Raw genomic sequence first — 57,671 nt, forward strand, 5'->3', positions numbered from 1 at the left:
GAGGCTGCTTCAAAAATTGAAAAGAACAAATTATACTCTCTAAAAGATGCTGCGGCATTATTGAAAGTTGTTGCTTCTGCAAAATTTGATGAGTCTGTTGATATCGCAGTTCGTTTGGGTGTTGATCCAAGAAAAGCGAATCAAATGGTAAGAGGTGTGGTAACTTTACCTCACGGAACAGGAAAGGATGTTAAAGTATTAGCATTGGTTACTCCAGATAAAGAGGCTGAAGCAAGAGAAGCTGGAGCAGATCATGTTGGTCTTGATGATTACTTACAAAAAATTAAAGATGGTTGGACAGATGTTGATGTTATCATCACTATGCCGGCTGTTATGGGTAAATTAGGTCCATTAGGTCGTATTTTAGGACCTAGAGGTTTAATGCCAAACCCTAAAACAGGTACTGTAACTATGGATGTTGCAAAAGCTGTTCAAGAGGTTAAAGCTGGTAAAATTGACTTTAAAGTTGATAAAACTGGTATCGTTCATGCAGGAATTGGTAAAGTTTCTTTTGGAGCTGAGCAAATTGTTGACAACGCACACGAAATTATTCAAACATTAATAAAACTTAAACCAACTGCTGCTAAAGGTACATACATTAAAGGTATTCACCTTACAAGCACAATGAGTCCTGCTATTGCATTAGACCCAAAAGCAGTATAATTGGTAGTTAAAAATTTTTAGTATGACTAGAGAAGAAAAATCAATCGCGATTGAAAATTTAACTGCGCAGTTAGCTGGTACAAATATCATTTATGTATCTGATATTTCTGGTTTAAACGCAGAAACAACTTCAAGCTTACGTAGAGCTTGCTTTAAAGCAGGTATCAAATTAGAAGTTGTAAAGAACACTTTGCTTGCAAAAGCAATGGAAGCTTCTTCTACTGATTATGGTGACTTACCTTCAGTTTTGACTGGTAATAGTGCTATATTCATTTCTGATGTAGCTAATGCTCCTGGAAAAATCATTAAAGATTTCCGTAAGAAATCTGATAAACCAGTTTTAAAAGGTGCTTTCATTAACAATGAAATTTATATTGGAGATAACCAATTAGATGCATTAGCAACTATTAAATCTAAAGAAGAGTTACTTGGAGAACTTATTGGATTATTACAATCTCCAGCTCAAAGAATTATTTCTGCTTTACAAAACAAATTCGCTGGAAGCGAAGAAGAAACGGAAGCATAATAATCAAAGCAGGGAGCTTGCTTCCTTGTTGCTTAATTAGCGCACAATAAATAAATTATATTTTTACAAATCATTTTAAACGATAGAAAAAATGGCAGATTTGAAACAATTCGCAGAACAATTAGTTAACTTAACAGTTAAAGAAGTTAACGAATTAGCAACAATATTAAAAGACGAGTATGGTATCGAGCCTGCTGCTGCAGCTGTAGTAGTTGCTGCTGGTGGTGGAGAAGGTGCTGCTGAAGAAGCACAAACTGAGTTTACAGTTGTATTAAAAGAAGCTGGTGCTTCTAAATTAGCTGTTGTAAAATTAGTTAAAGAACTTACAGGTTTAGGTTTGAAAGAAGCTAAAGATGTAGTTGACGGAGCTCCAAGCAACGTTAAAGAAGGTGTTTCTAAAGAAGAGGCTGAAGGTCTTAAAAAATCATTAGAAGAAGCTGGAGCTGTAGTTGAACTTAAATAAGTTCACTCGGTTTTAAGAACTAGGTTTAGGTCTTGAGTCAAAACTCAATGGCCTAAACCATTTTTCGTATAATAAAATAGTACAAGTTTTATTATCCCAATAGTTTAAAATACGAAAAAGTTTTTGATCAATACGAAGAAAAAAAATTGAACCGATTTTCCTGGTTTATTTTTAAAGATGTATTGATTATAATAAGAAAGTATAGATTAAACAGTGTGTGTTTACACAAAAAATTACTTTTTTTTAATCAAAATTTTGTCCATTGATGATAACAAATCAGACTGAAAGATTGAATTTTGCCTCTACAAAAAATATCCCTGACTATCCGGATTTCCTAGATGTTCAGGTTAAATCTTTTAAAGATTTTTTTCAATTAGAAACTAAATCTGACGAAAGAGGCAACGAAGGGTTATACAACACCTTCATGGAAAATTTTCCAATCACAGATACAAGAAACAACTTTGTATTGGAGTTCCTAGATTATTTTGTTGATCCTCCGCGTTATACAATTCAAGAATGTATAGAGAGAGGTCTTACTTATAGTGTGCCTTTAAAAGCCAGGTTAAAACTATACTGTACAGATCCAGAACACGAAGATTTTGAAACTATTGTACAAGATGTTTATCTTGGAACAATACCTTATATGACTCCAAGCGGTACTTTTGTTATCAATGGTGCTGAGCGTGTAGTAGTATCTCAACTACACCGTTCTCCTGGTGTTTTCTTTGGTCAATCATTCCATGCAAATGGTACAAAACTTTATTCTGCCAGAGTAATTCCTTTTAAAGGATCTTGGATAGAATTCTCTACAGATATTAATAGCGTAATGTACGCTTATATCGATAGAAAGAAAAAATTACCAGTTACAACTTTATTCCGTGCAATTGGGTTCGAAAGAGACAAGGATATCCTTGAAATTTTTGACCTAGCTGAAGAAATTAAAGTTTCTAAAACAGGTATTAAAAAATATATTGGAAGAAGACTTGCTGCACGTGTATTGAACACTTGGCACGAGGATTTCGTTGATGAAGATACCGGAGAGGTAGTTTCTATCGAACGTAACGAAATCATCCTTGATCGTGATACTATTATCGATAAAGATAATGTTGAAGAAATCATCGATTCTAACGTTAAGTCTATTTTGTTACACAAAGAGGATAATAACCAAGCTGATTATGCTATTATTCACAATACGTTACAAAAAGATCCAACAAACTCTGAAAAAGAAGCTGTAGAGCACATTTACCGTCAGTTGCGTAACGCTGAACCGCCTGATGAGGAAACTGCTCGTGGTATTATCGATAAATTGTTCTTCTCTGATCAACGTTATAACTTAGGTGAAGTTGGTCGTTATAGAATGAACAAAAAACTTGGTTTAGATATCCCAATGGAAAAGCAAGTACTTACCAAAGAAGATATCATTACCATTGTAAAATATTTGATCGAATTGATTAACTCTAAAGCAGAGATTGATGATATTGATCACTTATCAAACCGTCGTGTTAGAACAGTTGGAGAACAATTGTCTCAACAATTCGGTGTTGGTTTAGCACGTATGGCAAGAACTATTCGTGAGAGAATGAACGTTAGAGATAACGAGGTGTTTACGCCAATTGATTTGATTAATGCTAAAACATTATCATCAGTTATCAACTCTTTCTTTGGTACGAACCAGTTGTCTCAATTTATGGATCAAACGAATCCACTTGCTGAGATTACGCACAAAAGAAGATTATCTGCACTTGGACCTGGTGGACTTTCGAGAGAGAGAGCTGGTTTCGAGGTTCGTGACGTTCACTATACACACTATGGTCGTTTATGTCCGATTGAAACTCCAGAGGGACCAAACATTGGTTTGATTTCATCTCTTGGTGTTTATGCAAAAGTAAACGGGATGGGTTTCATCGAAACTCCTTACCGTAAAGTAACTAATGGTGTAGTTGATTTAGAAAGTACTCCAATTTACTTAAGTGCTGAAGAAGAAGAAGGAAAAATGATTGCTCAGGCAAACATTGAGATGGATGCTTCTGGTAAAATTACAGCTAGCAATGTTATTGCTCGTGAGGAAGGTGACTTCCCAGTTGTTGAGCCATCAGCAGTACATTATACAGACGTTGCTCCTAACCAGATTGCTTCGATTTCGGCTTCATTGATTCCTTTCCTGGAACATGATGATGCGAACCGTGCGTTGATGGGATCAAACATGATGCGTCAGGCGGTTCCTTTGATCCGTCCGGAAGCGCCGATTGTTGGTACAGGTTTAGAGCGTCAGGTAGCTTCAGATTCTAGAGTATTGATTAATGCTGAAGGAGATGGAACTGTAGAATATGTTGATGCCAATATCATTACTATTAAATACGACCGTACTGAAGACGAAAGAATGGTTAGTTTTGATGCTGATGAAAAAACATACAACTTAATTAAATTTAGAAAAACCAATCAAGGTACAAGTATCAACTTGAAACCAATCGTAAGAAAAGGTGACAGAGTTGTTCTTGGACAGGTATTATCAGAAGGATATGCTACTCAAAATGGTGAATTAGCTTTAGGTAGAAACTTAAAAGTTGCGTTCATGCCATGGAAAGGGTATAACTTTGAGGATGCGATTGTAATTTCTGAAAAAGTAGTTCGTGATGATATTTTTACTTCTATCCACGTTGATGATTATTCATTAGAGGTTAGAGATACTAAGTTAGGAAATGAAGAGTTAACAAACGATATTCCTAACGTTTCTGAAGAAGCTACTAAAGATTTAGATGAAAACGGTATGATCAGAATTGGAGCAGAGGTTAAACCTGGCGACATTCTAATCGGAAAAATTACACCAAAAGGAGAATCAGATCCTACTCCAGAAGAGAAATTGCTTCGTGCAATCTTTGGGGATAAAGCAGGTGATGTAAAAGATGCTTCGTTAAAAGCTTCTCCATCTTTACACGGTGTAGTTCTTGATAAAAAATTATTTGCAAGAGCCGTAAAAGATAAACGTAAACGTACTCAGGATAAGGATGCTTTAGGCGCTTTAGAAATGGAGTTCGAAACTAAATTTGTTGAATTAAAAGACAGATTGGTTGAGAAATTATTCCTGATCGTTAACGGAAAAACATCTCAAGGTGTAATGAATGATTTGGGTGAAGAAGTTTTACCCAAAGGTAAAAAATATACTCAAAAAATGCTTTACGCAGTAGAAGATTTTGCTCACTTAAGCAAAGGTCAATGGGTTGCTGATGACGCTACTAATAAAATGGTTAATGATTTAATTCATAATTATAAAATTAAGCTGAACGACTTACAAGGATCTTTAAGAAGAGAAAAATTCACTATTACAGTTGGAGATGAATTACCATCTGGAATCTTGAAATTGGCGAAAATTTATATCGCTAAAAAACGTAAACTGAAAGTAGGGGATAAAATGGCAGGACGTCACGGTAACAAAGGTATTGTTGCAAGAATCGTTCGTCATGAAGATATGCCTTTCCTTGAAGACGGAACACCTGTTGATATTGTGTTGAATCCACTTGGGGTACCTTCACGTATGAACATTGGTCAGATTTATGAGACTGTTCTAGGATGGGCTGGTATGAACTTGGGTAGAAAATTTGCTACTCCAATTTTTGACGGTGCTTCTTTAGATCAAATTAATGAATTGACTGATGAAGCTGGAGTACCACGTTTTGGACATACACACCTTTATGATGGTGGTACTGGAGAGCGTTTCCATCAAGCTGCGACTGTGGGTGTAATTTACATGCTTAAATTAGGACACATGGTTGATGATAAGATGCACGCACGTTCTATCGGACCATACTCGTTGATCACTCAACAACCACTTGGAGGTAAAGCTCAATTTGGAGGTCAGCGTTTTGGAGAGATGGAGGTTTGGGCACTTGAAGCTTATGGAGCATCAAGTACACTACGTGAAATCTTAACAGTTAAATCGGATGACGTTATTGGTAGAGCTAAAACTTACGAGGCTATCGTTAAGGGAGAGTCTATGCCAGAACCAGGATTGCCAGAATCATTCAATGTATTAATGCATGAATTGAAAGGTCTTGGACTTGATATTCGTTTAGAAGAATAATAAGTATTAGGCAGTTGTCAGTCCCGATTTTTATCGGGACTGATTACTCATTTATAGAAGTTTTTAGGATTTATACCCGTAACCCGTTCCGATTTTTTATATAACCCCTAAGCGTTTTATAATTAGCACTTCAAAATAATAAGGTTTGAAGTTTAGAGAAGTAACCCGAGGTAGTTATAGTCAAAAGTCAAATGTCTTAAAGTTTATAAAGTCTCAACTGACTTTCGATTTTCGACTTTCAAACTTTCGACTTAAACAAGAATCAATTTTTTAATTGCAAATAAATCAATAGTAAAAACTATGATGAATAATAGAAATAATAATAAGGATAAAAATCCAGTTAAAAGATTTAATAAAATCTCAATTGGATTGGCTTCACCAGAATCTATCTTGAAAGAATCAAGAGGAGAGGTATTGAAACCAGAAACTATCAACTACAGAACTCACAAACCAGAGCGTGACGGACTTTTCTGCGAAAGAATTTTCGGACCTGTTAAGGATTTTGAATGTGCATGTGGTAAATATAAAAGAATTCGTTACAAAGGTATTATCTGTGACCGTTGTGGTGTTGAAGTTACTGAGAAAAAAGTACGTCGTGACAGAGTAGGACACATCAATCTTGTTGTGCCAATTGCTCACATCTGGTATTTCCGTTCTCTTCCAAACAAAATTGGTTATATCCTTGGTCTTCCATCTAAGAAATTAGATATGATCATTTACTACGAAAGATACGTAGTAATCCAGGCTGGTATTGCTAAAAATGCAGATGGAGAATCATTACAAAGATTAGATTTCTTGACTGAAGAAGAATATTTAAATATTTTAGATACTCTTCCGCAAGAAAATCAATATTTAGATGATATGGATCCTAATAAATTTGTTGCCAAAATGGGAGCAGAATGTATTATGGATTTATTGGCTCGTATTGATTTAGATGCTTTATCTTATGAATTAAGACACAGCGCTAACAACGAAACATCTAAACAACGTAAAACTGAAGCTTTAAAAAGATTACAAGTTGTTGAGTCTTTCCGTGAGTCTAACTTAAACCGCGAAAACCGTCCTGAGTGGATGATTATGAAAGTGGTTCCTGTTATTCCACCAGAATTACGTCCGCTTGTGCCACTTGATGGAGGTCGTTTTGCAACTTCAGATTTAAATGATTTATACCGTCGTGTAATCATCCGTAACAACCGTTTGAAGAGATTAATGGAGATTAAAGCTCCTGAAGTTATCTTGAGAAACGAAAAACGTATGTTACAAGAATCTGTAGATTCATTATTTGATAACACTCGTAAAGCTTCTGCTGTTAAAACAGAATCTAACAGACCATTAAAATCATTATCTGATTCCTTAAAAGGTAAGCAAGGACGTTTCCGTCAAAACTTACTTGGAAAACGTGTGGATTATTCTGCTCGTTCGGTAATTGTTGTTGGTCCTGAATTAAAATTATTCGAATGTGGATTGCCAAAAGACATGGCATCTGAATTATACAAACCTTTCGTTATCCGTAAATTGATAGAAAGAGGTATTGTTAAAACAGTAAAATCTGCTAAGAAAATCATAGACAAAAAAGAGCCTGTAGTTTGGGATATCCTTGAAAATGTAATTAAAGGACACCCAGTATTACTTAACCGTGCTCCTACGTTACACAGACTTGGTATTCAAGCTTTCCAACCAAAATTAATTGAAGGAAAAGCGATCCAATTGCACCCATTAGTATGTACGGCTTTCAACGCCGATTTTGATGGGGATCAGATGGCAGTTCACTTGCCATTAGGGCCGGAGGCTATTTTGGAGGCTCAATTATTAATGTTGGCTTCTCACAATATCCTGAATCCTGCAAATGGTGCTCCAATTACTGTACCTTCTCAGGATATGGTCTTGGGTCTATACTATATGACCAAAGAACGTATCTCGACACCAGAACATGTAATTTTAGGTCAAGACTTGACTTTCTATTCTGCTGAAGAAGTAAATATTGCATTAAACGAAGGAAGATTAGAATTGAATGCTCGTGTGAAAATTAGAGCAAAAGATTTTAATGACGCTGGAGAATTAGTGTACAAAATCATTCAAACAACTGCAGGACGTGTATTATTTAATGAAGTAGTACCTGAAGCAGCTGGATATATCAATGACGTATTGACTAAGAAAAACCTTAGAGATATTATCGGTCACATTTTAAGTGTAACTGATGTACCTACAACGGCAGCTTTCTTGGATAATATGAAAGATATGGGGTATAAATTTGCATTTAGAGGAGGTTTATCATTCTCTTTAGGTGATATTAGAATTCCAGAACAAAAAACTAAGTTAATTGCAGATGCCAGAGAGCAAGTTGAAGGTATCTCAACTAACTATAACATGGGTCTTATTACAAATAACGAGCGTTACAACCAAGTTATTGACGTATGGACTTCAGCAAATGCGCAGTTAACAGAATTAGCAATGAAAAATATTAGAGAAGACCAACAAGGTTTCAACTCTGTATATATGATGCTTGATTCTGGGGCGAGGGGTTCTAAGGAGCAGATTCGTCAGTTAACTGGTATGCGTGGTTTGATGGCTAAGCCTAAAAAATCTACTGCTGGTGGTGGTGAGATTATTGAAAACCCGATTCTTTCTAACTTTAAGGAAGGTCTTTCGATTCTTGAGTATTTCATTTCTACTCACGGTGCTCGTAAAGGACTTGCGGATACGGCTCTTAAAACGGCCGATGCTGGTTACTTAACAAGAAGGCTTCATGACGTTTCTCAAGATGTTATTGTTAACATCGAAGATTGTGGAACTTTAAGAGGCGTTGAAGTTTCTGCTTTGAAGAAAAATGAGGAAATCGTTGAATCATTAGGAGAAAGAATTTTAGGACGTGTTGCATTGCAAGATGTTATAAACCCACTTACTAATGAAGTAATGGTTCAATCTGGACACCAAATTACTGAAGCAATTATGAGAACTATCGAAGCTTCTCCAATTGAAAAAGTAGAGGTTAGATCTCCATTAACTTGTGAAGCTTTAAAAGGTATTTGTGCTAAGTGTTACGGTAGAAACTTAGCTACCGGAAAAATGACACAAAGAGGTGAAGCTGTCGGAGTTATTGCAGCTCAGTCTATTGGAGAGCCAGGTACACAGTTAACACTTCGTACGTTCCACGTTGGAGGGGTTGCAGGAGGTATCTCTGAAGAATCTAGTATTGTTACAAGATTCAACGGTAGACTTGAGATTGAAGATTTAAAAACTGTTAAAGGTGAGGATAGTGAAGGTAATGCGACTGATATCGTAGTATCACGTTCAACTGAATTAAAATTAGTTGATGAGAAAACTGGAATCGTTTTAAACACACACAATATTCCTTACGGATCTAGTATTTTCGTTAAGGATGGTGAAGTAGTTACTAAAGGAACTGTGATCTGTAAGTGGGATCCATATAATGGTGTAATTGTTTCTGAATTTACTGGTAAGATTGCTTACGAGGATTTAGAACAAGGACAATCATTCATGGTTGAGATCGATGAGCAGACTGGTTTCCAGGAAAAAGTAATTTCTGAGGCTAGAAATAAAAAATTAATTCCAACTTTATTAGTTTATGGTAAAGAAGGTGAATTGATTCGTTCTTACAACTTACCAGTAGGTGCACACTTAATGGTTGAGAACGGTGAGAAAATTAAAGCAGGTAAAGTATTAGTAAAAATCCCGCGTCGTTCTTCTAAAGCAGGCGATATCACGGGAGGTTTACCAAGAATTACTGAGTTGCTTGAGGCTCGTAACCCTTCAAACCCAGCGGTTGTATCTGAAATTGACGGTGTTGTTTCTTTTGGAAAAATCAAAAGAGGTAACCGTGAGATCGTTATCGAATCTAAATTTGGTGAAATTAAAAAGTATTTAGTTAAACTTTCTAGCCAAATCTTAGTACAAGAAAATGACTTCGTAAGAGCGGGAGTTCCATTGTCTGATGGTGCAATTACGCCAGATGATATCTTGAGAATTCAAGGACCAGCTGCTGTTCAACAGTATTTAGTAAATGAAATTCAAGAGGTTTACCGTTTACAAGGGGTAAAAATTAATGACAAGCACTTTGAGGTAGTTATTCGTCAAATGATGCGTAAAGTAAGAGTTCAGGATCCAGGAGATACATTATTCCTAGAAGATCAATTGATTCACACTAAAGATTTCATCGTTCAAAACGATAAATTATACGGTATGAAAGTGGTTGAAGACGCTGGAGATTCTGCTGTATTGAAACCAGGTCAAATTATTTCTCCTCGTGATTTACGTGATGAAAATTCATTGTTGAAACGAAATGATAAAAATCTTGTTGTAGCAAGAGACGTAATTACTGCAACTGCAACGCCAGTTCTACAAGGTATTACAAGAGCTTCGCTACAAACTAAATCATTCATCTCTGCTGCTTCTTTCCAAGAAACAACAAAAGTACTTAACGAAGCTGCTGTAGCTGGTAAAGTAGATGATTTAGAAGGATTAAAAGAAAATGTAATTGTTGGACACAGAATTCCTGCAGGAACTGGTATGAGAGAATACGATAACACTATCGTAGGATCTAAAGACGATTACAATGAAATGATGGCTAATAAAGAAGAATATATTTATTAATTAGGAAACTATGAGTAATCCGAAACAACAACAAGAGCAAATTAACATTGAGTTAGACGAAACTATTGCAGAAGGAATTTATTCTAATCTTGCAATTATCAATCACTCATCATCAGAGTTTGTTTTAGATTTTGTAAGCATTATGCCGGGTATTCCTAAAGCCAAGGTAAAGTCAAGAATTGTCTTGACACCACAACATGCTAAAAGATTATTAAGAGCAATAGGTGAAAATATCCATAGATTTGAGGCCGCTCATGGCGAAATCAAAGAAACGGAACAAGCACCAATACCGCTTAATTTTGGTCCGGCAGGACAAGCATAAATTTTAAAGCCCCATTTTAATGGGGCTTTTTTTTTTGCGGTAGAGTTACAATAAATGCAGTTAATCTGATTTAATATACTTTAATCGACTAAATTTTCCTTCGTGGTTATATTGTTCTAATTTGGCTCTGCCTATGAAAGATTAATTTTTGAAATATAATGACTTAGTAAGGTTGATTTAATTCAAATTAAAAAAAAGCGCTAATCAAATTAGCGCTTTTTTTATGCCTAAAAATGAATAAATCAATTTATAATTTCAAAATATTTTGATTGTTTCCCAACCTTTTTATACAAAATGTACTCTATATAAGTAAGAACCATTAACAAAGGTTTTAACTTAAATAAATTATAGTATGAAAAAGAAATTCACCTTAGAAATAAAAAATCCTTGCTCTGAAAATTTTGATAAAATGATTCCTAACACTGGTGGTTCATTTTGTAATTCATGCATGAAAAATGTGATCGATTTAAGTAAAAAAACAAATTCTGAAGTTGCTAAATTCATTGCCGGAAATAAAGATAGAAACATTTGTGCACGATTAAAAACAACACAGTTGGAAGAGCAATTTGTATACAGTGAGACTTCTAAGATCAACACTTTAAAATATGCAGCAGTTGCTGCAACTGTTTTACTTACATCAAACCTTACTGCACAAGAAAAAGAGCCTGTTAAAATTGAAAAAGCCTGTGCGGAGCCTATGCATAGATTAGGCAAAGTGATTTCTAATCAAGTTTTAAATGAAGTAGTCTTAGTAACAGTAAAAGGAAAAGTATTAGAAGCAAAAACACATAAACCTTTTGATAAAGAAACATATCCAGATTTAATGTTAGCTGTTAATGGTTCACAAACTCCCGTGAAAGTAAATCCAAAAACGGGAGAGTTTTCTATACCAGCTCAAGTTTCAAAAAATAGTAAAACGTTAATAGTTACGATTACAGGAAGCGATTATTATCTTTCAAAAGAAATACCTTTTACTATAAAAGCAGTTAAAAATAATGTTTTGTCACAAAATATAATTATTGATGCAGAAGAGCTGACTAAAATTTTTATTGCCGGCGGTTTAGGAATTAATTATACGGATCAATAAAACAAAATGTTGGGGATGTAATGAAAAAAGGCTGTCTAAGACAGCCTTTTTATATTTTCTAAAGAAGTGATTAATCAAATTCAGAAGTAAAGTATAATTTCACACTTGGATATTTACTTTGTGTCATTTGAATTGTAAAATCAGAATCGGCTAAAAATACCAGCTGGCCATATTTATCATGCGCAAGGAATTTTTGTTTGATTCTTTTAAACTCCTTGAATTCTTCATTTTTAGCATCATCAGGTTTTACCCAGCAAGCTTTGTGAACAGGGAAGTTTTCGTAAGTACATTTCGCACCGTATTCATGCTCTAAACGATATTGAATAACCTCATATTGTAGGGCTCCAACAGTTCCGATAACTTTACGATTATTCAACTCCAGAGTAAACAATTGCGCTACACCTTCATCCATCAACTGATCTACTCCTTTTTCTAATTGCTTAGCTTTCATAGGATCGGCATTATTGATGTATCTAAAATGTTCCGGAGAGAAACTCGGAATTCCTTTAAAACTCATTACTTCGCCCTCAGTCAAAGTATCTCCAATTTTAAAGTTTCCCGTATCATGCAAACCAACAATATCCCCTGGATATGAAATATCTACGATTTCTTTTTTTTCTGCGAAAAAGGCATTCGGACTTGAGAATTTTAAATTTTTCTTTTGACGAACGTGATAATAAGGTTTGTTTCTTTCGAAAGTTCCCGAAACAATTTTTATAAAAGCTAAACGGTCGCGGTGTTTCGGATCCATGTTAGCGTGAATTTTAAATACAAAACCAGACATTTTTTCTTCTGCCGGATCAACCAAACGAGTTTCAGAATCTTTTGGTCTTGGAGATGGAGCAATCGCTACGAAACAATCTAACAATTCGCGAACTCCAAAATTATTCAAAGCTGAACCAAAAAATACAGGCTGAATTTTTCCATCTAAATAATCCTGGCGCTCAAACGTTGGATAGACTTCATCAATCAATTCTAATTCTTCACGAAGTTTTTCAGCTGCTTTTTGACCAACGATTTTATCTAATTCAGGATTATTTTGAACATCAGAAAAAGCAATAGTTTCTTCGATATTTTTACGGCTGTCTCCACTAAAAAGATTGATATTTTCTTCCCAAAGATTATAAATTCCCTGAAAATCATACCCCATTCCGATTGGGAAACTTAAAGGAGTAACTTTTAATCCCAATTTTTGCTCCACTTCATCCATCAAATCAAAAGCATCTTTACCTTCACGGTCTAATTTGTTGATGAAAACAATCATCGGAATGTTACGCATTCTACAAACGGCCACCAATTTCTCGGTTTGTTCCTCAACCCCTTTTGCAACGTCAATAACCACAATAACACTATCAACAGCTGTAAGAGTTCTAAAAGTATCTTCGGCAAAATCCTTGTGCCCCGGAGTATCAAGGATATTGATTTTTTTATCTTTATAATTAAAAGCAAGTACAGAAGTCGAAACCGAAATACCTCTCTGGCGTTCGATTTCCATAAAGTCACTCGTTGCACCTTTTTTAATTTTATTATTTTTTACAGCTCCAGCTTCCTGAATAGCTCCTCCAAATAATAATAATTTTTCCGTTAATGTTGTTTTACCGGCATCGGGATGCGATATAATTCCAAATGTTCTTCTGCGTTGTATTTCTTTTAAAAAGCTCATATTTTGTATAAATAGGTTGCAAAAGTACTATTAATTACGGCTTAATAAAAATATTCAGTTCTTAAATTGAAAGCGATAACTTTTCAAGACAGTACTTTTTATAAAAAAATAAGGCTGTTTTTAAAAACAGCCTTAAATCGATATTGAAAAATGAATTATTGATTAATTGACCAAACAGAATATCCTTTTGGCGGACATTGAATTTTTACCCATTTATCTGCCTGAGTTGTTGGGTACCAGGTTGAATTTCCTGTAAAATCTTTAATCTGAGTATTTGCCCAATTGGTTTGAATCCATCTTTCCTGCCAAACATCAGAATTATTGATGTAAACCACTAATCCCGGATTTCCGTTGTAACCGTTTCTTCTTGCTACATATTCGTCATTATCAGAATATAAAATAGAAGTTGTACCCGTTGCTTTGTTGTTATGAATCCAGATAAGATTGTTTAATTTGGCTTTATCCAGCCATTCTTCATAATCTCTGTAGAAAATTGTTGGATATCCTTCGTGAGTTAAAATATAAGAATACGCCAGCATTTTACTCCAAATTTCATCTGTATCATGATTGGTTACAAAAGTCACCGCTTTATACGGATTTCTTTTCCACATCATATCATCATTTAAAAGTGCCAGATTATTTCCATCAAAAGCGTCGTTCATTTTGTAATAACAAGCAAAATCAAATACAGAACTATTGGCACTGTTAGCCCAGTTATTTAATATATCTACATTCGAATCCCATAATTCGCCAACAGAAAAGCCGCCTACATTCGCATTCCATGAATTTACAACCCATGCACCAAATCCTTTTACGTAGTCAAATCTCCAACCGTCAAACTTCATGGTGTTTTTGTAATATTTACCAACTCCATCAGCTCTTAGCCAAAGCCAATCCTGAACATGTGGGTTTGCATGACATAAATCAGGGAAACCACCAAACGCTCCTTCATCATTATTTCCATAGCTGTTTTTATAGAAGTCATTATAGTTACGTGTAAATTTTCCAGAAGCAACACCGCTGAAATTTGTCCACGTGTTAGTGCCTGTATATGGATTTGCTTCAGATTGACCACCGCTATTATGATTAATTACAATATCAGCATATACTTTTACATTTTCAGTATGTGCTTTTGTAATCAAACTCACTAATTCAGCTTTAGATCCAAATCTGGTTTCAGTACTTCCATTTTGGTTATAATCTCCAAAATCAAAATAATCAGTTGGATCATATCCCATAGAGAAAGCTCCGTTTTGCGCTTTTGAAGCAGGAGGTAACCAAATAGAGCCAATTCCGGCATTTGACCATGCTGTTACTTTTCCATTTACGGTATTCCACCAATTTCCGCCCGCAGGAACATCCCAATAAAAAGCCTGCATCATGACGCCTCCGCCAGGATTATCAACATATTTTCCGGTAGGAGATGATAAAGAAGTTCCAGTGCTAAAAGGCTTTCCATCGTGGTGAGTCACGTTGATAATCTTAAATTGCTGACTTTCTGCTTTAGTGTCAACATCATTCATTTCATTTGTACAAGAATACAAAAAGGTTGTAATTGCAGTAAGAAAAAATAATCTTACAATAGGTTTTTTCATAATAGATTGTGGTTAAGGTTAAATTAATAAAGTTTGAAATTGTTAATTTTAACACTTTAAAAACAAGATATTCTTATTTTTTGCGGTTATAAATTATTAATAACGCATCTAAAGTAGGGGTTTTTTGATTCGATTTGTTTTTGTAGGAAAATAGTTTTACAACGAAAACGTTGTAGTGTTTACAACTTTTTTTAGAGGCTTGAAAATCAATCAATATTGTTTTGTCTGTTTTGAGGTTAACAGCTTTTTGAAAAAGAAAAAGATTGGAGAATTAAACTTCTTGTCGTGAATTTAAATACGATCCACATAATTTTTTGTTAATAGTATGGCTGATAGTTGTATTATGTAATTGAATTGTTATTTTTGTTCGTTTTATAAAAGAAAACAGAAGTTCATTATTTAGTTTTCAGAATAGCTTTTGAAAATAAATAATAGTCAATTAAAATTTAGAATACAGATCTTTACATCCAAAAATTAAATTTAAAATAATGTCATTAAAAAAATTGCAACTAAAAACGATTGATTATAAGATAGTCTTAACAATGTGTTTTTTATTTTTTTTCAACTCAGTAATTTCAGCACAGGAAATTATTAAGGATGTTGTAGCTGAAAAACCGGCAGAAACGGTACACGGAAAACAAAAAATTGACGGTATCATTGCTACGGTTGGAGATTATATTGTTTTAGATTCTGATATTGATAAAGGTTATTTAGAGATTGCAAGTCAGGGTGGTAATATTAAAGATATTACAAGATGCCAAATGCTTGGTAAACTTTTAGAAGATAAATTATACGCACATCAGGCCATTCAGGATAGTATTATTGTAAGTGATGCTGAAGTTAGAGGAATGATGGAAGAGCGTTTGAATTATATGATTCAGCAGGTTGGAGATATCAATAAAGTTGTAGAATATTATAAAAAGAGTTCTGTAGAAGAATTTAAAACTTATTTTGCCGATATCTTAAAAGAGCAAAAATTAGCCTCAGAAATGAGAGATAAAATTGTAAAAGATGTAGAAATTACTCCTGAGGAAGTTCGTAATTTCTTTAAAAAAATTCCAAAAGACGAATTGCCTACTTTTGGAGCCGAAATGGAAGTAGCACAAATTGTTGCTGAACCAAAAGTTTCTAATGAAGATAAGCAAAAAGTAAAAGATAGATTAAACGCTATTAGACAAGATGTTTTAGAAGGTTCAAGTTTTGCTACAAAAGCAGTTTTGTACTCTCAGGATCCGGGATCTGCACCAAATGGAGGTTACTATAAAATGACACGTAAAACGCCTTTCGTAAAAGAATTTAAAGACGTAGCATTTAGTTTGCAGGAAGGTGAAATTTCTCAGCCATTTGAAACTACTTTTGGATTTCACATTATAATGGTTGACAAAATAAAAGGACAGGAAGTTGAATTAAGACATATTTTAATTGCTCCGGTAGTTTCTGAAAGTGCTTTGAAAGAAGCTAAAGAAAGAGCTGCTAATATTAGAGCTAAAATAGTAAGCAAGCAAATTACTTTTGCAGAGGCAGCAAGAACAGAATCTGACGAAAAGGAGACAAGAGCAAACGGAGGAACTTTAATAAATCCAAACACTCAGGATACTCGTTTTGAATTAACTAAAATGGATCCAACTTTATACGGTCAGGTTTCAAATTTAAAAGATGATGAAGTTTCTCAGCCGCTTTTAAATACGGATGATAAAGGAAAAAAAACGTATAAACTGATAACTGTTACTAATAGAATTGACGAGCATACGGCTGACTACGCTAAAGATTATACAAAAATTAAAGAATTAGCATTAAAAGAAAAACAAATCAACGCGATTGCAAAATGGTTTGATACTAAAATTAAAGATACCTATATCAAAATTATTGGAGAGTACAGAGATTGTACGTTTGCTAACAATTGGTTGAAAAAATAATTTTTATTAAATAAAGAAAAAGAGTTAGTTTTATGAATTCATTCAACTAACTCTTTTTAATTTAAAATATATTCATAAATGTCTGACGTAACAGCAATTCATAACTTAGTTCAGAAACGCAACGAATTAAAAAACGAAATAGCAAAAATCATTGTAGGGCAGGATGCCGTTGTTGACCAAATTTTACTTTGTATATTTTCTGGAGGACACGCTCTTTTAATAGGGGTTCCTGGTTTGGCAAAAACTTTAATGATTAATACTTTATCTCAAGCTTTAGGTTTAGATTTTAAAAGAATTCAGTTTACGCCTGATTTAATGCCTTCGGATATTTTAGGAAGTGAAATTTTAGATGAAAACAGACATTTTAAATTCATAAAAGGGCCAATTTTTTCTAATATCATTTTGGCTGACGAGATCAACAGAACACCGCCAAAAACGCAGGCAGCTTTATTGGAAGCAATGCAGGAACGTTCGGTTACAATTGCAGGACAAAACTATAAATTAGATTTGCCTTATTTTGTACTGGCAACACAAAACCCAATTGAGCAGGAAGGAACTTATCCTTTGCCGGAAGCACAATTAGACCGTTTTATGTTTGCTGTTAAATTAGAATATCCAACTTTTGAAGAAGAAGTAAAAGTGGTAAAACAAACTACATCTGATAATAAAGTAGAAGTTAATCCATTATTTACAGCGCAGGAGATTATTGATTTTCAACATTTAATTAGAAGAATTCCTGTTGCAGATAATGTTATAGAATATGCGGTAACTTTAGTAAGTAAAACACGTCCGGATAATGCTTTGTCAAATGATTTTGTAAAAAATTATCTTGATTGGGGAGCAGGGCCAAGAGCTTCACAAAATTTAATTCTGGCAGCAAAAGCTCATGCGGCTTTCAATGGTAAATTTTCGCCGGATATTGAAGATGTAAAAGCGGTGGCAACCGGAATTTTACGCCACAGGATTATTAAAAACTACAAAGCAGACGCTGAAGGAATAACGGAAGAAGTTATTATTAAAAAGCTTATGTAAGATATATCTAAAAAGCCTGATTTTTAATCAGGCTTTTTTTAGTTCAATTCTTTAGTACTAGTCTCGTTTATTAACCGTACCGTTTTGTTGTGAAAAAGTTTTAGCAGTAAAACTTCTGTAAGCGACGTGTATTTTTTATTGTCATATTCGTACCACCAATATGAGAAATATCTAATATTATTCTTTTCTAATTTAGTGAGCCATATTTTTTCATTAATTCTTATGATTTCTTTAGACTCAATGATTTTATATCCATTTCCTGTCCAGCAAATTAAAGGCTTGTGAATTGGTGTTTTTATATAAATTAAAGTTTTTGAAGTTACAATCTTAAAGACTTCATTATTTATCCAAACTCCTTTTTTAATATTATAATTTGGATTGAGATTTTCTAACAGTGAATAATTTTGCTCCCTTTTAATTTCTAAACTAGTAATAAACAATATTCCGGTCGCAATTATTAAAGGTGAAAATTTTGGCAAAAATGAATTACGAGTTATGTCTTCTTTTTTGGGATTAAAGAATCGCATTAGATATAAAATAGGAACAATTTGATAAAATACAAAACACATAATTCCAATAGCGTGATGCAGTATATTTTCTTCGGTACAATTGAATAAAACCAAAGTGATAATTCTGAAATAATTTGAAATAATATTCAGAATTACTACTATGCAGCAGAAAAATGAAATTTGCAGAATGTTGAAATGTTTTTGGTTTTTACGTTCTTCTAAAGTCAATAAAAAAGCTCCAAAGAGTAATCCCGTTTTAAACATCGACAATCCCATGCAAGCTGTATCGATAGAAACTTTTGCATTGTTGATATAAAAATTAACTCCTTCAATTTTAGTTATCGGAATGAAATTTTTTAATGTTAAATAGACTGCGTAGCAAAGCGCTTGTTTTATTTCGACTGTTAAATAATTGAATAACTGATCAAAAATTGACGAAAACAAAAAGAGACAGATAAAAGCGATAAAAGAAAATTTTTGGGTAAAGCTGTAATAAACAAAACATGCAAACAACAAAAGAGCATGAAAATGCAATGACTTTGTATGCAGTCTGTAACTTATAAATTCTAATAGAAAAATTAATCCAAGCAGCGGATAACTTATTCTTAAAGCAGTTTTTCTTCCTGCATAAAGAAATAAAAAAATAGAAAATATAACTCCAAAAAAATTATTGTCTAGTCCTGCCAAAACAATACTATAGTTTAAGGCTAATAGCATGATTATGGCAAGAATAGCAATTAATTTTGTGTGTGACTGCAGTAAAACTTTCATTAAGCTTTTTGTTTTTTGTTCTTTTGATAGTAAAATAAAAGTGTAGTCAGGCCAATAATAATCATTAACCATTCATGAGGTTCCGGAACCGCACCGTCATTTTTAATCGAAGCGTTCCCAAGGGTATCCACATTCTTCTCAATTCCGTTATTTTCATAATCTGCATCAGTTTCCAAAACAATTAAAGACGAAATTGGCGTTACAACATTCGCATCTTTAGCAAGTGTTACATATTTATTTGCGGCTAAAGTATCATTCTGAATTTTAACTTGTTCTTCTAAAACTTTTCCAAAAGCATACATTCTGTAAATATGATTTGGCCCATTACTTTTAGAAACACTGTCTTTAGCTGTTTCCTGAATTGAAATGTTTGCGGGTTCAATATTAATTGAGTTTTCATCGGTTTTATACAATACAAACTGATTCTGGTTTATCATTTGTAAACTCTTTTGAAGAGAAGTTTGATAATAATCAAGATATTTTTGCTCTTTGACGGTTTGCCAAAACGGATTAATTTCTCCGGAAATATTAATGACTTTTAAATTTTGCTGTTTGGTTCCGGTTTTTATTTTGTTTAAATACTGAGACTCATTTAATTCTTCAAAATTGGCCGAAAATGCACCAGATTTAGTAATAATTAAACTGTTTTTGGTAACCTTATAAAGCGGGAGTAATGAATAATGCAGGTTTTTGAATTCCCATTGAATTTCTTTGAAGTTCTCTTTAGTTATTGCCCTTTTTTCTTTGTCATTGTACACATAAATTGATTTTTGTGGTAAGTTGACAAATGATTCTATTTCGTTTAAAGTCCAGCTGCTGTTTAAATCCAAAATAATTTCTGAAGCCGTAAATGGAATACTCACTTTTTGGATTTCTTTTACTTTATAGGTCTTATCTTTCCATGTAAAAAAGCTTGAATTGATTTTATTTAAAGGTATAATGGCTTCCCAGTCATCTAATCCTTTTGATTCGTTAACATAAAAATTATTTTTAAACTCAAAGTCTTTACTGGTTCTGACTTTTGTATCGCCCGCAATCTGAATTCGGGAAAGAGTAGAAGCGTTTGAAATATTAGGGCCTTTTATCGAAAGACTTTGATATTTCATTTCATTATTACCCGCTTGTAAAGGAGTAGTAAAACCGCATTTAAAAGTTCGGGGTTTTTCGTGATTTACAGGAAAAACACGAACAACAATTTTGTTCCCTTCTTTCCATTGCATCAAAGAGGGATCACGGCTTTCTACTCCAACAATTTGTTTATAGGCTGCCTGCGCTTTTTCTTTGGTCGTTAAAACACCTTTGCGTTCAATGCCGTTTACCCATAAAGAAAGTGAAGTTGCAACAGAACCTTCAGGAAGCTGAAAAGAGTAAATAGCTTCCTTGTCTTGCCAGGATTCTTTCTCGCAGGCAATATTCATAGTAATTTCGGTGTAGGCTAATCTTGATTCAGGATAAATTTTCACATCTTCCTTAATATCTTTGGTAAACAAATCTTCACCACTCCATAATTGTTCTTCTGTCTCTAATCTTTTATCAAAATTTGATTTAAGAATATTAATTCGGTCATCAGTACTCAAATTAAGTTCGTTGCAAAAAGCATAAGCAATGTTTATAAACGGATTATGAACTTTTCTCTCATTATACTTAGAACTTCCAAATGAATCCAAGCCTCTAAGACTAAAAAAATCATCACTGCTTTTGTAAACAAGATCTTTTTTAAGTAAAATTTCATTGAAAAAATTAGGCTCTAAATGCTGTGAAATTTTAATATAAGCTGGTAAATCATCATTGTAATCAAATGATTTTGCAATTTCGTTTTGGCTGATTCTTTCACTTTCAATATTCAGTCGATAGGCAAAAGCAAACAAAGCCATTACTACACTTAAAATACCGGCAGCAAAGAAAGTAAAGTATTGCCTGTCTTCCTGAAAGAATTTTGATAATCGTATTAAATGTCCTATTGAAATTATAGCCGGAACTAAGCCGTAAAATCCTAATCCTAAAACTATAATTCCAACCATTGAAATTAAAGTAATTGGTAAGAGATACAAAGCGTAATATAGTATTAACGAATAAGATAATCCATTAATAAAAAAGAGAGCCAGAGCAGTATTGCTTTTGTTTTGTGTTGAATAGATAAAGAAATTTGAAATGCAAAAAGTCAAAGTAATGAGATAGACCCAAACTGGCAGATCTTCAAAAACAGAGAAGAAAACGTTAAGGCAAAAGCATCCAATAAGCCAGTTTAAAAACAAAAAAGGAAGTAAATGAACGTATTTTTCTTTTTTTCTTAAAAGAAAAAAAGAGAGCGTAATGCAATAAGTAAATTCAAATATGAGACTTATTACACATAAAGGCTCTGCGGTGCGCGAATCGAAGGCCGAGCAGATTAATATAATGCAGAGTAAAAACAGGCAAAGTGATGAAACAACTAAGCTCATTAGGACTCCTTCATTTAGGGTGTATTCTTTAAATAACTGCAATTTGTTTTTCATAGTATTTTATTTTTAAAAGAACTTTGAATTGCAAAGTTAATAGAAAAATTGAATTACAAATGATTTGTGGAATTTTTTTTATGCAAGATTTATACAAAATCGGGCTATCAGAAAAAGGGCAGAATTTGGCGTTCAAAATCGCAACTATAACGTTATAATTATTTATTTAGAACTATTCTTTGCGAAAATAGAGGTAAAATCTCACTTACTTTTTAATACTTAATTTCGACTTTGTTAAAGAAAAGATTTTAAAATATCAATAATTCATTTTTTTAATACAAAATTGATATTTTGACAATAACAAGCAGTGAAAATCGTTTTTTAACAATAATAATTTTTGAAAAGGCGACTTCTATTATATTATTTTTAATTATCGGCTTTAATGCTTAAATTTGCCTCAAAAAAATAAATCTGCCTTAATTATGAATATTTATAAGGATTATATCCAAGAGATTGAAGAACGTAAAAATCAGGGACTTCACCCAAAACCAATCGATAGTGCTGAATTATTAAGCGAAATTATTGCACAAATTAAAGATTTAGATAACGAGTATAGAGAAGATTCTCTTAAATTTTTCATTTACAATACTTTACCAGGGACAACAAGTGCTGCTGGTGAAAAAGCCAAGTTTTTAAAAGAGATTATTCTAGGGCAAGCTGTAGTAAAAGAAATTACACCAGCTTTTGCTTTTGAATTATTATCACATATGAAAGGCGGACCTTCTATAGAAGTTTTGCTGGATTTAGCTTTAGGTAATGACACTGCTACTGCAAAAGAAGCAGCAAAAGTTCTTAAAACACAAGTTTTCCTTTATGAGGCAGATACAGACCGTTTAATAGAGGCATTCAAAAATAATAATGCAGTTGCAAAAGAAATCCTTGAAAGTTATGCTCAGGCTGAGTTTTTTACAAAACTTCCAGAAGTAGCTGACGAAATTAAGATAGTTACTTTCATTGCAGGTGAAGGAGATATCTCAACCGATTTACTTTCTCCGGGTAATCAGGCTCACTCACGTTCAGATCGTGAACTTCATGGACAATGTATGATTACGCCTCAGGCACAGCAAGAAATTAAAGCCTTACAAGCACAACATCCTGATAAAAGTGTTATGTTGATCGCTGAAAAAGGAACTATGGGAGTAGGATCATCTAGAATGTCAGGTGTAAATAACGTGGCACTTTGGACAGGAAAACAAGCAAGTCCTTATATTCCATTCGTTAACATTGCTCCAATCGTTGGGGGAACAAATGGTATTTCTCCAATTTTCCTAACAACTGTTGATGTTACCGGTGGTATTGGTTTAGACCTTAAAAACTGGGTTAAAAAGGTTGATGCAAATGGTAACGTTGTACGTAATGAAAATGACGAGCCAATTTTAGAGCAAACCTATTCTGTTGAAACTGGTACAGTTCTAACAATTAATATTAAAGAGAAAAAACTTTATAACGGCGACCAGGAATTAATTGATATTTCTAAGGCATTTACTCCTCAGAAAATGGAATTTATTAAAGCTGGTGGTTCGTATGCTATTGTATTTGGTAAAAAGCTTCAAACATTAGCTGCAAAAATTCTAGATGTTGAAGCTCCTCTTGTTTTTGCTCCATCAAAAGAAATTTCTATTGAAGGACAAGGTCTTACGGCTGTAGAGAAAATCTTCAACAGAAATGCTGTTGGTGTGCCTGCAGGTAAAGTATTGCACGCTGGTTCTGACGTTCGTGTAGAAGTTAATATTGTAGGTTCGCAAGATACGACTGGTCTTATGACTGCTCAGGAATTAGAATCTATGGCTGCAACAGTGATTTCGCCAATCGTTGACGGTGCTTACCAATCAGGTTGTCACACTGCTTCGGTTTGGGATAAAAAAGCGCAGGCAAACATTCCTAAATTAATGAAATTTATGAACGATTTCGGACTAATCACAGCTCGTGACCCGAAAGGTGTTTATCATTCAATGACCGATGTAATTCACAAAGTTCTAAACGATATTACTATTGATGAGTGGGCTATCATTATTGGTGGTGACTCTCATACAAGAATGTCAAAAGGTGTTGCTTTTGGTGCTGACTCAGGAACAGTTGCACTTGCACTTGCTACTGGTGAAGCTTCGATGCCAATTCCTGAATCGGTAAAAGTGACTTTCAAAGGAGATATGAAGAGCTATATGGACTTCCGTGATGTGGTTCATGCTACACAAGCGCAGATGCTTCACCAATTTGGTGGAGAAAATGTATTCCAAGGAAGAATTATTGAGGTTCATTTAGGGACACTTACTGCAGATCAGGCCTTTACATTTACGGATTGGACTGCAGAAATGAAAGCAAAAGCTTCTATCTGTATTTCTGAAGATGATACTTTAATTGAATCATTGGAAATTGCAAAAGGCAGAATCCAAATCATGATCGACAAAGGTATGGATAACGATAAACACGTTCTTCAGGGATTGATCAATAAAGCAGATAAGAGAATTACAGAAATTAAATCAGCAGAAAAACCAGCTTTGACTCCGGATTCAAACGCTAAATATTATGCTGAAGTAGTTGTTGATTTGGATCAGATTGCTGAGCCAATGATTGCTGACCCAGATGTAAATAACGTTGACGTTTCTAAAAGATATACTCACGATACAATTAGACCTCTTTCTTTCTATGGAGGAGTAAAAAAAGTAGATCTTGGATTTATAGGATCTTGTATGGTTCACAAAGGAGACATGAAAATCCTTGCTCAAATGTTGAAAAATGTTGAAGCGCAAAACGGTAAGGTTGAATTCAATGCTCCTCTTGTTGTTGCTCCTCCTACATATAATATCGTAGATGAGCTTAAAGCTGAGGGTGACTGGGAAGTTTTACAGAAATACTCAGGTTTCGAATTCGACGATAATGCTCCAAAAGGTGCAGCACGTACTGAATATGAAAACATGTTATACTTAGAGCGTCCAGGTTGTAACCTTTGTATGGGTAACCAGGAAAAAGCAGCAAAAGGAGATACAGTAATGGCAACTTCAACTCGTCTTTTCCAAGGAAGAGTTGTAGAAGATACTGATGGTAAAAAAGGAGAATCGTTACTTTCTTCTACGCCAGTTGTAGTTTTATCTACAATACTTGGTAGAACTCCAACATTAGCTGAATATACAACTGCTGTAGAGGGTATCAACTTGACTAAGTTTGCGCCTTCTAATAAGCAATTAGTTATGTAATCTAACGATTATTAATATTTCAAAAGCCCGGGTGATAAACTCGGGCTTTTTCTTTTCTGGCTCTTCTATTTTTTGTAACTTGTCATGTTCAAAATAAAAAAAAACAAAAACAATTATAACTTATGGCTTTTGATATTGAAATGATTAAAAAAGTGTATGAGAACATGCCGGGTCGTGTTGACAAAGCACGCGAGATTGTTGGTCGTCCACTTACTTTAACGGAGAAAATTTTATACAATCACCTTTGGGATGGAGATCCAGCTAAGGCGTTTGGAAGAGGAGTTGATTATGTTGATTTTGCGCCAGACCGTGTAGCATGTCAGGATGCAACTGCTCAAATGGCATTATTACAATTTATGCACGCTGGAAAATCTAAAGTAGCAGTACCTACAACAGTTCACTGTGATCACTTGATTCAGGCAAAAATAGATGCTGCAACCGATTTGGCCAGAGCAAAAACACAAAGTAACGAAGTTTTTGATTTCTTATCATCAGTTTCTAATAAATACGGAATTGGTTTCTGGAAACCAGGAGCCGGAATTATTCACCAGGTAGTACTTGAAAATTATGCTTTCCCTGGCGGAATGATGATTGGAACCGATTCTCACACTGTAAATGCAGGTGGTTTAGGAATGGTAGCTATTGGTGTTGGTGGAGCCGATGCCGTAGACGTTATGTCTGGTATGGCTTGGGAACTTAAATTTCCTAAATTAATTGGAGTTAAACTGACTGGTAAATTATCAGGATGGACTGCTCCAAAAGATGTTATCCTAAAAGTTGCCGGTATTCTTACTGTTAAAGGTGGTACTGGTGCAATCGTTGAATATTTTGGTGAAGGTGCAATTTCTATGTCTTGTACAGGTAAAGGTACTATTTGTAATATGGGTGCCGAGATAGGAGCTACAACTTCAACTTTTGGTTATGATGCTTCAATGGGGCGTTACCTACGCTCTACAAACAGAGCAGATGTTGCAGATGCTGCTGATAAAATTGCTCCATATTTAACTGGAGATCCTGAAGTATATGCAAATCCAGAACAATACTTTGATCAGGTAATCGAAATCAACTTATCTGAATTAGAGCCACATTTAAATGGTCCTTTTACACCAGATTTAGCTACTCCAATTTCTAAGATGAAAGAGGAAGCGATCAAAAATAACTGGCCATTACAAATTCAGGTGGGGTTAATTGGTTCTTGTACAAACTCTTCTTACGAAGATATTTCTCGTGCAGCTTCTCTGGCAAGGCAGGTTGCAGATAAAAACTTAAAAACAAAAGCGGAATTTACTATTACTCCGGGTTCTGAAGTAGTTCGTTCAACTATTGAAAGAGATGGATTTATTGATACTTTTCATAAAATTGGAGCAACAGTTTTTGCCAACGCCTGCGGACCATGTATTGGTATGTGGGATAGAGAAGGAGCTGAAAAAGAGGAAAGAAACACAATAGTTCACTCTTTCAACCGTAACTTCTCAAAACGTGCAGATGGTAATCCAAATACATTAGCTTTTGTAGGTTCTCCAGAATTGGTAACGGCAATGGCGATCGCTGGTGATTTAGGTTTCAATCCATTAACAGATACATTAATTAACGAAGATGGTGAAGAAGTAATGCTTGATGCTCCAACAGGAGACGAGCTTCCTGCTAAAGGTTTCTACGCCGAAGATCCGGGATTCCAAGCTCCGGCTGCAGATGGTTCAGGAGTTCAGGTTGTAGTTAGCCCTACATCAGAGCGTTTGCAATTATTAGCTCCGTTTGATGCCTGGGATGGTAAAAACATTTTAGGTGCTAAATTGTTAATTAAAGCATTTGGAAAATGTACAACGGATCACATTTCTATGGCTGGTCCATGGTTACGTTTCCGTGGACACTTAGATAATATTTCTAACAATATGTTGATTGGAGCAGTAAATGCTTATAACCAAAAAACAAATTCAGTTAAAAATCAATTAACAGGACAATACGACGCTGTTCCTGCTGTCGCCCGTGCATACAAAGCTGCTGGAGTTCCATCAATCGTTGTGGGAGATCACAACTATGGTGAAGGTTCATCTCGTGAACATGCTGCTATGGAGCCACGTTTCTTAGGAGTAAAAGCAGTATTAGTAAAATCGTTTGCTCGTATTCACGAAACAAACCTTAAAAAACAAGGTCTTTTAGGATTAACTTTTGCAAACGAAGCGGATTACGATAAAATTCAGGAAAATGATACAATCAATTTTACTGATTTAACCGAGTTCGCTCCAGGGAAGCCATTAACATTAGAGTTTGTTCATGCTGATGGTACAAAAGATATTGTTCTTGCAAACCATACCTACAACGCAGGTCAAATTGGATGGTTCGTTGCAGGTTCTGCATTAAACTTAATTGCAGCTGGAAAAGCTTAATCTTTAAGATTTATTATATCTCAAAAACGCTCTGTGAAAACAGAGCGTTTTTTATTCGTGTTAGTAAAAAAATAAGCGTTAGTTAGTTTTAACCAAATCTGATTCCTGAGATAAAGTTTTAAAGCGATTTGGTTTTGTGTTTTCAAACTCCCCAATTGAAATACTATAGGTTTTATCAGATGGCGTTTTAGAATAATCATTATAAGTATATCCCCCAATGATATACAATTTATCGTTGTAAAAATGCATGGCACTCAATTTTAAAGGAAGATCAACTAGATATTCTTTTAAAACCTTTGATTTTATATGATAAACATACATTTTCTGATCTTCAAAAAAATAGATTATATTATTATGGTAAGTAATAGCGGGTCTTTCCATATTCGAAAAAAGATGACCTTCTGTCTCCCATTTTTCAGTAACTAAATCTAAAGTTTCTATCTCAGATAAAGGTTTTCCATTATTTCCTCCAATTAAAAAAATCTTGTCATCAATCAAAATTCCATTTACTTCCTTCGCTGTCGACATATTTGCAAGTTCGTACCAATAACCCGTTTTAATATTGTATAAATGCACTTTATGGGTAAAATCTTTTTTGCCGCTTTCGGTCATTTTTACAGAACCGCCCATTACAATAATATTATCTTTATAGGTAAATGAAGCAAAATCAGCAGCCTGATGCGGATTTGTGTTATCAACTTTAATAGTTTGTTTAGTGAGGTCTAAAACCTCGATTTGATCTTGTAAATACTCAAATTTTCCATTCACAGAAATTCTTTTTCCGCCTAATACATAAATTGAATTGTCAAACAAATGGATATTGTGATGCGCTCTTTTAGTGAATTTTGTTGGTGAAACTTCCCATGCGTCATTTTTTATGTCATAAGTAAGGAAATCTCCCTTGTAAAATAGAAAAGTGGCATTCCGGCTCAATTCATCCTGAAGATCTTTTAAAGTAGGTTCTACTTTTTCTGCAGAGAGTTTCTTCCATGAATCAGCTTCGCGGGATCCATTTCCGCCAATAGCATAAATTTTTCCATCTTTTAAAAATGATCCGAAGGAGAAAATAGCATATTTTAAAGGAGCTAATTCATTAAAATTTAATTTTGATTTTAGCTTTAATTCATGATTAGCTTTAATTGTTAATTCAGATAAATCTTCTGTCTTTTGTTTTAAAATAACTTTAAAATTTGCCTTTCTAAGTTCATTTACAGTAATTTTTGTTGTCTTATAACTAATGTGAGAAAATTGCAGGGTGTCATTTTCACGGAAATTAATTTCAGATTTTAAACTAAATTGTCCCTTATCATCAGTTAAAGCCGTTATACTTTTAGATAAATAGGAAATGTTCACATCTTGAACAGGTTGATTACTGGCAGAAACAACAATTCCTTTTAATTCTTGCGCAATTGAAAATATCGGAAATAAAAGAAAAATAAAAAACAGCTTTTTCATTAGTTTTAAGGTTAGGTTGTTTTAGTTTTTTATAAATGTTATGAAAATTCTTAAAAAACTGCGGTTCAAAAAGTTGGCTCAATTTTTATGCCGAGCTTGTTAAATCGAAGTAAATTAGTTGTTAAAAAAGGTTTGTTTTTTAGTTTAAAAAGTTAAATTCGCTTTTTAGGTAATATATTTGCGCTTTTTGAGTTTAAAATATTGTCTAAACTTAAAAAAGGAGTAATAAACTTTAATAGGTAAATATGGTTTTTAGATTAATTATAGTATTGTTTTTTTTTAGTGTTGGAGCTTTTTCTCAGGAAAAATTTATCAAACATAAAATCTCAAAAGGAGAAAACCTTACTGTAATTGCTAAAAAATATGGAGTAAAAGCTAAAGATATTAAAGAGGCAAATCCAGATGCACCTAAAGTTTTAAAACTCAATTCAATTTTATTAGTTCCGAATAAAAACGCAAAACCTTCGCAAAATACTACTCAGACAATAGCTAATACTACTTCTGGTTCACATGAAGTTTTGCAAAAAGAAACACTTTGGGGAATCGCTAAAAAATACAATGTTTCTGTTGATGATTTGAAAAAAGCAAATCCAACGTTAGAAACAGATGGATTAAAAATAGGGCAACAGCTTAATATTCCTTCTAATACCCCGGTGCTTTCAGAAAATATAGTTAAAACGAATGAAGCAAGGCCAGAAATTATTCCGGCAGCAGACGGAGAAATTATCGTTGAAGTACAGCCCAAGGAAACAAAATTTTCAATAGCCAAGAAATATGGAATAACTGTTGAAGAACTAGAACGTCAAAATCCTTTTATTAAAGGGAATTTAGGAGTAGGCTACATGTTGAAAATTCGTCCTTCTGGGGAAAAAACAGATCAGAATACGAAAGACACTCCTGTTGTATCTCAAACTCAGACAGCTGAAAAACCAGAAAGTACTACAGGAACAGATGTTGATATTGTTGTTGAGGTACAGCCAAAAGAGACAAAATACGCGATAGCCAAGAAATACGGAATAACGGTAAAAGAATTAGAACGTCAAAATCCTTTTATAAAAGGAAAACTGCCTGTTGGATATGTTTTAAAAATAAGGACAGCCAAAGAAAAAGCAGATGCTGCAGGTTCTGTAAGTTCTCCTGAACCTCAATTAGAAAATCCGAGTACTGCACCTACAACTCAAGTTGCAGACAATGGAGTAATTAAAAAGGATTCCACTTTTGTTTATAATGGTAATCACTCTGATTTAATTGACCAATTAATTCTAAATGCAACAGAAAATATCGGAACCCGTTATCGTTCTGGCGGAACTACAAAAGCAGGTTTTGATTGTTCTGGTTTAATGTTCTGCACCTTCGGAAATTTTGATATAAAACTGCCAAGAAGCTCCATCGAGCAATCCCGTATAGGGACAAAAGTTGCTTCTACTGAAGCACAAAAAGGAGATTTGATTTTCTTTAGAACTAATGGAAGACGCCATATTAATCATGTAGGAATGGTAGTTGAAAATACTGATGGTGAAATCAAATTTGTTCATTCTTCGACTCATGGAGGTGTTATGATTTCTTCAACCAAAGAAGCTTATTACCAAAGAGCTTTTTCACAAATAAATCGCATTCTAGAATAAAAAATTACTGGTAAGTTGTTTTTTTAATTCTTCGATTGGAAAGGGTTTATTTAAAAAATCCTTTACATATATATTGTTTTTGATGCGCTCAATTTCTTCCTGATCTAAAGTAGAAGACATTACGAAAATCTGAATTTCGTTTTTAATTTCTTCATTTAGAGTTTCGAATATATCCAGAAATTCAAAGCCATTCATTATCGGCATCTGGATATCTAATAAAATAATTAAAGAGTGGGAGATTTTTTTATTTTTAATAATCCACTGTAAGCCCTCAAGTCCGTTATTGGCCACAGAAACCTGATCTATATTCAGAACTTTTTTCAGCAGTTTTCTTGTAACAAGCTGATCAATTAAATTGTCTTCAATTAATAGAAATAAAGGTTTAAGCCCCATAAGAAGTTGGTATTGTTACAATAAATTTACTTCCAATATTGCTTTCAGAAAACACTGAAATATTTCCTTTAATGTTTTCTACTGCTTCTTTAACGATGTAAAGACCTAATCCTGAACCTTTATTTTTGTTCGTTCCAAAGTACATTTCAAAAATATAATCCTTGCAGTCGTCATTAATTCCAATTCCATTATCAGAGACTTCGATTTTATTAAAACCTTCATGAATATAAGTTTTAATCGAAATAAACATTTCCTGTTTGGTGTTATCGGCATACTTAATAGCGTTAGAAAGTAAATTGCTGATAATGATTTTTAAACGCAGACCGTCACTTTCAATCTGATCAACTAATAATTCCTGTGTGAAAGTTATTTTACTGGCATTTTCAATATGCATCAATTGCGAAATGGCTTCATTAAAGATTTCCTGCAGACTTACAGGTTCCATAATAATTTGTTTCCGTTTGTTTTTAGAATAGTCAATGATATCGCTGATAAATTGATCTTGTTTGGCAAGACTCTGATACATCAAACGGAGATAATCTTTTATTTGATCAACATCATCTTCTAATTGTGTAATTTCAATCAAGCCTTTTAAAGAAGTTATAGGTGATCTTAAATCATGCGAAGCGCTGTATACAAAACGGTCTAACTCGTTATTCGCCAAAATTAAATCTTCATTTTTGACTTCAATTTCCTTTTTGGAAACAATTAAACGTTTTACCATTATCGAATAATAAGAACAAACACTTAAAATGATTATTAAAGTGAAAATAATATTAGTAATGATAAGTAAGTTTTTGATTTTACGAGTTCCTTCTCCCAGCGTATTCGAAAAATTTCGTTCGTTAATGGTAAGTTTGGCGCTTATACTGCTTATTTGGTGAAGAAAACTTATTTGATCTGCGGCTGTTAAAGTATTATGCTGGATTTTAGCATTAACCTGAGTTCCAATAATAAAAAGTTTCTCGATTAAAGCATCTCCTTCTTCCCATTCATGAATTGCCTTTGCTAAAAAAGGGACATTTTTAAAATTCACAAATAGCCAGACAAGGTCATCTAAATCATCTTTATGATTTCGGCCAATCGTAAAACCCTGCCTTGCTACTTTATTGTCGCCGGCCTTTAAAAGTGTTTTTCTGGCAATTCCGTCGCCTTGAGGTACTTTTAGTTCTTCTGTGTATAATTTAAACTGATTTGGGTCTTTGTTGTACAGATAGGTAATAAGATGGAGCGAAGCATCTTTTTGACCTTTCGAGTAATGAGATTCACCATTTACATAGGCTCTGTTTGCAGATAGTATTTTGATTGTAAAAAAGTTGATGCAAATTAGCAATGCACACGAAATAAAAACGATCAGAATTAAAATAAAAACATTAGGCAGGCGAAAGCTCTTTAAAGATCGAATCTTTTGTGTGATTTTCATATTAGTAGGTTAATATTAATATCCGGTCTATATCAAGCTTGTATGATTTTCTCTTTTTAGAATAGTATTGAGGCTGACTATTTTAAAGATTAAAAATAAACAATTGTTAATAAAAATACTTAAATTTTAAGACTTATTGAGCCTTTAACCAAATTTAGTAAAAAATATGTATCTTTTTACAAGCGGTTGCTTTTTTCTTGTTTATTTTTATATTTAAAATTTAAACAATTGATAATTAAAATTTTATGTTTGTTTTAAATAATTGTAAATTTAAAAACAGCATTTGATTATTACTTTATTTGATGAAAAATGTGATAGTAAAGAATGATTTTTTGTTTAATGTAAAAAAGTTGTAAAATAGTATGTTACTTAAATTTTGAATATTAAAATTCAAATTCATGCCAAAAATGACCACAGCCATTTTTGCATTCTGTATTTCTTCTTTGGGTATCTGTAATGTAATGACTTGAAAAAGTAAAAAATTACAGTGAAACCTTCTAATTGAAAAACCTAAAACGTATTGAAAACTCCGAAAATTTATAACAGAAAATCTAAAATTTCAGAAAAAAGTATATCTTTAACCAACCCAAAAACAAAAAAAATGCAAGAAGAAAACCAAGAACACTTTAAAAGAGAACTAGGATTATTAGACGGAACCATGCTTGTAGTGGGTTCTATGATTGGATCTGGAATATTTATTGTAAGTGCCGATATCGCCAGGCAAGTTGGATCTGCCGGATGGCTTACTTTAATTTGGCTGATTTCAGGATTAATTACCATTATCGCAGCCGTAAGTTATGGCGAATTAAGCGCCATGTTTCCAAAAGCCGGAGGACAATATGTATACTTAAAAGAAGCTTACAATAAATTAATTGCCTTTTTATACGGCTGGAGTTTTTTCGCGGTAATTCAAACCGGAACAATTGCAGCGGTTGGAGTAGCTTTCTCAAAATTTGCTGCTTATTTATACGAACCTTTGAGTGATGAAAATATACTTTATGAAATTGGCGCATTCAAACTCAATGCAGCGCAGTTAGTATCAATTTTCACCATAATTTTATTGACTTATATTAATAGCCGTGGTGTCAAAAACGGAAAAATTCTTCAAACCGTTCTTACTATTATCAAGATTTTATCATTACTGGGATTAATTGTTTTTGGATTAACGCTTGCAGCAAAAGCTTCGGTTTGGGATGCCAACTGGGCTGATGCATGGAATACACGTTCGTTTGATAAAGAAACGGGTTCTTGGCTGCCAATTGGCGGAACAGCTTTAATTACTGGAATTTCTGCCGCAATGGTTGGTTCTTTATTTTCAAGCGATGCCTGGAATGGTGTTACTTTTATTGCCGGAGAAATAAAAAATCCAAAACGTAATGTAGGTTTCAGTTTATTTCTGGGAACTTTTATCGTAACAATTATTTATGTTTTAACGAATATCATGTACTTGGCGGTAATTCCATTAGATGAAATCGCAACAGCAAAATCTGATCGTGTAGCCGTTGTAGCTTCACAATATATTTTTGGAAATATTGGAACGTTGATTATTGCAATCATGATTATGATTTCGACTTTTGCCTGCAACAACGGATTAATTATGGCTGGTGCAAGAGTTTATTATACAATGGCAAAAGATGGTTTATTCTTTAAGAAAGCGGCTGTTCTAAACGAATCTAGTGTTCCTGCGTGGGCGCTTTGGGCACAATGTATCTGGGCTTCGGCTTTATGTTTGACTGGAAAATACGGTGACTTATTAGATTTCGTAATCATCATTGTTTTGATTTTTTACATTTTAACAATCTATGGAATCTTTATTTTGCGTAAAAAAATGCCAGACGCAGAAAGACCTTATAAAGCTTTTGGATATCCATTTTTACCATTATTGTACATCATCATAGCAGCGGCAATTTGTGTTTCATTATTAATCACAAAATTCTCAACCTGCGGATGGGGAGTATTGATTATGCTGACAGGGATTCCGGTTTACTACTTAACAAAACCAAAAGAGTAAAGATTTGTTTCAAGTTTTATGTTTGAAGTTTCAAGTTGAAAAACTTTAATAAATACCAAAGCGCCTTGATAATCTCAAGGCGCTTTTTTGTGCAAACAAATTTATAACCAAAAATAAAATTCCTCAAAAAAATATAAATATGCCCAAGGTCTTACAGATTAAATGGGTTTACGCTGTTTTATTAAAACTATGCAATTGAATTAAATAACCAGTGAAAACCCATTTAATCTGTAAGACCTGAGCAAATAAAACTTTAGCAAAGCGAGTTTATTTGACAGAATAAGGAAGTGAAAGATTTCCGCTGGCAACGGTATAAACTTTGTAAACGCCCAGCATTGGTTTTGTTCCTTCTCCTTCATGCGAACCACCTGCTCCAGTGCTGACTTCCATATAACAGCTTACAGCATCGAACTTGAAATTTGTCTTGTTATTGATTCTAAAATTCGGAACAATTACTTTTATAGAATTTCCTTTAGAAACGATATTAAAACCGGGACTATCCATATACATCGCCATTCCGGGATTTGTTGGAGGAAGAACAACATTTGGATCTCCTTTTGTAAATTCTCTAACCGAAAGACCTCCCGCAACACGTTTATCTTCAACTAAAAGAACCCAGTGAGCATGCCAAACCAAGCCGTCATTAAGGTAATTTCCGTCCAGATTTTCATCCCACAGCGGGGTATCTTCAAAATCAGGATGTGAGGTGAGTGCTAAAGCTACAATTCCTTCGGCTTGACCGAAACCTATATCAGATGATTTTAAAGTGGTTGGAAAAACATAAGCTAAAACAGGTGCCCCATTTAATTGACCAACAGGTTTCGGCATTGTTTTACCGGCGGTTCCTTCAACTTTAATATCCCAAACCGTAATACCTAAATCTGCTTTGTGAGTAATTGTGGCCGATTTTATCTTAAAGTCACTATTATTGTAAGTTCCGCATTTGTCACAGGCCTTCGAAACAGTGTAATTAAAAAAGATGAAGCATAAAATAAATATTGATTTTTTCATAATTCATGTGGTTTAATGTTAATTGATTGCAAGAAACCAATACATATGCCACATAAAAAATGCCCGAAAAATAAAGAGTTTCGGGCATTTTATGTTTTTGATAAGCTGTTATATATCGTGAATCGAATTTTATTTATTGAGATTTCGCTACTTAAAAAAGAATAGAGAAAAGAGAATAGATTTTAGATAATCTCGCAAGACGCTAAGTCGCTAAGTTTTATTTCTGCATCTTTCGGTTAAAGAACTAAAGATTATTTAAATCGTTATTAACTCTTTCTTCTGTAGGTCTTAGGAAAATAAGATATATAATAATAAGAATTCCGAATAACACGAAATCTGGTTTTAAAAATAAGATTAAAAAAGCGGCGCCTTCTAAAATCGCCCATCGCATTATAGATGCTGCCTGATAAATTGGCAATTTATCTTCGGTTTTTAGTTTAGGATCAATTTGTTTTAATTGAGATTTGAATAAAAAAGTACTCAAAACAAAAGCTAAAACGGGAATAAAAACATATACCAATGATGATGAATCAATATTAGGAATATTCAATTTTTCGACTGAAATTTCGCCTAAAAAGTAATAGGCAACAATTGTTCCTGCACAAACAGCAAGGTGAATAATCTGAAGGGTTTTGATTTTTTCGGTCATGATTTGGTTTTTTATGCAAGGTAAAACTAAATAGAATACAAATATAAAACTTTATATTTTCGTGTTTTTGACAGCGTAAACTTAGCAGATAAAACAAAAAAGGCACTACATAACTGCAGTGCCTTTATACGTAAAAATCTATGAGTACTGTAAACTATACAACAACAGCTTCAGTAGATGATTTTATAGTTGAATTAATAATAGATATTGTAAGCGGGTCTGATTCTCCAGAGAAAAAAGCATCTAAAATTTCCTGAAATATAGGGCTCGTATTTTCGGCCATCGAAAAAAGAGTCATTGAAGATCGTAATTTTCGAGCATCTAAATCGCCAAAAATTCCGTCAGCTGATTTTCTTTTAAAAGTCAATAAGATATCAGAAATTTCAATAAGATGTTTTCCTAAAATAGGATGCTCCAGAAATTCTGAAGCTTCTTTTAGATCGGCAATCGCATAAAGATTTGAAGTATCACTAGTACCCAATCCTTTAATCTGAGGAAAAATAAACCACATCCAATGTGTTTCTTTTTTTCCTTTTTTGATCTCAGCAAGGGCAGTAAGATAAAGTTTATTTTGCGCATCTAAAAAACGCGCTAAATCATTGTTTGAATAAGCCATTTTGGTATTATATTTTAAAAAAGGGTTGCAAAACTAGTAAAAAAGAAAGGGTCTGCCTAATAAAACCTTCATACAATCAGTATTTTAACTTTTTTCGACAGAAATTTCCTCATCGTTATTAAACGGTAAAAAAAACTCATTTAGAATTGTTTATAAATCATATACTTCGTTTGGTTTGTCTAAAAGTAAGATTGATTCTTGGTAAAACATTCCGTGCCGTTTTGGGAACCTGGTGCTGCCAAAAACTATTTGTGGTTCCTGCCATCAGTAAAAAAGACCCATGATGCAGCGGAATTTCGACCTGCGGAATTTCCTTGTTGAATTTATGACGAAGCCTGAACATTCTTGTTTCTCCAAAAGTCACCGAAGCAATAACCGGGTTTGGGCCCGTATTGTGTTCTTTGTCGCTGTGCCAGCCTACGCCGTCATTTCCATCTCTATATAAATTAAGTAAAACGGTATTAAAATCCAGCTGTGTTTCTTTTTCTACTCGGCCTCTAATAGTCAGTAATTCGTAATTCCAGTCGGGGCCTTTTTGATCAGCTCCGGGGTTATCCTTGTCTTCATACCAGGCGATCATTCTGGGAACCGTATAGGTTTTATCGTAAATTTCCATTTCATATTCTCTCCATTTCGTTTTACGAAGCAGTCTTTCATAAAAACGATCAGATTCTTCTTTTGTAAAGAAATTATCAATCAAAATCAATTCAGAATCAGGGATGTCAAATACTTTTTTTCCTGCCAAACCTGGGGTAAATAATTCGGTGTCGTTAAATAATGTCATTTTCCATTTATTTTTTGTCAATTTCAATCCAAACAGGAGCATGATCGCTTGTTTTTTCCCAGCCTCGCACATGACGGTCAACACCGCCCGAGCGCAATGTTGAAGCAATTTGTGGACTCATTAAAAAATGATCGATTCTCAAACCGGCATCTCGCTCGTAAGCATTTCTGAAATAATCCCAAAAAGTGTAAATTTTCTCCTCAGGATATAATTTCCGAATCGCATCTGTCCAGCCAAGTGAAACTATAGCTGCAAAAGCTTTTCGAACTTCGGGTCTGAAAAGAGCATCATTAACCCATTTTTCGGGTTTGTAAACATCCAATTCTGTTGGCATAACATTAAAATCGCCAATTAGAACTACAGGAATTTTTAGATTCAATAATGTTGCTGCACGTTCAGCAAGACGATCAAACCATTTCAACTTATATTCAAATTTTAGTCCCGGCACAGGGTTTCCATTTGGTAGATAAAGGCAGGCAATTACAATTCCATTAATCAAAGCTTCTATATAACGGCTCTGAACATCTTCTTCATCTCCCGGAAGAATGCGTGTTACTTCTTCGATTTCCATATTTCGGGCGAGAATTGCAACGCCGTTCCATTGCTTTTGTCCGTGCCAAATAGCGTTGTAACCTGCCTCATTAATCGCTTTAAGCGGAAAATTATCCTGCGGAGCTTTTAATTCCTGCAGGCAGACAATATCTGGTGCGGCTTCATCAAGCCAGCGCAATAATACAGGCAGGCGTCCGTTGATTCCGTTTACGTTATATGTTGCTATTTTCATGGTACATTTAGTTAATTTGTATCATTAAATTTACTGATTATTAAGCATTTAATCTAGATTGGTTTTATATTCTTATTTTAGGAACTGTTTGTTAAAGAATACTTTACCGGGATGTTTTTCTGCGTAAGCAAAAATTAAATGCTCGATATATTGATTACTTTTGTAAGGTTCAGTATAGTTTTTTACTTCTAATGGATCATGAATCGAAATGTCTGACGGAATATAGCCCATTCCATAAAAACGACCATTTTCGATCCAAATACAACTGCGTTCGTCCTTTGATCTTCCTTTGTCTATAATCGCAAAAGTGGGTCTGTTGGTTAATAAAAAATCAATTGCATTGTCGACTTGCTCGTTGTGAAGCAAAACATCAGGTAAATCTTTTACTTCATTATTTTGAAAAAGTTCCCCTTCTTCGGGTCTTGTGTATTTACAGAATCTATGATCGATTTCAAACTGTTCCGCCAGACTTCGCAGTAAATTAATTCCATCATATTGGCTGTTAAACTCATGAATGCAGATTTGAAATTTACTCACTTTTCCAATGGCCAGATACTTATATCCATTTCGGGCTTCATATTGGTAAATCCCAAACTTCGCTTCAAAGCGTTTTAATGCTCTGTTGTAAGTTGGCCAAAGCTTTTTGATTTCGGTACATTCTAATAAAAGTGCCATTAATTCAGTACCACAGATTTCGAAGGAAATTCCATGAATATCCCTTAAAAAGTGCTGTCTTTGCGGATTAATATTGTTACCGCTGAAATGCGAAGCCACACGTTTTTTTAAGTTGATGGCTTTCCCCACATAAATCACCTTTTTTTGTTGATTGTAAAAATAATACACGCCTGGTTTTTCGGGTAAATTATTAAAATCATCAGGCGGAAGATTCGGTGGCAAACGCTGATCTTGTGCCGTTTTTTTGATCATTTTATCAATTTCTCCTGCATCGTCCCATTCCAGTAAAAGCGAAAATAAAATAGCTGTTGCATCTGCGTCTCCGCCCGCACGGTGTCTGTTTTCTAAAGATATATTTAAGGAGTTGCAAAGATTTCCTAAACTGTAAGAACCTAAACCCGGTTTGATTTTTCGTGCTGCACGAACCGTACAAAGTTTTTTTGCAGACCATTTAAAACCCGCTTGTTCCAGCTGATGATGTACGAATGAATAATCGAAGTTGACATTATGAGCAACAAAAACACGATCGGTAAGCATTTCTAATACTTTCTCCGAAATATCATCAAAAATAGGGGCATTAGCTACCATTTCGTTATTAATACCCGTTAAGCCAAAAATAGACAGTGGTATATCTTTTTCTGGATTTACAAGCGTTTCATAACGGTCAATTACATTTTTACCATCATGAATAATAATGGCAATTTCTGTAATGCGGCTGCCACTGGCATTTCCGCCTGTGGTTTCAATATCGACTATGGCATATTCCGTATTTTTCATCTTTATATAACGTAAAACCGATTGTTTTTCTGTTGTTTATATTTAAAATTTAAACTTTAACCGTAATAACATCTTTGAGTAAAGTAGAAAACTTGGGAGATAATCTATTCTGCTTCATTTTCCATTGCCGCCCCAACGACTGCACGCCGAATTTAATTTTATTATTACCATAGCTCTGATTCATTTTATCAATTACACTCATTAAAGGCTGATGTTTAGGATTTGAAGTTTCGAATAAATTAAGCTGCGTTTCACTATTTGGCGTTAAGCCCATTACGATTACTCCCGCTTTTTTATAGCGATACCCTTTTTTAAAAATAGCTTTAAATCCTTTTTGTGCGGCCTCATTAAGTTCTATTGTCGAATTGGTTGGAAAATCAGTAGTAATAGTAATGCTTCGCGAATAATGTGATTGTTCGTTCTTTAAAAAACTAGTCTGGATAAAAACAGTTACCATATTGCAATGACAATCCTGACGCCTTAATTTCTCAGCACAAGAAGCTGTAAACGTGCTGATTCGTTCTGAAATCTCTTCAAAAGTAGTATACCTTTTTTCGAAAGATCTCGTAGTGGCAATCATTTTTCGGTCTGCGGCCTCTTCTAATCCCAAAGTTGGTTTTCCTTCTAATTCATGCTTTAGCCGAAGCCCGACTACAGACATTTCTTTTCTTACCCAGGCATCCGGAAGCTGGGTAAATTCATAAGCCGTGTTGATTTTTTTTAATTTAAGACGTTTAGCGTGTTTTCTTCCAATTCCCCAAACGTCTTCAATTTTAGTCCACTTTAATGCTTTAATTCTTTTTTCTTCAGAGTCAATACAATAAACACCCTGCGTACGATCTGCAAATTTTCGGGCAATTTTATTCGCCATTTTAGCCAAAGCTTTGGTAGGTGCAAAACCGATACTGACAGGAATACCCGTTCCTTGAGTGACTTCTTTCCGCATTTTTAAACCCAGTATATTCAGATCAAATAAATCGTAACCTGAAAATTTCAGAAAAGCCTCATCAATACTGTAAATCTCGATTTCGGGAGTATATGTTTGAAGCAGGTTCATGACCCGATTACTCATATCGCCGTATAGAGGATAATTAGAAGAATAAACAAAAATGTTTTTTTCTTTAAAAACAGATTCATACTTAAATGCAGGAATAGCCATTGGTATGCCCAAAGCCTTGGCTTCATCAGATCGTGAGATAACACAGCCATCATTGTTAGAGAGAATAACGATAGGTTTTCCTCTTAAACGTGGCTCAAATACTCTTTGGCAAGAAGCATAAAAATTGTTACAATCGACTAAAGCAAACATTTCTAAAAAGATTTAATACTATGAATTACAATTCCCCAAATCACAAAATTATTTTCCGGAGTTACTTTTATAGGCTGATAATCTTCATTTTCGGCAATAAGCCAGATGATGTCTTTTTCTATTCTGATACGCTTTACAGTAAATTCGCCATCGATTTGGCAAACAGCAATTTTATTGTTTTGAGGTTCCAGACTTTTATCAATAATCAATAAATCGCCATCATTGATACCGGCATTTTTCATAGAATCTCCTTTAACTCTGGCGAAATAAGTAGTATATTTATGTTTGATGAATTCTTTGTTGAGATCAATCGATAATTCGATAAAGTCATCAGCAGGCGAAGGAAAACCTGCGCTGATACCAACGTCAAAAAAAGGTAGTTTTACTTTCGAACTTACATCGGGAATGTACAATTCTATTGATTTTTTGGTATTTATATTTCTCAATTCCATAATCACTTTCAAAAAAATGTTTTTTGTATAAAGCAAAATTAGTACAGTTGATAACATTTTTTCCTATATTTGCTGTTCCAAATTATAACAAATTAGTTATGTCCTTATTTTCAGACAACATCAGAGCATTAAGGGTTAAGCACAAAATATCACAAGAAAAATTAGCTGGAAACCTGAGCATTACAAGAGGAAGATACGTGAAATACGAAGATGGAACTTCGGAAGCACCGTATGATATTTTAAAGAAAATCGCCTTGTTTTTTCATACAAGTATCGATTTGTTATTGTCGGTCGATATTCGGAAAATAAACATCGAAAATTTGATAAAACTCGAAGGGAATCGACTTATTCTGCCTATTCAGGTCGATAATTTTGGAGAAAATTATATCGAAATTGTATCTCAAAAAGCAAAAGCAGGTTATTTAAACGGATATGCCGATCCGGAATATATTGAAAGCTTACAGCAGGTTTCGCTTCCTTTTTTAGGGCCGGGTAAACACAGAGGTTTTCCTGTTGAAGGCGATTCGATGCCACCACATGAAGATGGTTCGATTATTATAGGTCGTTATGTGGAAAGGCTGGGAGAGGTGATGGATGGCAAGACCTATATCCTGATTACCAAAAATGAAGGGATGGTGTATAAACGACTCAACAAAAACAAAAAAAACGCCTTGGTTTTAGAATCAGATAATAGTTTTTACCCAAATTATGAAGTGAAAGCTTCTGATATTTTAGAGATTTGGGAATACGAATGTAATATAGGCCGATCAGATAAAAAGCAAACTTTATCTGAAACCGAAAGTATGAAAGAATTACTTCTGGAAGTAAAAAGAGAAGTGATGGAGATTAAGAATAATACTTCGAATACATAAACGTTTTCATTTGTCAGTTTGAACGAAGTCGAAGACCTTTTATGCTATAAAACTTTCGGCTTCGCTCAGGGTTAACAATCATAACCAAATGAAGAAAATATTAGATCTGTTTTTAAAATTCCGAAGGAATGATTTATATTGTAGCAATGGATTTCAATCCGTTGAAAATTTAATGTCATCATATTTTTTAAGTCCCGAAGGGACGATTCATATTGTAGGGCCGGATTTTAATCCGGTTAAAAAATATATCCACAATGCAAAAAAGCCGAAGGCTCGGCGCATATTGTTTAATAGACTGGACTGAAGTCCAGCCCTACAATATAATTTGAGCCTTTGGCTCTTTTTACACTTTTAGTGCAAACCAAAACGTACTTCCTAATCCTAAATTACTTTCTACGCCAACATTCCCATTTTGTGCTTCAATAAATTCTTTGCTAATTGCCAATCCCAATCCGGTTCCGGATTTCTGACTTCCCGGAACCTGAAAATATTTATCAAAAACCTTGTCTTTGTATCTTGCATCAATTCCTTTTCCGGTGTCGATAACCTGAAATACAATTTGGTTATTCTCTTTTTTTAATTGGATGATAATCGTGCTTTTTTCCGAAGAATACCGAATGGCATTCGACAAATAATTAATCAAAACCCAGCCTGTTTTTTCGCTGTCGGCTTTTACGTCTTCGAGATTTTCATCGGCATCAATAACCAATTTAATTTGTTTTTGATCGGCCTGAACTTTTACAGCTTCAACAGCATAATGTACAATTTCGTGTGGATTGCTTTTTTCGATATTCAGCTGAATATTTCCCGTTTCTAATTGCGATAAATTCAGCAATTCGCCCGTGATTTTTAATAAACGCTGACTATCATCTTTTATGCTTTCAACTAATTGTTTCTGATCATCGTTCATGTCGCCCGTTTTGGCATTTTCAAGCAATTGCAGACTTAATTTTATAGAAGCAATTGGCGTTTTTAATTCGTGCGAAACGGTTGCAATAAAATTGGTTTTGGCAAAATCCAGTTCTTTAAAAAGCGTAATATTTCGCAGAATAATCACATCGCCAATATTGATTTCTTTTTCTTCGCCAGTTGGAATTATCGTAATATTCAGAATTTCTTTTTCGAAATAACTTTCCTTTCCGTGCGCGTAAATTTTAAGCGGTTGTTTTTTAGGAGATTTTGAATCGTCTTTTAAAATTAAGGAACGAATCAAATCATTCGACAAAGCTAGAGTAGAAGCCGATTTCCCGATAACATCTTCCAATTTCAGACCAATAATTTTCAGCGCTTCATCATTCACAAACAAAATAATTCCGTCATTATCCAATCCAATAATAGGATCATTCATATTATTGATCAGCGTTTCAAGTCGCTTTTTCTCAAAGAATAATTTGTACAAGTTACTATCATTATATTCCTGAAGTTTTTGCGCCATCGTATTAAACGATTTTGCCAAATCGCCATATTCGTTATGATTGGTAAAATGAACGCGTTCCGAATAGTTTTTGTTCGCAATTTCCTTAATACTCTGCGTTAATTCCTTAATCGGATTGGCAATGTTATTCGGCAGATTCACCAATAAATTAAAAGCAATCAAAAAACATAAACTTCCCACAATGGCAATCCATAAATTGGCATTTTCGGCAGTATGTTTCGCGATGTCGCTTTTCTGTTTTATGGCATCCAGATTGAGTTTCATAATCGCAAAAATATCTTGTCTGATTTGTGCTTTTATCTTCTCGTCTGCACTATTTTTTTCTAAAAGCGAAAAATCATTTTCAAGTTTTGCCGTTGCTTCTTTTTCGCCAGGTTCGGTAACATTTTTTGTTTGTTTTTCAAGATATTCCTTAAAAACATGAATCTTATTATCCGGACTATCTTTAATTTCATCCAAAGACAAAATCATATTTCGCGAATATTCCAGCGTATTATAATTCGCTTTCAGAATATTCTCCGTGTCTGCTTTTATCAAAAAAACAGAATAGCCACTCACTAACGAAAGTATGATGATCATTAAAAATAACAATCCAACGCCCAGATTCAATTTGGTTTTAATTCTCATTTTATAAAACATTTAATTTTTTTTCACCATATAAGTGATATAAGGAAATATAACAATGCGTAATATTAAGGTAAAGAATAGAAATTATAAGAAGGCTTTGCGAACTTGCGTCTTTGCGAGCAAAAATTTCAGCGAACCTTGCGTAAAACCTCGCGTTCTTTGCGGTTAAATTTAACGGCTCTAATAAAAATGAACTTATATGACTTATATGGTTTAAAAAACATTACGATAGTATAACAAGGTCAACATTCGATAAAGACAAGCTATTTAATAAACGCCTGAAAATAGTTGTAGACAAAATTACTTTAAATAAATTCAAATGCGGTTTTCCGATGCAGACAGTTGTAATTTGTTTTTCTTCAACGGTGATCAAAATCGCATCGGCAATATTTTTATGTTCCAGTTTAATGACTTCTGCGCCGAGTTGTACGGCGAGTTTAAAGTTATTAATTAAATGTCTTTGTTTGTCTAATGCAATTTTGGTACTGCTTTCTTTAGGAGTTTCTACATACAAAACATACCAGCTTCCATTATAATAACTTGCCAATCGTGCCGCTTTCCGAATCACAATTTTAGCCGTTTTATCGTTACTGCTAATACACGCCAACAATTTTTCATGCCGTAATGCGTGCAGGTTTGGAACTTCACTTTCGACTTTTCGAACGACCTGACTTGCGACTTCCTTCAAAGCCAATTCACGTAACTGCAGAATTTGTTCCGATTTAAAAAAGTTCGTCAAAGCCGTCTGAATTTTATCCGGAGTATAAATTTTTCCTTCTTTCAAACGCGCAATCAAATCTTCCGAAGTCAAATCGATGTTTACGACTTCATCTGCCAAACGCAAGACATTATCCGGAATGCGCTCCTGAACATCAATTCCCGTAATACGTTTCACATCCTCGTTTAAACTCTCAATATGCTGAATATTTACCGCCGAAATTACATTAATTCCCGCGTCTAAAATTTCTAAAACATCCTGCCAGCGTTTTTCATTTTTGCTTCCCTCAACGTTCGTGTGTGCCAGTTCATCAACAATTACAACTTCAGGTCTGAGATTGATTATGGCTTGAACATCAAGTTCTTCAAGCTGTTTTCCTTTATAGAAAATGGTTCGTCTCGGAATTATCGGTAAACCCGCCAACAACTCATGCGTTTCCTTCCGCATATGCGTTTCGATGTAGCCAATTTTTACATCGATTCCATTCTTCAACAATGAATGCGCTTCCTGCAACATACGAAAAGTCTTGCCCACACCGGCACTCATCCCAATGTAGATTTTAAACTTCCCTTTTCGTGATTTCTGAATTAAATCAAGAAAGTGCTGTGCGTTGCTATTTTTCTGTTCCATAAAAATATTGCTTTAAGCTATAAGCTGTAGGCTATAGGCAGTTTGACTTTTCAAAGCTTACTGCCTAAAGCCTATTGCCTAAAGCTAAAAACTAATCGCCAACGAAGTCGTTACAAACGTATTCGTGTCCGTTGGAAGATTATCTTTTGTAAATATTTCATCTTTACTCGAAAGATTTCTGGCTTCAATTCTAAACATAACATTATCAGTAACTAAGTAATCAAAGTTAGCCGAAAATCCGTAAGTTTTAAATCCGTTTGGTGTTTCTGTTGCGATAATTACACCTTTTTCGTCGCTGTAATATTCACCACGCATCGCCAACTGAATTTTATCAATTGGTTTGTATTGCAAAATCAAAACGGGTGAAAACCAAGTATCGTATTTGTTGCTGTTTTTAGCCGATTGTTGCGACCCAACGTCAAAACCAGCCGTAATATTTGTTTTGTCTGTTACTTTAAATTGCCCGTAAAAGTTGTTGAAATAACGCCATTTTTTATCCATATCCGGCTGTTCATTTCCAACATAAGTACTCCAGTTCAAAACCACGTTATCCGTTGGTTTGTAAGTTAGCTGTGTTCCAAAAGCAGGCGTTTGATTTCCTTCAACTTTTTCAATTCTCTGCCAGCCATTTAAGTACATACCAGCCAAATACCATTTTCCAGATTCAGAGGTATAACCAATTTTAACTCCCGTTTCATAATAAGGAGAATTCTCAGCCAAAATACTTCTCGTTAAAGTCTGGCAGTCTTTTCCAATCGCACTTTCAAAACCAATATGCGAAGGCATAATTCCCGCATCAATCCATAAATTATGGTTTTTCGAAATCTTCACGCCCACATTTGCTTCATAAACATTTTTCAGTAAACCTTGCTCGGCAGACATATTATATTCGGCGTAAGTTCCCGCCATCAAGGCAAAATTTCCACGAATATTTTCTTTCGAATAATTTACTTTCGCCATTCCTAAATTCAGGTTTACCTCGTTGCTTTTATTATAACTATAAAAAAAGTTTGGTCGCGTATGATTATCCGGTTTTCCAAAATCGTAACTATAATAAGTGTCTACATATCCTGAAAATGTCAGCGGACTTTTTGATTCTTCCTGAGCGTATAAATTGCTAAAACCGAATGCGATTAAAGCAGTAAGTATAATTTTTTTCATTTTTGTTTTTATTATTTGGGGTAAAAAGGCGTTTTGTTTTCCTGCAAGGTTTTCAAAAACTTGTAGGTATTATTTCTTAGTAGTTTTTTTTAGGAGCTAATCCCGCTATCCGTTTCAATCTTTTGTGTCTCGTTTCTCTAACGAGACACAAAAGGATTTCCACTACTATCGGGGCTAGGGTATTGGGGGTAAAAAGGCGTTTTGTTTTCCTGCAAGGTTTTCAAAACCTTGTAGGTATTTAATTTTAAGTTTCAGTTCACGCTCTGTTTGTCATTCCAAAAAACGAGGACACGAGCGATAGCGAATTGGCGAAGCAATCTCCACAAGAAAATCCGTATAGAAATTCGCCAATCTTTGTCGAGTTACTCGCGGAGATTCCTCGTTCCTCGGAATGACAAACTTGGCGGTTACTTCATGAGAACTAGTTGATGTAGATTCATACCTACAAGGTTTTGAAAACCTTGCAGGAGAAAAACCTTAGTCCCGAAGCCTCGGGATAGCGACTCAGAACCTCAAAATCTTTTTTAGCGAAGCTCATCAAGCGCCACATTCAATTCCAAAACATTAACCGTTTCAGGTCCAACAACAGCCGAATTAATTTTAGATTCAACCAAAGCTTTTACCTTGTCTTCAGATAATTTTCGTTCTTTGGCGACACGTTTAACCTGAATCAAAGCGCCTTGCGGAGAAATATTAGGATCCAAACCACTTCCAGAAGCCGTAACCATATCTGAGGGAATCTCCGATTTTTTCAAGTATGGATGAACCAATAAAAGTGTATCAATTCTTTTTTGAACCAAAGCCAGATATTCGGCATTACTTGGTCCTTTGTTACTTCCGGCACTTCCGGAAGCATTATAATCCACAGCCGAAGGTCTTCCCCAGAAATAATTCGACTTATCGAATTTCTGACCAATTTTTTGGTAACCAACCACTTTTCCGTTAACCGAAATAGTTTCTCCTTTTCCTTGATTTGGAGCCAATTGTGCAATTCCGTAAATCGCTAAAGGATAAATAACTGCGAATAAGATTAGAGTAACCGCAGTAAGTTTTATTATAGAAAATAGATTTTTCATTTTTTGAGATTCTAAGGGACTAAGTTGCTAAGGTTCTAAGTTTTTTTAGAAGCTTAGTAATCTAAAGTCTGTGTTTTTAATTTGAGTTTTTTTTTAAGGTTCTAAGGGACTAAGATTCTAAGTTTTTTTCAGAAGCTTATTAATTCGAAGTATGTTTTTAATTTGAGTTTTTTTAAGGTTCTAAGGGACTGAGGAACTAAGATTCTAAGGCTTTTTTCTTAGTACCTTAGTACCTTAGTTCCTCAGTACCTTAGTATCTTAGAACCTTACATAAAAAGTGCTACCACTAAATCAATCAATTTGATTCCGATAAAAGGAACAATCAATCCGCCTAAACCGTAGATTAAAAGATTTCTTTTTAAGATGGCACTCGCGCCAATTGGTTTGTAATCAACACCTCTCAAGGCAAGCGGAATCAAAATAGGAATGATAATCGCATTGAAAATCACTGCTGATAAAATTGCACTTTCCGGACTATGCAAATGCATGATATTTAAACCTTGCAACGCAGGAATTGCAGTAATAAAAAGAGCAGGAACAATAGCAAAATATTTCGCAACGTCATTCGCAATAGAAAAAGTGGTTAAAGTTCCGCGAGTCATTAAAAGTTGCTTTCCAATTTCAATAATCTCGATTAGTTTCGTTGGATCATTGTCAAGATCGACCATGTTTCCGGCTTCTTTGGCCGCTTGTGTTCCGCTATTCATGGCAACACCTACGTTTGCTTGCGCAAGGGCAGGAGCATCATTTGTTCCGTCGCCCATCATGGCAACTAATTTTCCTAGATTTTGCTCGTTTTTGATGTAATTCATTTTATCCTCAGGTTTCGCTTCGGCAATAAAATCATCAACACCGGCCGCTTCAGCAATAAACTTCGCCGTAAGCGGATTATCGCCAGTAACCATAACCGTTTTTACACCCATTTTTCTCAAACGGTCAAAACGTTCTTTCATTCCGGTTTTAATGATATCCTGCAATTCGATAACGCCCTGAACCTGATTGTTTTTGATTACCACCAATGGTGTTCCTCCGTTTGTAGAAATAGCAATTACTTTTTGAGCAGTATCCTCAGGGAAATTATTTCCAGCCTGAGCCGCAATGTTTTTTGCAGCATCCTGAGCACCTTTTCGAATGTTGGTTCCGTCTTTTAAAACAACTCCGGAAGTTCTGGTTTCTGCGGTAAATTTTATTAAAGTAGCACCTTCAATTGATAATTTATTGGCAATCTCGGCTCCAGCCAATTCCACGATACTTTTCCCTTCCGGAGTATCATCTGCCAATGAACTTAACACAGCAGATTTTATAAAATCTTCTTCAGAAATTCCTTTTGAAGGATAAAAATTAGTTGCTTTTCTGTTTCCAATGGTAATGGTTCCGGTTTTATCCAAAAGCAAAACATCAATATCTCCGGCAGTTTCAACCGCTTTACCCGATTTTGTAATTACGTTAGCTCGCAAAGCTCTGTCCATTCCCGCAATACCAATCGCAGAAAGCAAACCTCCAATTGTAGTTGGAATTAAACATACAAACAAAGCAATGAAAGCCGCAATCGTGATGGGCGCATTGGCATAATCTGCAAAAGGTTTTAAGGTAACACACACAATGACGAAGATTAAAGTAAATGCCGCTAATAAAATGGTTAAAGCAATTTCATTTGGCGTTTTCTGACGACTTGCACCTTCCACCAAAGCAATCATTTTGTCCAAAAAGCTTTCGCCAGGTTCTGAGGTTACAATTACTTTAATTTTATCAGATAACACTTTTGTTCCTCCGGTTACAGATGATTTATCACCTCCGGCTTCCCGAATTACTGGAGCACTTTCTCCGGTAATGGCACTTTCGTCAATGGTTGCCAAACCTTCGATAATTTCACCATCAGTTGCAATTAAATCACCTGATTCGCAAACGAAAATATCGCCTTTTTTTAGTTGTGAAGAACTGATGTTTTTGATTTCTCCGTTTGGTAAAATTTGTCTTGCCGGAGTTTCTTCTCTTGTTTTTCGCAAACTGTCGGCTTGTGCTTTTCCTCTTGCTTCGGCAATTGCTTCGGCAAAATTGGCAAATAAAAGGGTTGCCAGTAAAATGAAAAACACAATTAAATTATAGATAAAACTACCTTGATCTGTTGCTCCCATTAAAATAGAAACACAAACAGCAAACATAATGGCGGTTCCTATTTCTACGGTAAACATTACCGGATTTTTGATCATCAATTTGGGATTAAGCTTGACAAAAGACTGCACGAAGGCTTCCTTTACCTGTTTGCTTTCAAACAATGATGTGGATTTATTAGTTGTCATTTTCTTGTAAAAAGTTAAATGTTATTTGTGAAATGTTATGCGGAATAAATTCATCAATTGTAAACATAGCCAGTGGTTTCAACTACTGGAACGCAACATATATACAATCTGTGTTCCGCAATTCGTTTCCCATGGTTGAAACCACGGGCTATGTTTGAAATATTTTACGTTTATTTTTATGTATTTAAAATATTCCGCATTTTTATTTTAGTGTAAAATATTCTGCCAATGGTCCTAAAGCGAGAGCCGGAAAAAACGATAAAGCAGCAATAATGGCGATTACAGCGAAAACCATTACTCCGAAAATAGAAGTATCCGTTTTTAAAGTTCCTGCGCTTTCGGGAATATATTTTTTGTTTGCTAGTAAACCTGCGATTGCTAATGGCCCGATTATCGGAATAAAACGACTTAACAACAATACAATTCCTGTAGTGATATTCCAAAACGGATTATTATCTCCCAGACCTTCAAAACCAGAACCGTTATTGGCAGCGCTTGAAGTATATTCATATAACATTTCTGAGAATCCGTGATTGCCAGGATTATTTAACCAGCCTGTTGCATTTCCGCTGAACCAATAACCCATTGCAGTATCATGCGCAGCAAAATAAGAAGCCAATGCTGTTCCTGCCAATATTAATAAAGGGTGTAGAATGGCGATAAAAGCAGCAATTTTTACTTCCCGCGCTTCGATTTTCTTACCTAAAAATTCGGGAGTTCGACCAACCATTAATCCGGAAATAAATACGGCGAGAATAATGAAAATATAAAAATTCAGGATTCCAACGCCACAACCTCCATAAAACGCATTCACCATCATAGCAAGCAATTGCATCGTTCCGGAAATTGGCATCGAACTATCGTGCATACTGTTTACAGAACCTGTAGAAATTACGGTTGTAGCAATACTCCAAAAGCCTGAAATTGCTGGACCAAACCGAACTTCTTTTCCTTCCATTGCTCCGGTTGTTTGAGCAATTCCCATTTTTTCGATAGCAGGATTTCCGTTCAGTTCACTTATAACTGTTGGGATAACAAGGAGTAAAAAACCAACTGTCATGACTCCAAAAATCACATAGGATAATTTCTTTTTCTTTAGATAAAAACCTAAAGCAAAAATCATAGCGAAAGGAACAATTAATTGCGCCCAAAGTTCAACCGCATTAGTAAAATAAGTCGGGTTTTCTAATGGATGTGCCGAGTTGGCTCCAAAAAAACCACCACCGTTTGTACCAATATGTTTAATAGCAATAAAGGCTGCTGCGGGTCCGCGTGAAACTTCTACATGATCGCCTTGAAGCGTTGTAATAGCATCTTTTCCTTCAAAAGTCATAGGAGTTCCGCTGAACAATAATGCAACAGCAACAATGGCAGAAAGCGGTAACAAAACACGTGTACAGCTTTTGATGAAATAATTGTAGAAATTCCCAAGTTTATCGGTAGTTCTTTCTTTCATTGCTGTAAAAATCATTGCGGCTGCGGCCATTCCGACACCAGCAGAAACAAATTGCAGGAACATTAGAAACATTTGCGATAAATAAGAAACCCCGCTTTCGCCTGAGTAATGCTGTAAATTACAGTTTACGACAAATGAAATGGCAGTATTAAAAGCCAAATCAGGACTCATGGACGGGTTGTTATCAGGATTTAGGAATAAAGATCCCTGAAACAATAAGACAAAAAAGCAAAGAAAGAACCAAACCATATTAATACTTAAAAGTGCTTTTAAGTGTTGTTTCCAGTTCATTTCTTCAGTAGAATTGATTCCGCTGATTTTAAAAATAAATTTTTCAATTGGATTGAAAATCGGGTCAAGAAGTGTTTTATCGCCCAAATAAACTTTAGCAATATATTTCCCAATCGGAATAGCTAAAACTATAGTTAGGATAAAAATACCAATGACGCCTAATAATTCTGTGTTCATAATATGTGAGTTTTTGTAAAATGTGATTTGCGAAAAGTGAGATGTGATTTGTAAATGAGGATTGACGCATAACATCTAACATCTCACTTATAACTTTTCACCAGATTAAAATTTTTCAGGTTTGATTAATACATAAACCAAATACCCAAAAACGGCGAGCGAAATAATAAATAGTGCAGTCATGATTTAGATTTTTTCAAAAAATTCAACTGATTTAAAACAAATGGCAAAAAGCAAAACAGCCAATGCGAGTAAAAGAAAAGTGATCATAAGATTATTTTAGAGTTCAGATTTTAGATTTTAGATTGTCATTCGATTTAATGATTTAACAATTAACCGATTAAACTTTTACACACCCGAAGCATTTACCTGCTTGATATATTCCGCTTTAAGCGATTGCGGGAAAAGATGTGAAATGTTGCAGTGACGCACTTCCATAAAAGAAGAAACAGAGAAAACATACACGTTAGAAATGGCGTTTTTAGTTTCGATGCTTCCGCTAATGAATAAGCGCTCAGCAAGTGCCAGGCATTTTTTAGCACGGACAATGTTTCCAGATATAATAGATTTTTTAGTGATCTCGGCAAAGCGTTCGGCTTGTTTGTAGATGGAGGTGACTTGATTTTTCATGAGAATGAATTTTTATGTTCTTTCTCCTTATGCCAAAATATGTTCCGAAAAAGTTGAGGTGAAGCTAAAGTGTTATGAATAAAAGGAATGTAGTTTTGTGCCAAAAAAAAGACATAAAAAAAGCCTATCAAAATGATAAGCTTTTATTGAAATGATAGGTTTATTTAATTGTGAATTGTGAATTGTGAATTGTAAAATGTAATATTCTTTGAGTTGATATTGAAATTTGAAATTGCCATTGATATTGGAATTTGGAATTTTTTAAATTTTGGAATTTTCTATCCCATATTCTTCTAACTTTCTATACAAAGTTGCAATTCCAATTTCTAACAATCTTGCCGTTTCAGCTTTATTTCCTTTTGTATAATTTAAAACCTTTTGGATATGAAGTTTTTCAACACTTTCCATAGAAAAAGCCGAAATTGATTTAGTTGGTTTTTCGGGTTGATGTTGCATTTCATAAGGCAAAACATCTGAAGTTAAAGTATCTCCATTACTCAAAATAACCGATCTTTCGATGATATTTTTAAGTTCCCGAATATTTCCAGGCCAGGAATAATTTTCTAATTTTTGCAGAAAATCATCGGCAATATGTAAAGTTTTTTTATTCGTTTTTTCAGAAAACTGTTTGACGAAATAATGTGCTAAGACTGAAATATCTTTGATTCTTTCACGTAACGAAGGCAATTTAATTTCGAAAATATTCAAACGAAAATACAAATCAGAGCGAAAACGGTGTTCATCACTTTCTGTTTTTAAATCTCGATTGGTAGCGGCAATTAATCTGAAATTTGATTTTTTTGGAGTCGTATCGCCAACCGGAATATATTCGGAAGTTTCTAAAACACGTAATAATTTCGCCTGAAGATCGATTGGCATTTCCCCAATTTCATCCAAAAATAAAGTGCCGCCATTGGCTTCTTCAATAAAACCTTTTTTATCTTTTAAAGCTCCGGTAAAAGCGCCTTGTTTGTGACCAAAAAGTTCGCTTTCCAGAATTTCTTTGCTAAAAGTACTGCAGTTCAAAGCCACAAAAGATTTCCCGACACGATTGCTGTTTTCATGGATGGCCTGTGCAAAAACTTCTTTTCCGGTTCCGGTTTCTCCGGTTAGTAAAACTGTCGAATCGGTTTTGGCTACTTTTTGTGCCAAATCAATTACCTGTTCAATTCCTTTCGATTTTCCAATAATAGTATTGAAAGAATATTTCTTGCCAATACGGTTTTCCAACTGTTGTATTTTTTTCTGCAATTGCACCTTTTCAACCGCTTTATATAGAAGCGGAATAATTTTATCATTATCATCGCCTTTTACGATATAATCAAAAGCGCCATTTTTCATGGCCTGAACACCGTCTGGAATATTTCCAAAAGCAGTTAAAAGAACAACTTCTACTAAAGGAAAGCTTCCTTTTATATTTTGAAGAAAATCAACACCATTTCCGTCGGGCAGTTTCACATCACACAAAACGACATCAATTTCGGTTTGCTCCAGTTTTTTAAAACCTGATTTTAAATCTTTGGCTTCAAAAACTTCAAATCCTTCCGATTTTATAATACGCGCCAGCAGACTTCTCAGTTTTTCTTCGTCGTCTATAATTAAAATTTTGTGTGTCATTTGCAGATAAGCTAAAACCGAATTGGTATTTTGATGTACAAATTTAGGTTTTAAATCACTTTCCTTTTTTGATTCAGCGGAAATTCTTGCGAAAATTCGATTTTCAAAATCGTTCCGTTATTATTTTCGATTGTTAATTTCCCGTCAAGATCATCAGTTAAACCTTTTATTAAGCTCATTCCAAACGAGTTTGTTTTTGTATTGCTGAGGTTTAAATCAAAACCAATTCCGTTATCAGAAATAGTCAATAAATATTCATTTTCAGCTTTCGTTTCAAGCGTTATGTAAATCATTCCGGTTCGATCTTCAGGAAAAGCATATTTGATAGAGTTCGTAATGGCTTCATTTAAGATCAAACCAAGCGGGACGGCGTGCGCAACATCTAATTCCAGCGGATCGACTTTTACTTCAAAACGGATTCTTTGCCCGAGTGAAAAAGATTCTCGTAAATATTCGACTAGTTCCTTAATATAATTGGGCATATTAATTGTCGAAATATTTTCAGAATTGTACAATTTCTGATGAATCAATGACATCGAATGAATTCTGTGCTGACTATTTTTTATGGCCGATAATGCCATATCATTTTCTAAATAAGCCGATTGCGAATTCAACAGACTAATTACGGTTTGAAGATTGTTTTTTACACGATGATGAATTTCCTTCAAAAGCCATTCTTTTTCATCTAATAAATGCTTGAGATTGATGTTTTTCTGATTGATTTCTTTTTCCTTGATTTCAAGTTTGGCGTGATTTCGTTGTTTTAAACGATATCGGTTAAACAATAACGCAATGATAACCAGCAATAAAATTAAACTCCAAATCGATACGCTATTTAAGAGTTTGGATTTTTGCAATTCGCTTTTTTGCAATTTATCCTGATCATTTAAAAGTTTAATTTTTTGCTCTTTATTAGCCGTTTCATACTGAATTTTAAGTTCATCGATTTGTTTGTTTTTGGAAAGACCAAGAGTAGAATCACTAAATTTTTTTACATTCCTGTAATGTTCTAATGCACCAATATAATTGCCATTAAGCGAATCAATTTTATATAAAGAATATTGAAAAATTTCGGAGTTGTAAGTCTTGTTGTTACTTTTACAGAGCGTAAAAACTTTATTGGTGTAATATTTAGCTTTTTGTGCATTATTTGTAAATGAATAAAAATAAGCCATACTTGCGTAGCAATGCACAACTTCTCGAAAGGTTTCAGGTGTATTTAATTGTTGAGCATAGGAATCCATTTCGATAAAGTATTTTTCTGCCAAATCGTATTTTTTTAACGCACCGTAACAATTGGCTGTGGTAAAAGCTACCAACATTTTATCAAAAATACTTTGTGGAGGATAATCTGCGGTTACAGTGTTAATATAAGCAATGGCTTCCTTGTTTTTTTTCTTGGCAGACAAAGCAGCAACCGCACTTAAAAAACTTTTGTACCAAGTACCGGTATTTAGAGTCTGCTGTCCAATTTTAATACTTTTTTTATACAATTCCAGAGCTTCCTCGTTATGCCCATAGGTGTTATATACATCTCCCAGACGCGTGTAAAAAATATCCCCAAAAGTATAATCTTTTTCGGCTTCCATTCTTTTCACACTTTTTAATGCATAATATAGAGCAGTTGGAATATTGTGATGACCTAGTTCAATAAAAGTTATTGTTGTTTCTGCAAATTGCTGATGCGTAAAACCAATCTTTCGTAAATCAACTAAATTTTGGTAGAGTCTTTTTTTGGCTTCGTTTACTTTTCCTGTCCAGAAATAAATAGTAGTAATCTTCATGTAATTCTCTATTCTCTTTTCTTCAAGCTTTAGAGAAGCATAAAGCGAAACAGCTTCTTGCAGTATTTTTTCTTTCTCAGGATCTAAATTAAATAAAAGAGTTCCATAAGCATCTAAAGCTTCGGCAAGAGCTTTTTTCTCATTTTGTTTTCGGCATTTATCTATAACCTGCAAAAATATTTTTTTGCCTTCCGGCTGATTATTGGCCTGATAATAATATTTGCCTAACAACAATGCACTTTGATGCTGCCATTTTTTTATTTTAAGCTGATTACTAAAAGAAACAGCTTTATCAATATACTGTTTTGCGTATTGTAAATCTTGTGGTTTTGTTCCGGGTTTAAAAAGATAAAAATTCCCTAATTGAAGTAATAATTTAATTTGATCTTCTCCTTTTGTTTTAGATAGGATTTTTTGAACCGAATTAATATCTCCTTTTTCGATTAAATCTTTTCCAATTATATATGATCCATCATTAAAACCTTCGTCATAAGCTAGAGAAACAGGAAGTTTATAAGCTTTGCAAGCCACAACTACTGAACTGTCTGCATCTATAGCACCCTGATTGGCATTAAATAAATATATTGAAGAAGATTGAATCAACAGCCTCTTTTTGGGAAGGTCATATTTAGCAACGGCGGGAGATATTTGTGCAAATAATGAATTGGTAATTAACAAAATCAAATAGAAAGTATGCGGTCGTTTCATAATTTGTTAAAAATTAGTTTTTTGGATTGGTTTTAGTAAACAAATATAGAAATAAAGGAGTCTGGTTTTTTTGAAAAATATCAAGAAAATTCACATTAAATCTGTTTTTTTTGATATAAATTTTTCAAAACACTGAAATTACTGATGTTATTTAACTAATTTTATACCAGTAAATTATAAGATTATAATATAAATAATACTACATTTTATGGGAACCTTGTCTGATAAAAGCACCCAATCTGACGAAACCGACTTTCAAAAACAAATATTAATTGTTGAAGACCAATTTATTGAAGCACATGATTTGCAGTTAATCCTGGAAAAAGCAAATTATAAAGTAATCGGAATTGTGCGTTCTGTCGATCAGGCTTTGGATGTAATTCAGACCCAAAAACCAGATTTGGTATTTTTGGATATTATGCTCAAAGGAGATAAAAACGGAATCGAGCTGGCACATATTTTAAAAGAAAAAAATATTGGCTTTATCTTTATTTCCGCAAATTCAAGCAAGAGAATTTTAGATCAGGCCAAAACTACGCATCCGTATGGATTTATTGTAAAACCGTTTAGAGAACAAGATATCCTGACAACTCTGGAAATTGCTTTTTACAGACAAAAATACAGCCTCGAATCTCAGTTAATGCAGCAATTAGAATTAAAAAATGAAATTACTGCGTTAATCAATTCAAACCTAAAACTCGAAGAAGCTTTATTGTCTTTTGCAAAAATCATTCAAACTTTTATTTGCTTTGATTATTTAGAAGTTGGATTTGTAAATGCAGAACAATATTCGAACCTCGGAATCATCCGAAAAAATATCGATCAATATCAAATTATCAGTATACAAAAGCTTTCTCAAATTGCAGATATATCGATAAGAGAATTAAACGAGACCTATGTAAAATCTCAAATA

41 protein-coding genes (2 of these 41 running past the window's edge) are annotated in these 57,671 nt (G+C 34.2%); 15 read left to right on the forward strand and 26 right to left on the reverse strand.

What is annotated here, in order from left to right; all coding sequences use genetic code 11:
• The 7 genes from rplA to ASD98_RS13015 form a co-directional block, all read left to right on the forward strand.
• Positions 1 to 663 carry the 3' portion of a 50S ribosomal protein L1 gene (gene rplA / locus ASD98_RS12985; RefSeq protein ID WP_012024013.1) on the forward strand. Its footprint begins 27 nt before the window's first position, so the window shows 663 of its 690 coding nt (coding positions 28-690); its start codon lies beyond the left edge, outside the window; the stop codon is at positions 661 to 663.
• Positions 664 to 685: 22 nt separating this feature from the next.
• Complete coding sequence (rplJ, locus tag ASD98_RS12990) at positions 686 to 1,189, forward strand: 50S ribosomal protein L10 (protein WP_056205348.1); 504 nt, start codon at positions 686 to 688, stop codon at positions 1,187 to 1,189.
• A 91-nt stretch (positions 1,190 to 1,280) separates the two neighbouring features.
• Complete coding sequence (rplL, locus tag ASD98_RS12995; RefSeq protein WP_007807437.1) at positions 1,281 to 1,652, forward strand: 50S ribosomal protein L7/L12; 372 nt, start codon at positions 1,281 to 1,283, stop codon at positions 1,650 to 1,652.
• A 265-nt stretch (positions 1,653 to 1,917) separates the two neighbouring features.
• Entirely contained in the window at positions 1,918 to 5,730 is a 3,813-nt protein-coding gene (gene rpoB, locus ASD98_RS13000) for a DNA-directed RNA polymerase subunit beta (RefSeq protein WP_056205349.1), read from the forward strand.
• Between the two features lie 300 nt (positions 5,731 to 6,030).
• The gene (rpoC, locus tag ASD98_RS13005) at positions 6,031 to 10,341 is read left to right on the forward strand and encodes a DNA-directed RNA polymerase subunit beta' (protein ID WP_056205351.1); all 4,311 of its coding nucleotides are present in this window, start codon (positions 6,031 to 6,033) and stop codon (positions 10,339 to 10,341) included.
• A 10-nt stretch (positions 10,342 to 10,351) separates the two neighbouring features.
• On the forward strand, positions 10,352 to 10,663 hold the full coding sequence (locus ASD98_RS13010) for a DUF3467 domain-containing protein (protein WP_012024017.1): 312 nt from the start codon (positions 10,352 to 10,354) through the stop codon (positions 10,661 to 10,663).
• 352 nt (positions 10,664 to 11,015) lie between these two features.
• On the forward strand, positions 11,016 to 11,750 hold the full coding sequence (locus ASD98_RS13015; RefSeq protein WP_056205354.1) for a hypothetical protein: 735 nt from the start codon (positions 11,016 to 11,018) through the stop codon (positions 11,748 to 11,750).
• A gap of 70 nt (positions 11,751 to 11,820) precedes the next feature.
• Here the strand turns inward: ASD98_RS13015 and ASD98_RS13020 are convergent, their stop codons facing one another.
• Entirely contained in the window at positions 11,821 to 13,413 is a 1,593-nt protein-coding gene (locus ASD98_RS13020; protein WP_056205355.1) for a peptide chain release factor 3, read from the reverse strand.
• Positions 13,414 to 13,568: 155 nt separating this feature from the next.
• Positions 13,569 to 15,008, reverse strand: coding sequence for an alpha-amylase (locus ASD98_RS13025; protein WP_056205356.1), 1,440 nt, complete (start codon positions 15,006 to 15,008; stop codon positions 13,569 to 13,571).
• 488 nt (positions 15,009 to 15,496) lie between these two features.
• Here ASD98_RS13025 and ASD98_RS13030 point away from each other — a divergent pair, with 488 nt between their 5' ends.
• Positions 15,497 to 16,924: a peptidylprolyl isomerase gene (locus tag ASD98_RS13030; protein WP_056205357.1), complete on the forward strand. Its 1,428-nt coding sequence runs from the start codon at positions 15,497 to 15,499 to the stop codon at positions 16,922 to 16,924.
• A 78-nt stretch (positions 16,925 to 17,002) separates the two neighbouring features.
• A complete protein-coding gene (locus tag ASD98_RS13035; protein WP_056205358.1) occupies positions 17,003 to 17,956 on the forward strand; it encodes a MoxR family ATPase in 954 nt (317 codons plus the stop codon).
• A gap of 38 nt (positions 17,957 to 17,994) precedes the next feature.
• Here the strand turns inward: ASD98_RS13035 and xrtN are convergent, their stop codons facing one another.
• Positions 17,995 to 19,236 (reverse strand): exosortase N, encoded by a 1,242-nt coding sequence (gene xrtN / locus ASD98_RS13040; RefSeq protein ID WP_157849154.1) that lies wholly within the window; start codon positions 19,234 to 19,236, stop codon positions 17,995 to 17,997.
• A complete protein-coding gene (locus ASD98_RS13045; protein WP_056205361.1) occupies positions 19,236 to 21,731 on the reverse strand; it encodes an XrtN system VIT domain-containing protein in 2,496 nt (831 codons plus the stop codon). The genes xrtN and ASD98_RS13045 overlap by 1 nt, the downstream gene beginning before the upstream one ends.
• Positions 21,732 to 22,153: 422 nt before the next feature.
• Between ASD98_RS13045 and ASD98_RS13050 the strand changes: the two genes are divergently transcribed.
• Positions 22,154 to 24,925 (forward strand): bifunctional aconitate hydratase 2/2-methylisocitrate dehydratase, encoded by a 2,772-nt coding sequence (locus ASD98_RS13050; RefSeq protein ID WP_056205363.1) that lies wholly within the window; start codon positions 22,154 to 22,156, stop codon positions 24,923 to 24,925.
• 122 nt (positions 24,926 to 25,047) lie between these two features.
• Positions 25,048 to 27,312 (forward strand): aconitate hydratase, encoded by a 2,265-nt coding sequence (locus ASD98_RS13055; RefSeq protein ID WP_056205365.1) that lies wholly within the window; start codon positions 25,048 to 25,050, stop codon positions 27,310 to 27,312.
• A gap of 78 nt (positions 27,313 to 27,390) precedes the next feature.
• Here the strand turns inward: ASD98_RS13055 and ASD98_RS13060 are convergent, their stop codons facing one another.
• A complete protein-coding gene (locus ASD98_RS13060; protein ID WP_056205367.1) occupies positions 27,391 to 28,767 on the reverse strand; it encodes a carboxypeptidase-like regulatory domain-containing protein in 1,377 nt (458 codons plus the stop codon).
• Positions 28,768 to 29,012: 245 nt separating this feature from the next.
• Between ASD98_RS13060 and ASD98_RS13065 the strand changes: the two genes are divergently transcribed.
• The gene (locus ASD98_RS13065; protein ID WP_082577843.1) at positions 29,013 to 30,392 is read left to right on the forward strand and encodes a C40 family peptidase; all 1,380 of its coding nucleotides are present in this window, start codon (positions 29,013 to 29,015) and stop codon (positions 30,390 to 30,392) included.
• On the opposite strand, the gene ASD98_RS13070 is transcribed toward ASD98_RS13065, so the two are convergent.
• The 3 genes from ASD98_RS13070 to ASD98_RS24575 form a co-directional block, all read right to left on the reverse strand.
• A complete protein-coding gene (locus ASD98_RS13070; RefSeq protein ID WP_056205370.1) occupies positions 30,384 to 30,785 on the reverse strand; it encodes a response regulator in 402 nt (133 codons plus the stop codon). The two genes, ASD98_RS13065 and ASD98_RS13070, sit on opposite strands and share 9 nt — an antisense overlap.
• Positions 30,775 to 32,208, reverse strand: a complete 1,434-nt coding sequence (locus ASD98_RS13075) for a HAMP domain-containing sensor histidine kinase (protein ID WP_056205371.1) — start codon at positions 32,206 to 32,208, stop codon at positions 30,775 to 30,777. The genes ASD98_RS13070 and ASD98_RS13075 overlap by 11 nt, the downstream gene beginning before the upstream one ends.
• A gap of 383 nt (positions 32,209 to 32,591) precedes the next feature.
• A complete protein-coding gene (locus ASD98_RS24575) occupies positions 32,592 to 32,666 on the reverse strand; it encodes a DUF5958 family protein (RefSeq protein ID WP_369814767.1) in 75 nt (24 codons plus the stop codon).
• A gap of 143 nt (positions 32,667 to 32,809) precedes the next feature.
• Here ASD98_RS24575 and ASD98_RS13080 point away from each other — a divergent pair, with 143 nt between their 5' ends.
• Positions 32,810 to 34,219 carry an APC family permease gene (locus ASD98_RS13080; protein ID WP_056205451.1) on the forward strand — a complete coding sequence of 470 codons (1,410 nt, stop codon included), beginning with the start codon at positions 32,810 to 32,812 and terminating at the stop codon, positions 34,217 to 34,219.
• A 267-nt stretch (positions 34,220 to 34,486) separates the two neighbouring features.
• Here ASD98_RS13080 and ASD98_RS13085 read toward each other — a convergent pair whose 3' ends face one another.
• From ASD98_RS13085 to ASD98_RS13120, 8 genes are all read right to left on the reverse strand, one after another.
• Positions 34,487 to 35,230 (reverse strand): hypothetical protein, encoded by a 744-nt coding sequence (locus ASD98_RS13085; RefSeq protein ID WP_056205373.1) that lies wholly within the window; start codon positions 35,228 to 35,230, stop codon positions 34,487 to 34,489.
• 244 nt (positions 35,231 to 35,474) lie between these two features.
• Complete coding sequence (locus ASD98_RS13090; RefSeq protein ID WP_056205376.1) at positions 35,475 to 35,879, reverse strand: hypothetical protein; 405 nt, start codon at positions 35,877 to 35,879, stop codon at positions 35,475 to 35,477.
• 154 nt (positions 35,880 to 36,033) lie between these two features.
• Positions 36,034 to 36,495: a DUF1810 domain-containing protein gene (locus tag ASD98_RS13095; RefSeq protein ID WP_056205377.1), complete on the reverse strand. Its 462-nt coding sequence runs from the start codon at positions 36,493 to 36,495 to the stop codon at positions 36,034 to 36,036.
• A 157-nt stretch (positions 36,496 to 36,652) separates the two neighbouring features.
• A complete protein-coding gene (locus tag ASD98_RS13100; RefSeq protein WP_056205452.1) occupies positions 36,653 to 37,279 on the reverse strand; it encodes an alpha-ketoglutarate-dependent dioxygenase AlkB in 627 nt (208 codons plus the stop codon).
• A 7-nt stretch (positions 37,280 to 37,286) separates the two neighbouring features.
• Positions 37,287 to 38,063 carry an exodeoxyribonuclease III gene (gene xth / locus ASD98_RS13105; protein WP_056205379.1) on the reverse strand — a complete coding sequence of 259 codons (777 nt, stop codon included), beginning with the start codon at positions 38,061 to 38,063 and terminating at the stop codon, positions 37,287 to 37,289.
• A gap of 72 nt (positions 38,064 to 38,135) precedes the next feature.
• Entirely contained in the window at positions 38,136 to 39,515 is a 1,380-nt protein-coding gene (locus tag ASD98_RS13110) for an exonuclease domain-containing protein (protein WP_056205382.1), read from the reverse strand.
• Between the two features lie 49 nt (positions 39,516 to 39,564).
• On the reverse strand, positions 39,565 to 40,824 hold the full coding sequence (locus ASD98_RS13115; RefSeq protein WP_056205384.1) for a Y-family DNA polymerase: 1,260 nt from the start codon (positions 40,822 to 40,824) through the stop codon (positions 39,565 to 39,567).
• A gap of 2 nt (positions 40,825 to 40,826) precedes the next feature.
• The gene (locus tag ASD98_RS13120; protein ID WP_082577847.1) at positions 40,827 to 41,276 is read right to left on the reverse strand and encodes a LexA family transcriptional regulator; all 450 of its coding nucleotides are present in this window, start codon (positions 41,274 to 41,276) and stop codon (positions 40,827 to 40,829) included.
• Positions 41,277 to 41,374: 98 nt separating this feature from the next.
• Between ASD98_RS13120 and ASD98_RS13125 the strand changes: the two genes are divergently transcribed.
• Positions 41,375 to 42,148 (forward strand): LexA family transcriptional regulator, encoded by a 774-nt coding sequence (locus tag ASD98_RS13125; RefSeq protein ID WP_056205456.1) that lies wholly within the window; start codon positions 41,375 to 41,377, stop codon positions 42,146 to 42,148.
• A 343-nt stretch (positions 42,149 to 42,491) separates the two neighbouring features.
• Here the strand turns inward: ASD98_RS13125 and ASD98_RS13130 are convergent, their stop codons facing one another.
• The 10 genes from ASD98_RS13130 to ASD98_RS13170 all read right to left on the reverse strand — a co-directional run bounded on the left by ASD98_RS13130 (position 42,492) and on the right by ASD98_RS13170 (position 56,758).
• Positions 42,492 to 44,210, reverse strand: a complete 1,719-nt coding sequence (locus ASD98_RS13130) for an ATP-binding protein (protein WP_056205386.1) — start codon at positions 44,208 to 44,210, stop codon at positions 42,492 to 42,494.
• 223 nt (positions 44,211 to 44,433) lie between these two features.
• Entirely contained in the window at positions 44,434 to 45,558 is a 1,125-nt protein-coding gene (locus tag ASD98_RS13135) for a histidine kinase (RefSeq protein ID WP_056205388.1), read from the reverse strand.
• Positions 45,559 to 45,642: 84 nt separating this feature from the next.
• Positions 45,643 to 46,719 (reverse strand): porin, encoded by a 1,077-nt coding sequence (locus ASD98_RS13140; protein WP_056205390.1) that lies wholly within the window; start codon positions 46,717 to 46,719, stop codon positions 45,643 to 45,645.
• A 524-nt stretch (positions 46,720 to 47,243) separates the two neighbouring features.
• Entirely contained in the window at positions 47,244 to 47,795 is a 552-nt protein-coding gene (locus tag ASD98_RS13145; protein ID WP_056205392.1) for a K(+)-transporting ATPase subunit C, read from the reverse strand.
• A gap of 266 nt (positions 47,796 to 48,061) precedes the next feature.
• Positions 48,062 to 50,095: a potassium-transporting ATPase subunit KdpB gene (kdpB, locus tag ASD98_RS13150; RefSeq protein WP_056205394.1), complete on the reverse strand. Its 2,034-nt coding sequence runs from the start codon at positions 50,093 to 50,095 to the stop codon at positions 48,062 to 48,064.
• Between the two features lie 202 nt (positions 50,096 to 50,297).
• On the reverse strand, positions 50,298 to 52,019 hold the full coding sequence (gene kdpA, locus ASD98_RS13155) for a potassium-transporting ATPase subunit KdpA (RefSeq protein ID WP_056205396.1): 1,722 nt from the start codon (positions 52,017 to 52,019) through the stop codon (positions 50,298 to 50,300).
• A 105-nt stretch (positions 52,020 to 52,124) separates the two neighbouring features.
• Positions 52,125 to 52,202, reverse strand: coding sequence for a K(+)-transporting ATPase subunit F (kdpF, locus tag ASD98_RS23710; protein ID WP_082577848.1), 78 nt, complete (start codon positions 52,200 to 52,202; stop codon positions 52,125 to 52,127).
• A 165-nt stretch (positions 52,203 to 52,367) separates the two neighbouring features.
• The gene (locus ASD98_RS13160) at positions 52,368 to 52,649 is read right to left on the reverse strand and encodes a hypothetical protein (RefSeq protein ID WP_056205397.1); all 282 of its coding nucleotides are present in this window, start codon (positions 52,647 to 52,649) and stop codon (positions 52,368 to 52,370) included.
• A gap of 261 nt (positions 52,650 to 52,910) precedes the next feature.
• Positions 52,911 to 54,266, reverse strand: a complete 1,356-nt coding sequence (locus ASD98_RS13165; protein ID WP_056205399.1) for a sigma-54 dependent transcriptional regulator — start codon at positions 54,264 to 54,266, stop codon at positions 52,911 to 52,913.
• 50 nt (positions 54,267 to 54,316) lie between these two features.
• Positions 54,317 to 56,758: a sensor histidine kinase gene (locus ASD98_RS13170; RefSeq protein WP_056205401.1), complete on the reverse strand. Its 2,442-nt coding sequence runs from the start codon at positions 56,756 to 56,758 to the stop codon at positions 54,317 to 54,319.
• 208 nt (positions 56,759 to 56,966) lie between these two features.
• Between ASD98_RS13170 and ASD98_RS13175 the strand changes: the two genes are divergently transcribed.
• On the forward strand, positions 56,967 to 57,671 hold the 5' portion of the coding sequence (locus ASD98_RS13175; protein WP_056205402.1) for a sigma 54-interacting response regulator. The gene runs 1,269 nt beyond the window's last position; only the first 705 of its 1,974 coding nucleotides appear in the window; the start codon lies at positions 56,967 to 56,969; the stop codon falls past the right edge of the window.

It is taken from the genome of Flavobacterium sp. Root186, from assembly GCF_001428525.1.
GTDB lineage: Bacteria > Bacteroidota > Bacteroidia > Flavobacteriales > Flavobacteriaceae > Flavobacterium.

Bases quoted from the DNA above. Each gene is read 5' to 3' on its own strand.
- rplJ (WP_056205348.1), top strand. From the start codon at position 686: ATGACTAGAGAAGAAAAATCAATCGCGATTGAAAATTTAACTGCGCAG.
- rplL (WP_007807437.1), top strand. From the start codon at position 1,281: ATGGCAGATTTGAAACAATTCGCAGAACAATTAGTTAACTTAACAGTT.
- rpoB (WP_056205349.1), top strand. From the start codon at position 1,918: ATGATAACAAATCAGACTGAAAGATTGAATTTTGCCTCTACAAAAAAT.
- rpoC (WP_056205351.1), top strand. From the start codon at position 6,031: ATGATGAATAATAGAAATAATAATAAGGATAAAAATCCAGTTAAAAGA.
- ASD98_RS13010 (WP_012024017.1), top strand. From the start codon at position 10,352: ATGAGTAATCCGAAACAACAACAAGAGCAAATTAACATTGAGTTAGAC.
- ASD98_RS13015 (WP_056205354.1), top strand. From the start codon at position 11,016: ATGAAAAAGAAATTCACCTTAGAAATAAAAAATCCTTGCTCTGAAAAT.
- ASD98_RS13020 (WP_056205355.1), bottom strand. From the start codon at position 13,413: ATGAGCTTTTTAAAAGAAATACAACGCAGAAGAACATTTGGAATTATA.
- ASD98_RS13025 (WP_056205356.1), bottom strand. From the start codon at position 15,008: ATGAAAAAACCTATTGTAAGATTATTTTTTCTTACTGCAATTACAACC.
- ASD98_RS13030 (WP_056205357.1), top strand. From the start codon at position 15,497: ATGTCATTAAAAAAATTGCAACTAAAAACGATTGATTATAAGATAGTC.
- ASD98_RS13035 (WP_056205358.1), top strand. From the start codon at position 17,003: ATGTCTGACGTAACAGCAATTCATAACTTAGTTCAGAAACGCAACGAA.
- xrtN (WP_157849154.1), bottom strand. From the start codon at position 19,236: ATGAAAGTTTTACTGCAGTCACACACAAAATTAATTGCTATTCTTGCC.
- ASD98_RS13045 (WP_056205361.1), bottom strand. From the start codon at position 21,731: ATGAAAAACAAATTGCAGTTATTTAAAGAATACACCCTAAATGAAGGA.
- ASD98_RS13050 (WP_056205363.1), top strand. From the start codon at position 22,154: ATGAATATTTATAAGGATTATATCCAAGAGATTGAAGAACGTAAAAAT.
- ASD98_RS13055 (WP_056205365.1), top strand. From the start codon at position 25,048: ATGGCTTTTGATATTGAAATGATTAAAAAAGTGTATGAGAACATGCCG.
- ASD98_RS13060 (WP_056205367.1), bottom strand. From the start codon at position 28,767: ATGAAAAAGCTGTTTTTTATTTTTCTTTTATTTCCGATATTTTCAATT.
- ASD98_RS13065 (WP_082577843.1), top strand. From the start codon at position 29,013: ATGGTTTTTAGATTAATTATAGTATTGTTTTTTTTTAGTGTTGGAGCT.
- ASD98_RS13070 (WP_056205370.1), bottom strand. From the start codon at position 30,785: ATGGGGCTTAAACCTTTATTTCTATTAATTGAAGACAATTTAATTGAT.
- ASD98_RS13075 (WP_056205371.1), bottom strand. From the start codon at position 32,208: ATGAAAATCACACAAAAGATTCGATCTTTAAAGAGCTTTCGCCTGCCT.
- ASD98_RS13080 (WP_056205451.1), top strand. From the start codon at position 32,810: ATGCAAGAAGAAAACCAAGAACACTTTAAAAGAGAACTAGGATTATTA.
- ASD98_RS13085 (WP_056205373.1), bottom strand. From the start codon at position 35,230: ATGAAAAAATCAATATTTATTTTATGCTTCATCTTTTTTAATTACACT.
- ASD98_RS13090 (WP_056205376.1), bottom strand. From the start codon at position 35,879: ATGACCGAAAAAATCAAAACCCTTCAGATTATTCACCTTGCTGTTTGT.
- ASD98_RS13095 (WP_056205377.1), bottom strand. From the start codon at position 36,495: ATGGCTTATTCAAACAATGATTTAGCGCGTTTTTTAGATGCGCAAAAT.
- ASD98_RS13100 (WP_056205452.1), bottom strand. From the start codon at position 37,279: ATGACATTATTTAACGACACCGAATTATTTACCCCAGGTTTGGCAGGA.
- xth (WP_056205379.1), bottom strand. From the start codon at position 38,063: ATGAAAATAGCAACATATAACGTAAACGGAATCAACGGACGCCTGCCT.
- ASD98_RS13110 (WP_056205382.1), bottom strand. From the start codon at position 39,515: ATGAAAAATACGGAATATGCCATAGTCGATATTGAAACCACAGGCGGA.
- ASD98_RS13115 (WP_056205384.1), bottom strand. From the start codon at position 40,824: ATGTTTGCTTTAGTCGATTGTAACAATTTTTATGCTTCTTGCCAAAGA.
- ASD98_RS13120 (WP_082577847.1), bottom strand. From the start codon at position 41,276: ATGGAATTGAGAAATATAAATACCAAAAAATCAATAGAATTGTACATT.
- ASD98_RS13125 (WP_056205456.1), top strand. From the start codon at position 41,375: ATGTCCTTATTTTCAGACAACATCAGAGCATTAAGGGTTAAGCACAAA.
- ASD98_RS13130 (WP_056205386.1), bottom strand. From the start codon at position 44,210: ATGAGAATTAAAACCAAATTGAATCTGGGCGTTGGATTGTTATTTTTA.
- ASD98_RS13135 (WP_056205388.1), bottom strand. From the start codon at position 45,558: ATGGAACAGAAAAATAGCAACGCACAGCACTTTCTTGATTTAATTCAG.
- ASD98_RS13140 (WP_056205390.1), bottom strand. From the start codon at position 46,719: ATGAAAAAAATTATACTTACTGCTTTAATCGCATTCGGTTTTAGCAAT.
- ASD98_RS13145 (WP_056205392.1), bottom strand. From the start codon at position 47,795: ATGAAAAATCTATTTTCTATAATAAAACTTACTGCGGTTACTCTAATC.
- kdpB (WP_056205394.1), bottom strand. From the start codon at position 50,095: ATGACAACTAATAAATCCACATCATTGTTTGAAAGCAAACAGGTAAAG.
- kdpA (WP_056205396.1), bottom strand. From the start codon at position 52,019: ATGAACACAGAATTATTAGGCGTCATTGGTATTTTTATCCTAACTATA.
- kdpF (WP_082577848.1), bottom strand. From the start codon at position 52,202: ATGACTGCACTATTTATTATTTCGCTCGCCGTTTTTGGGTATTTGGTT.
- ASD98_RS13160 (WP_056205397.1), bottom strand. From the start codon at position 52,649: ATGAAAAATCAAGTCACCTCCATCTACAAACAAGCCGAACGCTTTGCC.
- ASD98_RS13165 (WP_056205399.1), bottom strand. From the start codon at position 54,266: ATGACACACAAAATTTTAATTATAGACGACGAAGAAAAACTGAGAAGT.
- ASD98_RS13170 (WP_056205401.1), bottom strand. From the start codon at position 56,758: ATGAAACGACCGCATACTTTCTATTTGATTTTGTTAATTACCAATTCA.